General features: G+C 37.0%; 56 protein-coding genes and 1 other annotated feature (1 of these 57 running past the window's edge). Of the genes, 17 read left to right on the forward strand and 39 right to left on the reverse strand.

The window, feature by feature from the left end:
* Window positions 1–54, reverse strand: the 5' end (the start) of a protein-coding gene (locus BK580_RS15435; RefSeq protein WP_078381203.1) for a hypothetical protein. 210 nt of this gene lie to the left of the window's left edge; only the first 54 of its 264 coding nucleotides appear in the window; its start codon is at window positions 52–54; its stop codon lies off the left edge, out of view.
* Between the two features lie 142 nt (window positions 55–196).
* Between BK580_RS15435 and BK580_RS15440 the strand changes: the two genes are divergently transcribed.
* Entirely contained in the window at window positions 197–1234 is a 1038-nt protein-coding gene (locus tag BK580_RS15440) for an NAD-dependent epimerase/dehydratase family protein (RefSeq protein ID WP_078381204.1), read from the forward strand.
* A gap of 109 nt (window positions 1235–1343) precedes the next feature.
* Here the strand turns inward: BK580_RS15440 and BK580_RS15445 are convergent, their stop codons facing one another.
* Complete coding sequence (locus BK580_RS15445) at window positions 1344–1910, reverse strand: histidine phosphatase family protein (protein WP_078381205.1); 567 nt, start codon at window positions 1908–1910, stop codon at window positions 1344–1346.
* A gap of 122 nt (window positions 1911–2032) precedes the next feature.
* Between BK580_RS15445 and BK580_RS15450 the strand changes: the two genes are divergently transcribed.
* Window positions 2033–2710 carry a LysM peptidoglycan-binding domain-containing protein gene (locus BK580_RS15450; protein WP_078381206.1) on the forward strand — a complete coding sequence of 226 codons (678 nt, stop codon included), beginning with the start codon at window positions 2033–2035 and terminating at the stop codon, window positions 2708–2710.
* A 163-nt stretch (window positions 2711–2873) separates the two neighbouring features.
* Here the strand turns inward: BK580_RS15450 and abc-f are convergent, their stop codons facing one another.
* Entirely contained in the window at window positions 2874–4598 is a 1725-nt protein-coding gene (gene abc-f / locus BK580_RS15455; RefSeq protein ID WP_078381207.1) for a ribosomal protection-like ABC-F family protein, read from the reverse strand.
* A gap of 437 nt (window positions 4599–5035) precedes the next feature.
* Here abc-f and BK580_RS15465 point away from each other — a divergent pair, with 437 nt between their 5' ends.
* Entirely contained in the window at window positions 5036–5317 is a 282-nt protein-coding gene (locus BK580_RS15465; RefSeq protein ID WP_078381209.1) for a hypothetical protein, read from the forward strand.
* A 59-nt stretch (window positions 5318–5376) separates the two neighbouring features.
* Here the strand turns inward: BK580_RS15465 and BK580_RS15470 are convergent, their stop codons facing one another.
* The 6 genes from BK580_RS15470 to BK580_RS15495 form a co-directional block, all read right to left on the reverse strand.
* Window positions 5377–6369, reverse strand: coding sequence for an acyltransferase family protein (locus BK580_RS15470; protein WP_078381210.1), 993 nt, complete (start codon window positions 6367–6369; stop codon window positions 5377–5379).
* Between the two features lie 213 nt (window positions 6370–6582).
* Window positions 6583–6849, reverse strand: a complete 267-nt coding sequence (locus tag BK580_RS15475; RefSeq protein WP_078381211.1) for an HPr family phosphocarrier protein — start codon at window positions 6847–6849, stop codon at window positions 6583–6585.
* Between the two features lie 97 nt (window positions 6850–6946).
* Window positions 6947–8485 carry an AbgT family transporter gene (locus tag BK580_RS15480; RefSeq protein WP_078381212.1) on the reverse strand — a complete coding sequence of 513 codons (1539 nt, stop codon included), beginning with the start codon at window positions 8483–8485 and terminating at the stop codon, window positions 6947–6949.
* A 146-nt stretch (window positions 8486–8631) separates the two neighbouring features.
* Window positions 8632–9942 carry a helix-turn-helix domain-containing protein gene (locus BK580_RS15485; protein WP_078381213.1) on the reverse strand — a complete coding sequence of 437 codons (1311 nt, stop codon included), beginning with the start codon at window positions 9940–9942 and terminating at the stop codon, window positions 8632–8634.
* 18 nt (window positions 9943–9960) lie between these two features.
* On the reverse strand, window positions 9961–11274 hold the full coding sequence (locus tag BK580_RS15490; protein WP_078381214.1) for an amidohydrolase: 1314 nt from the start codon (window positions 11272–11274) through the stop codon (window positions 9961–9963).
* 14 nt (window positions 11275–11288) lie between these two features.
* Window positions 11289–12485 carry a M20 metallopeptidase family protein gene (locus tag BK580_RS15495; RefSeq protein WP_078381215.1) on the reverse strand — a complete coding sequence of 399 codons (1197 nt, stop codon included), beginning with the start codon at window positions 12483–12485 and terminating at the stop codon, window positions 11289–11291.
* A 214-nt stretch (window positions 12486–12699) separates the two neighbouring features.
* Between BK580_RS15495 and BK580_RS15500 the strand changes: the two genes are divergently transcribed.
* On the forward strand, window positions 12700–12945 hold the full coding sequence (locus BK580_RS15500; RefSeq protein WP_078381216.1) for a hypothetical protein: 246 nt from the start codon (window positions 12700–12702) through the stop codon (window positions 12943–12945).
* A 13-nt stretch (window positions 12946–12958) separates the two neighbouring features.
* Window positions 12959–13201, forward strand: coding sequence for a hypothetical protein (locus BK580_RS15505; RefSeq protein WP_078381217.1), 243 nt, complete (start codon window positions 12959–12961; stop codon window positions 13199–13201).
* On the opposite strand, the gene BK580_RS15510 is transcribed toward BK580_RS15505, so the two are convergent.
* The 6 genes from BK580_RS15510 to BK580_RS15535 all read right to left on the reverse strand — a co-directional run bounded on the left by BK580_RS15510 (window position 13198) and on the right by BK580_RS15535 (window position 16789).
* Window positions 13198–13503, reverse strand: coding sequence for a hypothetical protein (locus BK580_RS15510; RefSeq protein ID WP_078381218.1), 306 nt, complete (start codon window positions 13501–13503; stop codon window positions 13198–13200). The genes BK580_RS15505 and BK580_RS15510 overlap by 4 nt on opposite strands.
* Window positions 13500–13925 (reverse strand): spore germination protein GerPC, encoded by a 426-nt coding sequence (gene gerPC / locus BK580_RS15515; protein ID WP_169865044.1) that lies wholly within the window; start codon window positions 13923–13925, stop codon window positions 13500–13502. The genes BK580_RS15510 and gerPC overlap by 4 nt, the downstream gene beginning before the upstream one ends.
* Window positions 13926–13959: 34 nt before the next feature.
* A complete protein-coding gene (locus BK580_RS15520; RefSeq protein ID WP_078381220.1) occupies window positions 13960–14166 on the reverse strand; it encodes a hypothetical protein in 207 nt (68 codons plus the stop codon).
* An 18-nt stretch (window positions 14167–14184) separates the two neighbouring features.
* A complete protein-coding gene (locus BK580_RS15525; RefSeq protein ID WP_078381221.1) occupies window positions 14185–14622 on the reverse strand; it encodes an Hsp20/alpha crystallin family protein in 438 nt (145 codons plus the stop codon).
* Window positions 14623–14795: 173 nt separating this feature from the next.
* Window positions 14796–15242, reverse strand: coding sequence for a redoxin domain-containing protein (locus BK580_RS15530; protein ID WP_078381222.1), 447 nt, complete (start codon window positions 15240–15242; stop codon window positions 14796–14798).
* A gap of 215 nt (window positions 15243–15457) precedes the next feature.
* On the reverse strand, window positions 15458–16789 hold the full coding sequence (locus BK580_RS15535) for an MFS transporter (RefSeq protein WP_078381223.1): 1332 nt from the start codon (window positions 16787–16789) through the stop codon (window positions 15458–15460).
* Window positions 16790–17035: 246 nt separating this feature from the next.
* Between BK580_RS15535 and BK580_RS15540 the strand changes: the two genes are divergently transcribed.
* The gene (locus BK580_RS15540) at window positions 17036–17452 is read left to right on the forward strand and encodes a hypothetical protein (RefSeq protein WP_139364913.1); all 417 of its coding nucleotides are present in this window, start codon (window positions 17036–17038) and stop codon (window positions 17450–17452) included.
* A gap of 364 nt (window positions 17453–17816) precedes the next feature.
* Here BK580_RS15540 and BK580_RS15550 read toward each other — a convergent pair whose 3' ends face one another.
* From BK580_RS15550 to BK580_RS15560, 3 genes are all read right to left on the reverse strand, one after another.
* Window positions 17817–19082 carry an ATP-binding protein gene (locus tag BK580_RS15550; protein WP_078381226.1) on the reverse strand — a complete coding sequence of 422 codons (1266 nt, stop codon included), beginning with the start codon at window positions 19080–19082 and terminating at the stop codon, window positions 17817–17819.
* A 339-nt stretch (window positions 19083–19421) separates the two neighbouring features.
* On the reverse strand, window positions 19422–20678 hold the full coding sequence (locus BK580_RS15555) for a PLL family lectin (protein ID WP_078381227.1): 1257 nt from the start codon (window positions 20676–20678) through the stop codon (window positions 19422–19424).
* A 165-nt stretch (window positions 20679–20843) separates the two neighbouring features.
* Window positions 20844–22142 carry an NCS2 family permease gene (locus BK580_RS15560; protein ID WP_078381228.1) on the reverse strand — a complete coding sequence of 433 codons (1299 nt, stop codon included), beginning with the start codon at window positions 22140–22142 and terminating at the stop codon, window positions 20844–20846.
* Between the two features lie 441 nt (window positions 22143–22583).
* On the opposite strand from BK580_RS15560, the gene BK580_RS15565 reads away from it, so the two are divergent.
* Window positions 22584–22820, forward strand: coding sequence for an IDEAL domain-containing protein (locus BK580_RS15565; protein ID WP_078381229.1), 237 nt, complete (start codon window positions 22584–22586; stop codon window positions 22818–22820).
* A 37-nt stretch (window positions 22821–22857) separates the two neighbouring features.
* Here the strand turns inward: BK580_RS15565 and BK580_RS15570 are convergent, their stop codons facing one another.
* Both BK580_RS15570 and BK580_RS15575 read right to left on the reverse strand, forming a co-directional pair.
* Window positions 22858–23064, reverse strand: coding sequence for a hypothetical protein (locus tag BK580_RS15570; protein WP_078381230.1), 207 nt, complete (start codon window positions 23062–23064; stop codon window positions 22858–22860).
* A gap of 292 nt (window positions 23065–23356) precedes the next feature.
* Window positions 23357–23809 carry a DMT family transporter gene (locus tag BK580_RS15575; RefSeq protein ID WP_235864054.1) on the reverse strand — a complete coding sequence of 151 codons (453 nt, stop codon included), beginning with the start codon at window positions 23807–23809 and terminating at the stop codon, window positions 23357–23359.
* A 151-nt stretch (window positions 23810–23960) separates the two neighbouring features.
* Here BK580_RS15575 and BK580_RS15580 point away from each other — a divergent pair, with 151 nt between their 5' ends.
* Window positions 23961–25115 carry an aminotransferase A gene (locus BK580_RS15580; protein ID WP_078381231.1) on the forward strand — a complete coding sequence of 385 codons (1155 nt, stop codon included), beginning with the start codon at window positions 23961–23963 and terminating at the stop codon, window positions 25113–25115.
* 810 nt (window positions 25116–25925) lie between these two features.
* On the opposite strand, the gene BK580_RS15585 is transcribed toward BK580_RS15580, so the two are convergent.
* The 5 genes from BK580_RS15585 to BK580_RS15605 all read right to left on the reverse strand — a co-directional run bounded on the left by BK580_RS15585 (window position 25926) and on the right by BK580_RS15605 (window position 33081).
* Entirely contained in the window at window positions 25926–26834 is a 909-nt protein-coding gene (locus BK580_RS15585) for a nuclease-related domain-containing protein (protein ID WP_235864055.1), read from the reverse strand.
* 214 nt (window positions 26835–27048) lie between these two features.
* Entirely contained in the window at window positions 27049–27549 is a 501-nt protein-coding gene (locus BK580_RS15590) for a hypothetical protein (RefSeq protein ID WP_078381233.1), read from the reverse strand.
* 106 nt (window positions 27550–27655) lie between these two features.
* Window positions 27656–28795, reverse strand: a complete 1140-nt coding sequence (locus tag BK580_RS15595) for a S8 family peptidase (protein WP_078381234.1) — start codon at window positions 28793–28795, stop codon at window positions 27656–27658.
* Window positions 28796–29208: 413 nt separating this feature from the next.
* Window positions 29209–30552 carry a sodium-dependent transporter gene (locus BK580_RS15600; RefSeq protein WP_078381235.1) on the reverse strand — a complete coding sequence of 448 codons (1344 nt, stop codon included), beginning with the start codon at window positions 30550–30552 and terminating at the stop codon, window positions 29209–29211.
* A 657-nt stretch (window positions 30553–31209) separates the two neighbouring features.
* Window positions 31210–33081 carry a PAS domain S-box protein gene (locus tag BK580_RS15605; RefSeq protein WP_078381236.1) on the reverse strand — a complete coding sequence of 624 codons (1872 nt, stop codon included), beginning with the start codon at window positions 33079–33081 and terminating at the stop codon, window positions 31210–31212.
* Between the two features lie 271 nt (window positions 33082–33352).
* Here BK580_RS15605 and BK580_RS15610 point away from each other — a divergent pair, with 271 nt between their 5' ends.
* Window positions 33353–34240 carry an NAD(P)-dependent oxidoreductase gene (locus tag BK580_RS15610; protein ID WP_328589053.1) on the forward strand — a complete coding sequence of 296 codons (888 nt, stop codon included), beginning with the start codon at window positions 33353–33355 and terminating at the stop codon, window positions 34238–34240.
* Between the two features lie 141 nt (window positions 34241–34381).
* Here BK580_RS15610 and hutG read toward each other — a convergent pair whose 3' ends face one another.
* The 7 genes from hutG to BK580_RS15645 form a co-directional block, all read right to left on the reverse strand.
* Complete coding sequence (hutG, locus tag BK580_RS15615; protein ID WP_078381237.1) at window positions 34382–35338, reverse strand: formimidoylglutamase; 957 nt, start codon at window positions 35336–35338, stop codon at window positions 34382–34384.
* Complete coding sequence (hutI, locus tag BK580_RS15620) at window positions 35331–36590, reverse strand: imidazolonepropionase (RefSeq protein ID WP_078381238.1); 1260 nt, start codon at window positions 36588–36590, stop codon at window positions 35331–35333. The genes hutG and hutI overlap by 8 nt, the downstream gene beginning before the upstream one ends.
* Before the next feature lie 3 nt (window positions 36591–36593).
* Window positions 36594–38258, reverse strand: coding sequence for a urocanate hydratase (gene hutU / locus BK580_RS15625; protein ID WP_078381239.1), 1665 nt, complete (start codon window positions 38256–38258; stop codon window positions 36594–36596).
* Between the two features lie 124 nt (window positions 38259–38382).
* Entirely contained in the window at window positions 38383–39882 is a 1500-nt protein-coding gene (gene hutH / locus BK580_RS15630) for a histidine ammonia-lyase (RefSeq protein WP_078381240.1), read from the reverse strand.
* A gap of 111 nt (window positions 39883–39993) precedes the next feature.
* Window positions 39994–40434, reverse strand: coding sequence for a histidine utilization transcription antiterminator HutP (hutP, locus tag BK580_RS15635; RefSeq protein WP_078381241.1), 441 nt, complete (start codon window positions 40432–40434; stop codon window positions 39994–39996).
* A gap of 127 nt (window positions 40435–40561) precedes the next feature.
* A complete protein-coding gene (locus BK580_RS15640; protein ID WP_078381242.1) occupies window positions 40562–41176 on the reverse strand; it encodes a hypothetical protein in 615 nt (204 codons plus the stop codon).
* A gap of 39 nt (window positions 41177–41215) precedes the next feature.
* Window positions 41216–42001 carry an SDR family oxidoreductase gene (locus BK580_RS15645; RefSeq protein ID WP_078381243.1) on the reverse strand — a complete coding sequence of 262 codons (786 nt, stop codon included), beginning with the start codon at window positions 41999–42001 and terminating at the stop codon, window positions 41216–41218.
* Between the two features lie 135 nt (window positions 42002–42136).
* Between BK580_RS15645 and BK580_RS15650 the strand changes: the two genes are divergently transcribed.
* Entirely contained in the window at window positions 42137–42964 is an 828-nt protein-coding gene (locus BK580_RS15650; RefSeq protein ID WP_078381244.1) for a hypothetical protein, read from the forward strand.
* A gap of 56 nt (window positions 42965–43020) precedes the next feature.
* On the opposite strand, the gene BK580_RS15655 is transcribed toward BK580_RS15650, so the two are convergent.
* Window positions 43021–45126 carry a hypothetical protein gene (locus BK580_RS15655; protein WP_078381245.1) on the reverse strand — a complete coding sequence of 702 codons (2106 nt, stop codon included), beginning with the start codon at window positions 45124–45126 and terminating at the stop codon, window positions 43021–43023.
* Between the two features lie 544 nt (window positions 45127–45670).
* Window positions 45671–46738, reverse strand: coding sequence for a C40 family peptidase (locus BK580_RS15660; RefSeq protein WP_078381246.1), 1068 nt, complete (start codon window positions 46736–46738; stop codon window positions 45671–45673).
* A gap of 462 nt (window positions 46739–47200) precedes the next feature.
* Here BK580_RS15660 and BK580_RS15665 point away from each other — a divergent pair, with 462 nt between their 5' ends.
* The 3 genes from BK580_RS15665 to BK580_RS15675 all read left to right on the forward strand — a co-directional run bounded on the left by BK580_RS15665 (window position 47201) and on the right by BK580_RS15675 (window position 49222).
* Entirely contained in the window at window positions 47201–47305 is a 105-nt protein-coding gene (locus BK580_RS15665; protein WP_078381247.1) for a YjcZ family sporulation protein, read from the forward strand.
* Between the two features lie 627 nt (window positions 47306–47932).
* A complete protein-coding gene (locus tag BK580_RS15670) occupies window positions 47933–48400 on the forward strand; it encodes a hypothetical protein (protein WP_078381248.1) in 468 nt (155 codons plus the stop codon).
* Between the two features lie 15 nt (window positions 48401–48415).
* Window positions 48416–49222, forward strand: coding sequence for an alpha/beta fold hydrolase (locus BK580_RS15675; RefSeq protein ID WP_078381249.1), 807 nt, complete (start codon window positions 48416–48418; stop codon window positions 49220–49222).
* A gap of 136 nt (window positions 49223–49358) precedes the next feature.
* Here the strand turns inward: BK580_RS15675 and BK580_RS15680 are convergent, their stop codons facing one another.
* Window positions 49359–49679: a hypothetical protein gene (locus tag BK580_RS15680; protein WP_078381250.1), complete on the reverse strand. Its 321-nt coding sequence runs from the start codon at window positions 49677–49679 to the stop codon at window positions 49359–49361.
* Between the two features lie 305 nt (window positions 49680–49984).
* On the opposite strand from BK580_RS15680, the gene BK580_RS15685 reads away from it, so the two are divergent.
* The 3 genes from BK580_RS15685 (at window position 49985) to BK580_RS15695 (ending at window position 52758) form a co-directional block, all read left to right on the forward strand.
* Window positions 49985–50185 (forward strand): aspartyl-phosphate phosphatase Spo0E family protein, encoded by a 201-nt coding sequence (locus BK580_RS15685; protein ID WP_078381251.1) that lies wholly within the window; start codon window positions 49985–49987, stop codon window positions 50183–50185.
* Window positions 50186–50239: 54 nt separating this feature from the next.
* Window positions 50240–50435: a binding site (T-box leader), on the forward strand.
* A 92-nt stretch (window positions 50436–50527) separates the two neighbouring features.
* On the forward strand, window positions 50528–52216 hold the full coding sequence (argS, locus tag BK580_RS15690) for an arginine--tRNA ligase (protein WP_078381252.1): 1689 nt from the start codon (window positions 50528–50530) through the stop codon (window positions 52214–52216).
* An 86-nt stretch (window positions 52217–52302) separates the two neighbouring features.
* Window positions 52303–52758: a DUF2269 family protein gene (locus BK580_RS15695; RefSeq protein WP_078381253.1), complete on the forward strand. Its 456-nt coding sequence runs from the start codon at window positions 52303–52305 to the stop codon at window positions 52756–52758.
* A gap of 138 nt (window positions 52759–52896) precedes the next feature.
* Here BK580_RS15695 and BK580_RS15700 read toward each other — a convergent pair whose 3' ends face one another.
* Window positions 52897–53451 carry a PH domain-containing protein gene (locus BK580_RS15700; RefSeq protein ID WP_139364916.1) on the reverse strand — a complete coding sequence of 185 codons (555 nt, stop codon included), beginning with the start codon at window positions 53449–53451 and terminating at the stop codon, window positions 52897–52899.
* A 119-nt stretch (window positions 53452–53570) separates the two neighbouring features.
* On the opposite strand from BK580_RS15700, the gene BK580_RS15705 reads away from it, so the two are divergent.
* On the forward strand, window positions 53571–54119 hold the full coding sequence (locus BK580_RS15705) for a GNAT family N-acetyltransferase (protein ID WP_078381255.1): 549 nt from the start codon (window positions 53571–53573) through the stop codon (window positions 54117–54119).
* 50 nt (window positions 54120–54169) lie between these two features.
* On the opposite strand, the gene BK580_RS15710 is transcribed toward BK580_RS15705, so the two are convergent.
* From BK580_RS15710 to BK580_RS15720, 3 genes are all read right to left on the reverse strand, one after another.
* Complete coding sequence (locus tag BK580_RS15710) at window positions 54170–55498, reverse strand: ABC transporter permease (RefSeq protein ID WP_078381256.1); 1329 nt, start codon at window positions 55496–55498, stop codon at window positions 54170–54172.
* On the reverse strand, window positions 55482–56186 hold the full coding sequence (locus BK580_RS15715; RefSeq protein ID WP_078381257.1) for an ABC transporter ATP-binding protein: 705 nt from the start codon (window positions 56184–56186) through the stop codon (window positions 55482–55484). The genes BK580_RS15710 and BK580_RS15715 overlap by 17 nt, the downstream gene beginning before the upstream one ends.
* A 105-nt stretch (window positions 56187–56291) precedes the next feature.
* The gene (locus BK580_RS15720; protein WP_078381258.1) at window positions 56292–57281 is read right to left on the reverse strand and encodes a nuclease-related domain-containing protein; all 990 of its coding nucleotides are present in this window, start codon (window positions 57279–57281) and stop codon (window positions 56292–56294) included.
* Window positions 57282–57671: the final 390 nt, after the last annotated feature.

Below are 57671 nucleotides of genomic sequence, written 5' to 3' on the forward strand. Positions count from 1 at the left end.
TATACTTAATAGTACAAGTCCAACCATTATTTTAATAGGAAAAGTTATTATCATTTCTCCCCTCCTTCATTTACAATTTATTCTCCTCAATTAGATGAAATTCCTTTATGTTATCTCTGTTTTTGTATAAATAAAAGGGAATTGAAATAGCTTGATAGAATAAGTAAGTATATTAAATATTCCTGGAGGCATACATATGAAAATCTTAGTGATTGGTGGTACTCGGTTTTTAGGTAGATTTATTGTCGAAGAGGCGCTCAAGCAAGGGCATGAAGTAACTCTTTTCAATCGTGGCAATCATAATGACCTATTCCCTCATGTAGAATGTATTATCGGAGATCGCAATAAAGATTTAACACTTCTTGAAACAGGAAAATGGGATGTAGCCATTGATACTTGTGGATTTACTCCTCTGGCTTTATCAGAAATAACAAAGGCTTTAGCAGACAAAGTGGATCACTATACTTTTATTTCTAGTATTTCGGTTTATAAGGATTGGATCCCAACTGGATTAGATGAAACATACCCAGTTCAGACACTAACAGATGAACAAGTAGCAGAAATCGGTTACGGAACTTCCGAACAAATTAATCAACATTATGGAGCACTAAAGGCTTTGAGTGAAACAGCTGCTGAAGAAAATATGCCAGGAAAGGTGCTGCATGTTCGCTCAGGTTTATTAGTTGGTCCCTATGATTATTCCGATCGATTTACCTATTGGATAAAGCGAGTAGCTGAGGGTGGAGAAGTCTTAGCACCCGGTCGAAAAGAGCGTAATGTTCAATTTATTGATGCGAGAGATATGGCAATCTGGATTCTAAAAATGGCCGACGAAAAAGTAACAGGCGAGTTCAATGTTACAGGTCCTATCACACCTTTAACGATGGAAGAATTTCTGTCACGTTGTAAAACAGTTTCTGATTCAAAGGCTGAACTTGTTTGGGTAGACGAAAACTTTTTACTTCAAAGTAAAGTAGCGCCTTGGACTGAAATGCCATTATGGATCCCAGAAGAGCACCCATTAGTAGAGGGCCAGGAGCCTTGGCGAGGTGCGAGCTCGATAAACATCGAGAAAGCTATTCAGAATCGCTTAATGGTTCGCCCAATTGAAGAAACTATTACCGATATATTAGAATGGGAAACTACCCGTTCAGAAGAAGAAAGAAAAGCTGGCATTCATCGCGAGAAAGAGAAGGAAGTGCTAGAGGCCTGGAAAGCAAATCAGCTGGCATAGTTGTAAAAAAAGCTCAAGTTAGTATCGTAGTAAAACAAAATTTAATAATGTTCTGTGAGTAGAGTTGCTTCCGTAACTCTACTCCTATAGAACTTAGCAGTCGCTCACTTTATTTTTCGTAATTCTCCCAGACTCTCTCCACACTAACCAATTCCTTATTATTAAAAGTTAACTTATAAATGTCAGGCATCACAAGTGTCTTCCAAAACTCATAGTCATATTTCTTCGCAAAATAATTCATGATTAATACCATAATATTTCCATGTGTCCCCACAACCACCCTCTTCCCTTTGTATGTATCCAATGTTTTAAGTAAACTAGTAATACCGCGCTTTTGTGCTACTTCATTAGATTCTCCCCCTTCCCACGAAAAATCTGTTTCCTGCCACACCTTTTCAATCGCCTCTTGAAAGTTATCTAGCATGCCACTCGCTAACGTTCTTTCTTTAAACCCATCCACTATCTTAATCTCGGATTCAATTATCTTAGCTACACCTTCCACAGTTTGAATCGCTCTTTTATATGGACTAGATAAAACAACATCAATATTTTCCTTTCGCAATATTTCTGCTACCCCTTTGGCGTCTTCCATTCCACGAACCGATAAAGCTCTCATAAGCTCGTCTGGTGTATAGGCTGAGTGCGCATGTCTCACAAAATAAATGTGTGTATTCATTAAATTTTCCTCCAAATTCAAAAATGGGCTTGCTCATTTTTATCGAACAAGCGACAAAATTCCTCTAACTACGTCAAAGTAAATGTGAAGCAAAAAAATATATATAATTGGAGTGTTACAGCATGAAAAAACATCAGAAAATAGCATTAGCTTTGGCCCTATCTCTAGGTTTAACAGGAGCTCTTGGATTTTCGTCTCATGATAACGTATCTGCATCCACCAACACACAAGAAGAAATTGTGATTAAGAAAGGGGACACTTTGTATAGCCTTTCTAAAAAATACGATATTACAGTCGAGGAATTAAAGAAAATGAATAATCTAACTTCCTCAAAAATTATCGCTGGTGAAAAACTTGTAGTGAAAGAAACAATAGAAGTCATCGTCAAGAAAGGTGACACCCTTTACTCATTGTCAAAAGCGTTTAAAACATCTGTTGCAGATTTAAAGGATTGGAACAAACTTTCTACTGACACGATTTACATCGGACAAAAGTTATTAGTAAAAGCACCTGTCATTATCACTGTAAAAAAAGGAGATACGTTGTATGCATTAGCAAATTCACATCATACAACAATCGCTAACATAAAATCATGGAACAAACTGACATCCGATACAATATTAGTTGGACAAAAACTTTACGTCACACCCGCACCAGAAAGTTTTACAATCACTGTTGTAAAAGGAGACACTCTTTATTCTATCGCAAAAAAATATGGAACCACGGTGAAAAGCCTTAAAGAACTAAACAAATTAGCGACCAACACCATTTACATCGGACAAAAACTGAAACTAAATTAGTTGATTATAGTTTGAGCTCGTAGCTCTGGTCATGGGGATGACGAGGCGCTAGAGTTGGAGGTTACTACATCTACTTAAATACCTTCTTACCTTACTACTGGAGCACTTTTCTTTCTTAATCAGTGAAAAAACTTGGATGAATACACCATCCAAGTTTTTCTCATTAACCTATTTCTTTTTTCTTTCTCATCCATTCAGTGATTGCTCTATCCATTTCGATATATTCCTCTGTACCAGGATTTATCATACTTATTTTTCCTAATAATTCGGTTATTTTAGTATCTATAATAGCTAAGGCCTCTCGTTGTTCTTGTTTGCTAGGTTCCTTCGATAATTGTTGCCTTGTTTCATACTCTCTAAGACCCATTTCCACTCGTTTGATTCTCTTGTTTTCAATGATTAGCAATTTATTACATAGTTTTTCCACAAAGTAGCGGTCATGTGATACAACAATTAATGCCCCATTATAACTTATCAATGTGTCTTCTAATTGTTCTCGACTTGGCAAGTCTAAGTGGTTGGTCGGTTCATCCAGTATTAACACGTCATATTCCTGCATTATCATGTGTACGAGCTTAACCCGGGTTCTTTCTCCTAAACTAAGTGTAGCAATTGGCTTTAACAACTTATCCTCTTTCATCCCCATATTAGCAAAAATGGTTCTTGCTTTAGATATTCGTTCACAACCTACTACGTCCAGATATTCCATAGCCGTTTTATCCACAGACATCTCACTAACATCCTGGCTTAAATAAGCGATTTTCAACGTATCACTCTTCCATAGTGTACCTTTGGAAGCGTCCTCTTTACCTAATAGCATATTAATAAAAGTGGTTTTTCCTGCTCCATTTGGTCCAAGCAATCCAACCTTTTCTCCGTGTAAAACATAGAAGTGACTCTTATCAAATAATACACGTTCATCAAACTGTTTTGATAACCCTTTTGCCTCAAGAATTCTTTTGCCCCGTTTTCCACTTGACTCGAAATCAAATAGTACTTCAACTTCTTCTTTTGGTTTCTCTATCTTTTTTTTAGAAAGCTCTAACTCCAACCTTCTTGTTTTAGATTTGATTTGATTGTCTTTCTTTTTCGCTTTTACCCGTTCATATTCCTTGAACCCTAAAAGATTATTTTCGGAAAGACTTCTACCCTTTCCAGATTCTCGATGTGCTTTCTCGGACCATTGCTTTAATGTCGCAACTTGTTCTTCTATTATTTGAATCTTTCGTTCTTGCTTAAGGTAATCACGGGTTTGCTGTTCATGAAGACGTTGTTTCTCTACTTTATAAGCAGAGTAATTACCTTCATATTCTTTCAATAAGCAATCTTCTATCTCATAAATCTTTGTCACTGTTTTATCTAAGAAATAGCGATCATGCGATATTATGACGGCTGCACCTTCGAACTTTTTCAATTCTTTAATCAGCCAGTTAACTCCTTGTAAATCAAGATGGTTCGTTGGTTCATCCAAGAATAAAAGATGAGGGTTGTTTGCCCAGATTTTCGCAAGGGCAAGCTTTAAACGTTCCCCTCCACTTAAATGATGATACCTTTCTTCTTTCCAATTCTGCATCTTTTCTAAACCTAACTGACTTGTTGTCGTAAGGAAATGTTGACCATGTTCCATTAGTTCATCTTCTAAGTGAAGCTCATATTCTGTAGACTGGGGTAAATAGCCGATTTTCACTTCTGAATGCTTCGTTATTGTGCCTTCATTTGGCACAATAGAGCCCATGAGAAGCCTCATTAAAGTAGTTTTCCCAGCTCCATTCCATCCAACAAGACCGATTTTTTCTCCGTTTCGAATATCAAAGGAAATATCCTTGAGTATTTCCCTTTCTCCGAAGCTTTTCTTTACCTTTTTCACTTGTAATATAGCGCTTGTCATATAGTAAAAAAACCTCCCTAGGAATCCTAGGGAGGTTAATAAATAGTCTAATTGCACAAAATTACACAGCAACGCCTTTTTTCATCTTAAAAGTATCACAAATAACACTATTAAAAAATAGCGAATATAAATTCTACACGATACTTATGGTAGGTAAAAATGGGCAGACTAATCCAATTCTCTAGGTTCCTCATTTTATTCTTCTTCATGAGTTCTCTCCTAAAAATTAGATTAATTCCACATCGCACCTTGTACCTTCCTTTTCCCGTATTGTAATACCCTTTCAGTATATTTTCCATCAAGTTAACTGTCAATAGGCTATTACATCTTTTCTCCTACGTACAAAATCAGTTTTCTGAATGTTTTTTCACATCTGTGCTATAATAGTAATACAGTTTAGTTCTTTTCACTAATCTAAAGCGGAGGTTATGCGGTAAATGGAATACTTTATTCCGGTATTTTCTTTTATTCTATTAGGAGTACTTGTTTTCTCAGGAAGCAGTGTGCTTACCTTTTTGAATAAAAAAGTACATTTTGTGGTTGTTATCATTCCAATGGTATCAGTTGCAGTCATTTATAGTATGATTGCAGACTTAACAAACCTTCTTCCTATTTTAATTACTATGACTACTATTCTGTCCTTACTTGGTAATTATATAGTTAAATCTATTCCATCGACAAAACGTCTAACAGAGGATTTAAATAAACAAACTAATTAATGGAACACACTTCTACACAGGAAAAAGCCGCTTGAAACCATTGTTTCAAGCGGCTTTTTTTACCCGTTCTTTATAGACAAGCCTTCCTTCATATAGCCAAAAGGCGTTTGGATTGCTTTAACGACATATTTGTTTCCAGTAATCACTGTTACCACCATACTCAATAAGATTAGTAAGATATAGCCCGATATTGAGTTAATAGCTTGACTTAAGCTTGTTTCAAAGAACCACTTAATAATAAATCCGTGTAAAATGTACACATAAAAAGACCTTCTCCCAATTCCTGTGAAAATATATTTTTCTTTTGGCACTAGTGCAAAAAAGGCAACTGTAACTAGAAAGCTTCCAAGATAGATCCCCATACGCCCTAAAACATCCAATATCGAGGAGTAGGTGTGAGTTCCATAAAGTATACTCGCTCCATCAATCCCACCTAAAAGTACATAAATCCCTATGAAAAGAACGACTAAAAATGCTCCAGCATATATTCGATGGGCTCCACCTTTTAAACGTTCAAATAAGTCTGTATTCGTTAAATAATAACCAATTAAAAAGAACGGAAAAAAATAGAAAGTTCGATCTAAGCTTAAAAAGCGCTCTGATATCTCAATAAACCCAATTCCGATTCCAAGAACAAAGGCTATTGGTATGCTGTACCTTGCCTTTATTTTAGCGAAAAGCGGAAGCAATAGCTTCCATGCTATCATACTTAATAAAAACCACATCGCCCATCTTGGTGTGAAATATTGCAATGAATAATCTGCCGCCGTATATAGTTTACTGTAAAATAAAGTGTAGATTGTTTGCAATAAGAGATAAGGTATCAGTAATCTCGTGACAATTTTGACATAGTACCCTTTTTTATCAAAGTTTGCACTAAAATGTCCTGCTAATAAAATGAATGCTGGCATATGAAAAATAAAGATAAAGTGATAGATGGACACTAACCACTCATCATTTGCTCGATATGGGGATATGATATGCCCAAATACTACCAAAAATATTAAGATAAACTTCGCATTATCAAAGAAGGAATCGCGTGTTTTCTTCATGATGTTCTCCTCCATTTCTCTTCTATACGAAGGTCTTTACCCAGTTTTATACTACAAATAAACCTGAGCACCATATATATTCGAAAGATGGAGAACAAACCTGTCCGTAATTCCATTGTTATTTATTGTAAGGTTCTGTTAAACATCGCTGTACTTTAACAGAACCTATTGTAAAAGAACATAAAAAAAACACGCGAATACACCCGCGTGTTTTTATTCAACAACTTCTGCACTTTTTAAGTATTCAGTAAGAAATTGCACTGCTTCTTTTTCATCAGATCCTTCTGCTTTAACTGTAATCACACTACCATTCGCAATTCCTAAGGAAAGTAATCCTAATAAGCTTTTTCCATCTACTATTTTATTATGACGAACGACTTTAATTTCAGACGTAAAGTCATTTGCCTTTTGAACAAAATACTGTGCGTTCTTAGCATGTAAACCATACTCTAGTGTGACTGTTATTTGTTTTGATACCATTTTTTCTCCCCCAACCTTTACCATGAAATTTATATATGGTATGTGACGGGAAATAAAATCATGAATAACTTTATCAAAATAGTACTTTCGCCTATCCTTACTTAATCATCATTCCAATGCCTGGCCCAAACGGAATACCTGTTAATGCAAATATCAGCAGAAGCACAGTCCAAACAGTAAGGAAAATAATACTGTATGGAAGCATTAATGAAATAAGGGTTCCTAGTCCTGCCTTTTTATCATAATCCTTCATAAATGCCAAGACGACGATTATATAAGGATTTAGAGGTGTAATGATATTCGTAGAAGAGTCTGCGATTCTAAATGCTGCCTGAATGAATGCCGGATGATAATCAAGCATCCAGAACATCGGAATGAAAATAGGTGCCATAAGAGCCCACTGTGCTGATCCACTAAAAATAATTAAATTTAAAACTGCTGTGAGTAGAACGAATCCAATGATTCCTGGAATTCCAGTAAGATTCATATTTTCTAAGAAAGTTGCACCATTTACCGCTACCCAAATCCCTAAATTAGACCAGTTAAAGTAAGCAATAAATTGTGCAGCTGCAAAGATTAGCACGATATATCCTGCCATGTCCTTAATAGATTCCGTCATTAGCTTTGGAACATCAGCAGTAGCTTTAATTTTCCCTACCGTTACTCCATAAGTAACACCCACTACGATAAAGAAAAACAACGTGATTGGAACTATCGCTGTTAAGAATAAGGATGGAACTAATCCGCCATCTTCATTTCTTAACACGGACTCCGGCCAGAATATCGCAACAACTAACAGAATTAAATAAACGGCCCCCGCTATTGACGCATTTATTAACCCTTTTTTCTCTTTTGGGTGTGATTTTTCTATTACTTTTTCAACTTTCCCTTGATATTTACCAAGCCTTGGCTCTACTATTTTATCTGTAATTAAAGCACCAATAATGGTTAAAATAAATACAGAAGTAGCCATAAAGTAATAATTATCTACTGGAGTAACGATTAACGTATCATCGAAAGGCCTTATTGCTTCTGTTGCAATTCCTGAAAGTAAAGCATCTGTTCCTGCAACAAAGAGATTTGCTGTAAACCCTGCTCCAACCCCTGCAAAACCTGCGGCCAATCCGGCTAAAGGATGACGACCAATCGTATAAAATATCATGGCCGCAAGTGGTGGAATAATAACGAAAGCTGCATCAGAAGCAAGGTTCCCTAGTATACCTGTAAATACTACAGCATAGGTGATTATTGATTTAGGTGCATTTAATATTGTTTTCTTAATAGTAGCCTCTATTAATCCAACTTTCTCTGCAAGACCAATCCCAAGCATCATCGCTAATACAAGACCTAAAGGAGTAAATCCAGTGAAATTACTTAGCATTGAAGTTAAAATAAATTCAATTCCTTCGCCCGATAACAAATTTTTAATGTCTAGCTCTTCACCAGTTCCAGGGTGCTCCACTGTTACACCTAAACTATTAACGAGCCAAGATAACGCAATGATAAAAATAGATAAATAGATAAAGATCATAAATGGATCTGGCAACTTGTTTCCAATTCGTTCAATACCACTTAATAGACGATCTAGAATTCTATTATTTTTTTGGGGATCTTCATTTGTTTGTAACTGGCTCATTAACCTTCACTCCCTTTAAGGTATAATTCCTTTTTTGTTCCGTATATAGCGATAAAAAAAGCATGATAATAACGCCGCGAAAAATGAATATTCGATCAATTCATTAAATATATAATCGAGAAATCACAAGAGAATTTCTCGATTATTCACAAGAAGGATAAAGTATAAATTTTACGAGGTCTTCCCCTATGTCCCGATTGTTCTTCACCGGATATTTTTGCTAGTCCTGATTTTTCAAGTTCCGTCAAAATTCTCCGTGCATTGCGCTCCGTACTTTTTAACCAACGAGCTAAGTCTTGTGTGGTAATTATTTCTTTTTGGTAATAATGAGCTAATGATTTTATTTTCGATACCATCGTTGGACTAATGGTAAGGTCCTTCATTTTCTCTTCCCATTCTGCTCCAAGTGAGCGAGATTGAAACGAAACTTTTTGTTCTGCACTATAAAACTCTGTTACTTCTCTATCTTCATTCACACATACAAATGTTAATATTTTCTGTTCTCTTGCATGGTGAAAAGCTTGTCTCACATTTTCTTCTGCTGCAAGAACAGTCTCGCCAAAGCCAAGACCAAGTCTTACTTTCAACTCACTCTGCACCTCAATATCTTGTATTAGCTCTTTAATTGAATCCCCTTGTAAATGGATCTCCAATTCCCCTCTCGTTGTAAAAAGAAGAAATAAACCGTCACCAAATTGAACGAAGGAACCATTTACGTCTTCAGCAAAGCTCAACATAATTCTTTTTAACTCAAGCTCTTTTATTTTCATTTTATGAGAATAATGCATTTCCTCTAACGATGTCGCAGTATGCATCACTTCAACTCCCATAATGGCGATCTGTGATTTTCGGTAGCGCTGCGAGTGGGCGCGTTCAATTAAAAATTCTAATGTAGTAAGTATCGCTAAATCAGACGGGATTACACGAAAGCATGGAATACCAAGTTCTCTCAGTTCATTATATACTGCATGAATGCATGTAAAGGTCACTTCTACTTTGCCACTTTCATATAGAGTACGATGAAAATGAATAAGTTTTTCAGTTGGTTCAAACCCTTCATAGGAGTAGGAATGAACATTAATCGATTGCAATGAGAAGAACTCCCGATTCATCTCAATCTGTGTGTGCTGGATTGTATCAAGACTAATGGATTTTAATAACTTCTCTTCCTTCACTTGCGCTTCCAATATTGTTCCTAGAAAGCTTGACCCAAAAAGCTTTGCATAGCTTCCTTCTTTTTTTGATATTAGTCCTTTTGATAAAGCATAGTAATACGGGGCTTGTCCAGAAAACATCCACTGATCAACAAATCCGTTTTTTTCCTTTAATAACATGTTGATTTCCTCAAGATTAGTATAGGCACAAGGATATAATTCAACATTTTCAAAGTCTTTTGCAACCAAAAGGATTCTATTAACGGAATCAATTGGGCCTATCACGCCGATTTTCACTTTCACTATCTTCACCTTCTTCAACTACTGTAAAGTTAACGATAGAATAGAAGAGGCATAAACGTCAAGCGCAACTTCTAATACTCTTTCATCGTAATCAAATAAAGGGTGATGATGCCCTTTCGCCAATGGAGTACCAAAAATAAAATACGTTGCCTTTGCGCCTCTTGCTCTCACATCATTTATCATGTAAGCAACATCTTCTGAAGCTCTTAAGGGCATGGTTTCATGGATCTGAAGGACGCGATGACTCCCCTCGGTGCTTCTCTCTAAGAAAGGCTTCCACTCTCCTTCATCCTTTGTCACAACTTCTACTCCTTTACCAACTAAACGTATGTCTACCTCGACGTCATACATAGCAGCAGCGCTCTCAATAATTCGAATTGCCTCGTCCTCCATGTATTGATTGAGTTGAGAAGTTTCTCCCCGCGTTTCTAAGGTTAATTCCGCTAAATCAGGAATGACATTTCGTCCGGTACCTGCTTGTAGTGTTCCAACATTTATTCTGGTAACTCCATCACGATGCCTTGGAATTGTATGTAGATGAATCGCTGTGGCAGCTGCTGCAAGTAATGCATTCTTTCCTTCTTGTGGCTCCACCCCAGCATGTGATGATTTCCCTGTAAAAGTAACATCGATTTTAGAAGTGGCAAGAAATCCGTTTGTAGAAGCAACAACATCGCCTAGAGGCAAAGGCTGTATGCCAATATGACCACTAAAAAAATAATCTACATCTTTTAGCCATCCCCTATCTAACATCGATTTTGCTCCTCTACTCCCTTCTTCTGCAGGTTGAAACAGTAATGTAAAACTGCCAGTTAACTCTTTCTGAAAAGCGGCAATCCAATTAGCAACTCCAAGCCCTATTGCAGCATGTCCATCATGTCCACATGCATGCATAACAGATGGAACACTAGAAGCAAATCCTTCTTCTTCTGGAAAGTGACCAGATACTTTTTGTTTATTTTCAAAAATAGGAAGGGCATCTATATCAAATCTTAGCGCAATATGCTTTCCTTCTTTACCTGTGTCCCATTTCGCGACTAAACCTGTATGCCCATTTCTCATTTTATGTAGCCATTCGTCAGGTACACCTTGCTCTTGAGCACGTTTTTCAGCTTTGTACAAGGTTTCGTGATCTGGCACTCCCATTCTTGCCTTAGAAACAAGGGCCTCTTCTCCTATAAAAAGAGTAAAGCCAAGTTCTTCTAGTTGCCTTCCAATAAAGTATGTAGTTGCATACTCGGTCCATCCTAGCTCTGGAAATTGATGAAAATGTCTTCTCCAAGAAATTAATTTTGGAGATATGGTTGAAATAAATCTAGAAATCCGTTCCATCAATACCTCTCCTTTTATAGACTCAAACGTTGTAATGCTTGTAGCGTCACATTGCTTAACATGTGTACACCAATCGGTATAGCCTTTTCATTACATTCAAAATAAGGGTCATGAAGTGGCTTTTGAATTTCTCTCCCATCAATAGCTGTACCTAACCAAAAGAAAGCACCTGGATAATTTTTCAAAAACCTTGAGAAGTCCTCTCCACCAAGAGAAGGGTCTACTTTTGGAGTTGCAAGTTCAGAACCTAGAATTTCTTGAGCTGTCATTTTAACTAATTCTGCCCATTCTGGATTATTGATAGTAGCTTCATAGCCATCAATATACTCAATTTCTGCTGTCGCCCCCATCGCAATGGCAGTGTTTTCTACGATTTGATGAAATCTTTGTTTCACGATTTCTTTTGTTTGTTGTGTATAGGTTCTGACAGATCCTTCTAGAGTCACTTTGTCAGCTATTACATTGTAGCGATAGCCTCCCTCTATTTTGCCAACAGTCACGACTGCCGCATCAATCGGATTAGTATTTCGGCTTACGATAGTTTGAAGCATAGTTACAACATGATTAGCAGCAATAATGGCATCATTTGTTTGATGAGGCATGCTTGCATGTCCACCAGAACCGTTAATCACTATTTTGAAGCGATCCGTTGCACCCATCATTTCTTTTGAACGCACACCAATTTGACCTACCGGAAGATCTGGCCAAACATGCTGTCCGAAAATGACATCTGGTTTATATTCTGCAAATACTCCATCATCCATCATTGGTTGTGCACCACCTACTGGAGCGTTTTCTTCTGCCGGCTGGAAAACTAACAGTATGGTACCTGCTAAATCAGATTTCATTTGATTTAGTACAATACCTGCACCTAATAACATTGTTGTATGCACATCATGTCCACAAGCATGCATTTTACCTTCCACTTCAGATGCAAACGGAAGATTCGTTTGTTCTGTAATTGGAAGTGCATCAATATCTGCTCGTAAAGCAACTGTAGGTCCTTCTTTGTTCCCTTTTATAATGCCAAGAATCCCTGTTTTAGCGAATCCCGTTTGAAATGGTATTCCGTGTTTTTTTAATGCATCTTGGATTCTATTGGCTGTTTCTACTTCCTCTCCACTAACCTCTGGATATCGATGTAATTCTCTTCTAAACTCAATTAATTCTGCATGTAAGTTTTCGTCTAACGTTGGTAATGAAAAGGTCATGTTACACCACTTCCTTTCTCTTAATTTAATTTTATTCATTTAAGGATATCTTCCTTTTTAATACCGTAATTAAATAGTATCATAAACATTTAATTTTTCAACTTTATTTTTTATATTTTCTGTTAATTAAAGCAGTCGCTCACATTCTTATGTTTTTTGAATAAAGTAATTAGGAGTGATGTTGCACGGAAATGATTTGGAAGGAGGAAAAAGAATGCCGGTTTCTATTATTTTCAATCAAATCAATGTTAATTCCATTAGTAAAAGCTCTACCGTTAGTACAGGGCAAAATAATCAACCTGACTGGTCGACACAAGGAAAAATAAACATGGGTAATGGAATTGCAGTGGGCGCAGTGGCTGTGAATGGGATTTTCAATGTCGTCATTGATACAGACGCAATGGATACAACTATTTCCAATCCAGAGATTAACAATCCACAACCGACAGCACAATTCTAGAATGGAGGATTATATGAGTATTCAAAAACCTTCTCACGTCCATTTTATACTAGATCGTATCGAGATTAATTCCATTATGAATAGTTCTGGAGTATTTACAGGAACTAATCATCAAGTCAATTGGTCTTCCATTCAAAAAGCTAATATGGGCTTTGGGATTATGGTAGGAACGGAAAATCATGCCTCTTCTAATATGAATATTGTCTATGATCCAGATGTGGTGGATATGCCATTAAAAGTCGGATCATCCAGTTAATGAGTATCGCCTTCTTCTGTCTCGGTATTTTGTTTTTCCTTGATGACATCCTGGAGCCATTGAGGCAGTTCTTGATCTTCTAGTTGATGAAGCATGTCAATAAAGGAAGAATCACTAACTAAGCTTTTCGTTTCATGAATATCATTTTCATCACCACTTATATTTCCGATACCTTGATTGTGTTTTTTGTTACTTTGAAATTGAGTTGGATAATTATTCCCCATATTAATACAAGATGCACTTTCCACTACTCCAATTCGAATACTTCCAATGAAGAAATTGGGAGAGTATTTAGATGTCAAGTCATCTCCTCCTTATTGGTAAGTTTCACAGAAAACCCTCTTTTTCTTGCGGTAATGGTAAGGTCTTTTTCGTTATTACGTAAATCTATTTTATCTGATTTGTTTTTCATCGTGTTTTTTTGAATACCTAAACCTTTTACTTCTACAGGGTTGCACGGCCTTTTTTGTTTTGGTGAATTAGTTTTGTCATTACTAGAAGACTTTCGTTTTTCATGCGTATCAAAGTTATTTCCAATATTTAACGTTCCGCTCAGTTGTTCGATGTCGATGGAATCAAGATGGTAGTCTAGTTGCTCAATAGAAGCTTGTTTAATTTCTAAATGCTTAATATGATAATGGATGCTTTGTTTTTGTTCTACTTTTTCTAAAAGATTTGTGATTACTGCAATTTTTGCTTCTAGCTCCTTTATCCGCTGTTCCATTTGGTTAATTCCCGTCATTTATAATCACAACCAGCTAGGATAAATTTTGTGAATCTGTTACATTATTGTTATTAACAGTATTTGTATTATTTGATATACGATTTCGATCTCCAGCAATTGTGCCTAATCCTTCATTTTCCCTTTTCTGTGCTTTAGTGTTCCAATTATGATTTTCCCCTTTATTTAAAGACGATGAATTCATTAATATATCTACTTTAAAAGATTTAAACTCAAACTTCATTTCGTCACCTCTTGTTCATTATGAATCATGAAAGTCGATTTCAACTGAAAAATCCTGCTTTGCCTTTTGGAAAGTTAAAAAAAGGATTCCTTGTTTATACTGAGCAACTAGTTTTTGTGGCACAAATGAAAAGGGAATTTGTATCGCTCTCTGAAAGGAGCCAAAAAATCGTTCACTCTGTTGAAGCTTTTCTTTCGCCACGGGATATGGATAGGGAATCGTTCCCTTGATGATTAGCTGGTTATTCTGGACAGATATTTGAACGTCATCCGTTGAGCGCAGACCTGGAAGTTCAAGTAAAATCACTCCTTCTGTCGCCGTTTCATAAATGTCTACTAAAGGAACTCTTCTCGGAATGACAGGTAATACTTCCTTCCAGAACTTCTCCCCTAAAACATCATCAATTTTCTCATTCATATTTTCCCATGGATTCATATTTTTCTGATTTTTCTTCATCCACCTCCTCCCCCAAATGAAAAAATAAGATTATAACATGTATATGAGAGCATGAAGGATAATTATTCAACTATTAAAGGGGGAGTTAGAAGAACTAAATAAAAACAGTAGCGTACCTAGGATAACACCTAGGTACGCTACTGTTTTAAAATGCGGCCTGGCCCCATTTCCCACTATTTTACTTCTACACCTAAAACTCTGTTGATGCGTTTTTTTAGCATGTTCATTCCACTGCCACCTGCTTGGAAGTGACGAAGGTTTCCTTCTTCATCGAATACATAGTAAGCTGGAACGTATTTGTTTTCGAATGCCTCTGTTAGTTTATGCTCACTGTCTACGAAGATAGGTTGAGTGATATCATGTCCCATTGCCATAGAACGAATCACTCCAATATCTAAATCATCCTCTGAGCGAGGCATATGAACTGCTATCACATTTAATTCATCATCGTACTCATCACGTAGTTCATTTATTTCGGGCATAGCTTCTTTACATAGATAACAACTAACTGACCAGAAATGGATAAGTGTCGGTTTTCCAATAAGCTCGTCCTTTGTAACTTCTTCATTAATCCACTCTGTAGCACCTGTTAACTCTGGCATTTGTTCTCTTAGTTTCATTTATTATCTCTCCCTATTCTATTAATTACACTAATTTCTTTTTTATAATAATTATTAAATAATATATTTTTTATTATATAAACTCTTTGCTTCGTTGTCAATATAGATTGTACTAATTATTAATAGATAATGAAAATAATATGTTTGAAGTGATTTTAGTACTTGCTAATATTTGAAACTAAAAAAGCCGCCAGATGGCAACTTCTTTGTTTAGTTTAGGCTTCTTTTTTATATGGAACTTTTAATGTAATAATTAAACCAATGAATGCAAGGATGATGAGAGATCCTAAGGCAGTTCGGCTAGCGATATTCCCATAACTGGCCAATAACAAAGTGATGGTTCCGTAAATTAATGGGCCAACTATAGAGGAGACTTTTCCTGAGAAGGCAAATAGACCAAAGAATTGACCTCGCTTCCCTTCAGGTGTTAATTCAATAATAAAGGTTCTCGAAGTTACCCACGTTGCTCCTAAAGCTACACCAAACAAACTCCCAGCGGTCCAAAGCATCCATGGTTCTACGGCGAATACAGCAAACAGTAACGCTATAATTAAAAGTCCAGCTACCGATGCGACAGCATTTTTTGATCCAATACTTTTTGAAATATATCCATATAAAAACGAACCAATAATACTTGAAACGGTTGATACTAAGTATAACAATATAAATTCAGAAGCAGAAAAACCACCGATGGCCCTAGCATAAATCGCCATCATCGCAATTGCTGTTGCGATAGCGTCATTTATAAAGAAGTAAGCAATCATAAACAAAAACACCGGACGATACAATCGCATTTCTTTAAAGGTTTGAAAAATTTCCCGATAACCACTAATAAATGATTTTTTCTCTACTACTTTTTTCGGTCTGTCCTTAAAGATAAAGAATAAAGGAAGAGAAAATAGTAAAAATAAGATGCCACTTGGTATAAATGCACGATGAAATCCACTATCTCCAACATAGAGGTACACAGTCAAACCAACAAGGGTTCCTAAATACCCCACTGCAATCCCAAATCCGGAGATTAATGGCATTTCTCTTTTTGAGCCTAAATCAGGCATCATCGTATCATAGAAAATTAAAGAAGAGTGAAAGAAGAATTTTGCTACAACAAACAGAATTAATACAGTTACAAAGGTTATCGGAAGACCAAACAATTGGTGGTTTGTTTCCATTGATGCAAAAACACCCATAAATATCGTACAGAATACAGCCAAAAGGGTAAAGGGAACAATATACGCCTTTCTTTTTCCAGTACGATCAATTAATACACCGAACAAGGGAGAGAATATAACAAGAAAAAAGCTTGCGGTTGCGTTAGCATAGGATAAAAAGGTACTCGCAATTTGATCCATCTGTTCGTTTGTTCCAATCACTTCTTGAAGATAAAAAGGAAAAAAAATTGTGATAATGTTTGATGAAAAAATAGTATTAGCAAAATCATATAATGCCCATGATAAAATGGGTAAGGAAAAATAAAGCTGCCAAGGAGATCTTAGCTTTTGGTCACTGTTGTATTGGCGGTTTACTCCATTTTCTAATTTAGCCACACGGTTTCCTCCAATAATTATTATTAAGTTGAACTATTCTCTAAGAAACCTCGTACTCCTGCTTATTTAGCTAGATTTTACAAGAACTTTATATGGCCATTTCAAATAAAGAAGCATAAACCTTTTTATATAATAAATATATGAAGCAACTCGTCCATTCAATACCCTACACAAAAAAATTGAATAGTAGCCTGCACCGATATTCATACTAAGAGTAAATAACTTTGAATGGGGACGAAAAACACCATGAAAAAGCTCCTTTTTTTATTTGCAACACTATTATTCATAAATGGTTGCGGCATACAAAAGCAGGCTAACGAGCCCGGATTTCCTCCAGCCATGACAGAAACGCAATATGACGGAGAAGTCCCAAGTGATGAAGATATGATAATCGGGGCTAAAAACCAGATTAGACTCAAAGTAGGAAATGAAAATCAGCAAGACGGGTACTACTCAGAAGCAGAGGCAAAACAGCTTGTAAAAAATCATTTAAAACTTCAAAATAGCGAAAGCGTAATAATCTCATTTGAAGGCTTCGATAATAAAGACTATCTTTTTCACGTTTATGCCCTCGTTCATTTCAACAATAAACCTGAAAAATTAACACGTGGCTGGTACAAAGTAAATCCACAATCCGGTAAAATCACCACCACAAAAGAGTGAGATAAAAAACAGAAGCCTTAATCGAACTCTTCCCTATTGATTGAAGTACAGGGCGTGAGACTCCTGAGCGACGTGTCAAAGGGGGAATTTTCAGAGTAGACATTCATGCAAAGAAAAATTGCAGAGCGTCAAATATCCCTCGTTCCCCCTGTGGATTGTAGTGGAAGGCGTGAGACTCCTGCGGGAGAAGCGTGTTTTCGGAGACCCCGCAGGCACGCCGAGGAGGCTCCCGGAGCGCCCGCGGAAAGCGAACGCCTGCAACGGAAATCTACAAGGGCGTTCTAAAAGGCCACCGTATTTTCATGGGAAAAATAAAAAGGCAAGCAAACGACTCACAAGTCATCTGCCTGCCTTTTCTTTTGGATTACACCCGAGTTTTACTAGCTGTAGGTAACACCACTGTTACTCTCGTACCTAAATTTTCCTTACTCTCATAATGAATCTTACCTTTCATTTCATGTACAAGTCTATTCGTTATCATACTACCTAGACCTGTACCTTTTGATTTCGTCGTATAATAAGGCAAACCAATTTTCTCTAATTGTTCAACAGTCATCCCTATCCCATTATCAACAAAAGAAATTTCTACAAATCCTTTTACATCTCCATCTCTCTTACTAATTTTAACGAATCCGCCATTCTCTTCTTCAATAGATTCTATCCCATTCTTGATAATGTTCATAAGTGCTTGTTTTAAGTGCTGATCGTCACTATAAATAAAATGATCTCCTGCTAGTTCAAGCTCTAGTGTTACATTTCGATACGATCCAAAAGGACGTAATAGTTCTACTGAATCAATAAGCACTTTATTAATATCAATATAATTTAAAGAAAAAGCTGTCGGCTTCGCTACAGTTAAATAGTTCGTAATAATCTTATTTGTTCGGTCTAGCTCATCTAAAATAAGTGGGGCAAACTGCTTCAGTTTTTCATCCTTTGTATCGGCATTCATAAATTGAATAAATCCTCGAACAGTAGTAATTGGATTACGAATTTCATGGGCAAATGCAGCAGCCATCTGACCGATAGTAGATAATTTTTCAAGGTAAAGCGTTTCATCAAATTGCTGATTTGCAATAATTAAACGCTCTATCACTAGAATTAACGAAATAAAAGTTACAGAAAACGCCAGGAAATAAATGAAATAAAAGCCTATATCTAAATAGGAAACAGTATTGTATAAAATAAAAATATAGCCCATGTAATAAAAGGTTAGAATCAAAAGACCATATAAGCCTTTATTCACACTTTTTAAAAATACTGGGCGAAATGCCATTGCGACAATAAAAGCCAATATAGAAACAGCGATTCCCACATAAAAAAATTGGCCACCGATAAAAAAACGAACAATACAGACGATTATCGTGCTTAAAATCCCTGGATAGATGCCCCCGTAGAGAGTTACGATTAAAATTGGAATCATTCGTAAATCAAAATGAGTATCTCCTAGGGTTTCAATCGGGTACAGCATACATAGTAAAGCAGCAAACGCACTGAAAAAGGCAAATACTGTCTGCTGCTTAAAAGTTAATGGTTTTCTTTTACTAAAAGGAAAAAACATATTCAGATTAAATAACAAGGAAAATATTATCGTGATGTTAACTATTAAAGGCTTTATCAAATAAATCATTACATAGGTTTCCTCCATTAATAAAACAAAAATCCATTCGTATAAAATACGTGTGTCCTATACTTCAGACAATTTTTTGTTATTCCTTATTTCTAACATTATTAAAGGAGTACCCCTTAATCATTAATCGCTTTTGCAATGTTAGTATAACTAATTTCTTCATACATAAGAAAAACTTACCTTCCCTATTATAGTTTCCACGATTTACAACTGTCTAGTTATAATTACAAAAAACTAGGAGAAATAATAAAAAGCCGATCCTATTAATCGGCATAATCTCGAATTTCTCACACAAATATAATCTTATAATTTTAGTAAAATGAGAATTCGCTAAAGTAATCAATCTTGCCTTAACTGAATAAGTTGGTTGTTTTCGCCACGTGCAAACACGTAGATTCGATTTTCTTCCCCCTTTATTGCCTCAGGTTCAGAAGTTAGTTTGCCATTTACCTCTTCCCATTCACTCCACTGTCTTCCATCCCAATTCTTGTAAAGAAGTTCGAATTTTTTACCCCGTGCGAATACATCTAAGAGAACTTCTCCCCTCGAAACTACACTTGGGCTAGAAGTTAGAACACCTCCAAGATCTCGCCACTCACTCCACCTCTTCCCATTCCAAGACTTATGGATTAATTGATGCCTTTCCCCGCGAGCAAACACATCGAGTCGATTTTGTCCCCATGCGACAGAACCCGGTGCAGAAGTTAAATGGCCACCAAGCCTATTCCAGGCACTCCATTTTTCTCCATCCCACTTCTTTTGATACAGGGCACGATCCTTTCCTCTAACAAACACATCTAAGCGATTAGGAGCCAATGAACTGACAGAAGGGGACGAAGATAATACTCCCCCAAGATTCTCCCATGCGTACCACTTCGATCCGTCCCACCATTTGTGAAGCAATTCTTGATTTTGTCCCCTTGCAAAAATGTCCATTCGATTCTTTCCCCATGAAACAGCAGCTGGTGAAGAGGAAATAGCACCACCAAGTGACTCCCAATTACTCCACGTTCTACCATCCCAACATTTATGAATAAGCTGGCGTTCTCTACCACGTGCGAATACATCTATTCTGTTTTGATCCCATGAAGCCACACCTAATCCAGAAGTTAACTGTCCACCTAGATTACTCCAGCCACTCCATTCATTATTTGTGGAGAAATCCAGTTTTTCGAAGGTAATGTAGAATACTTCTTTACCTAACTTTTCCATTTTTTTACTTGGGATGTGATAAGCAGCAATTAAGTTCATTATCCACGCATTTTGTTGTTCAAAGAAATTCCATAACTGATTTACCCTTTGATTCGTTGAACCAGAAACATTTGATACATTCGATACAGCAAATAATACGAGTTGTTGTACAAGAAACCTTACAGTGACTCTGTTCATATTGAATTCTACTAATTTTTCATACACCTGATCTAAATCTGTTTGCATGCCCCTCCAAACCTTTTGAAAAGACGCATCAAGTTGCCCTAAATAATATGGATTATAAGAAGGTAAAGAGTAATAAAGCGGGTGTATTAATTGACGATAATTATAGCTTTGATTGGAAGGGGATGATCCATCCTTAGACAGAAATAAATTGTTAGACATTTAATTTGCCCTCCTTGTAAAACCAACTTCCATACTAGACTATGTTCTTAGTAATTAAAATATCATGACAAGATAAGTGGAATGTTTATACTTTTACAAAAAGCTGTTCCCCTATAAATAAAAAGAGCACTTGTACATTTTAGTATACAAGTGCTCTTATTTTTATTAATGCATCGGGAAGTAAATCATTTGAATTAAAAAGATAACCGCAAAAACATAAATGAGCGGGTGTACTTCTTTCCACTTTCCAGTTACTACTTTCATAATAGGGTAAGTGATAAACCCTACAGCAATACCTGTTGCGATACTAGATGTTAATGGCATTGTTAGGATAATTGCAAACGCTGGGAATGCATCATCAAAATTTCGCCATTGAATTTTCGCCAGGCCTTCCATCATAAAACAGCCTACAATAATAAGGATTGGTGCGGTAATTGCAGGTAGCAAAGCAATCGCTGCAATCGCTGGAGATAAAAACATCGATACTAAAAACAACGCCGCAACCACTACAGACGTTAGACCAGTACGCCCACCTGCTGCAACCCCTGCTGATGATTCAATGTATGCACAAGAAGGACTTGTACCAAATGCAGCACCTGCAGTAGTAGCAAATGCATCTGAAAGTGTCGCCGGTTTAGTCCGCTCGAGCTTTCCTTCTTTCATAAATCCACCTTGCTCAGATACCCCCACAAGTGTCCCTGTTGAATCAAAGATTGTCACTAAAATAAATGCGAAAACAACTGTATATAATCCATTCGAAAACACACCACTAACCGCTTCTGTAATGTTTATTAGAGTTGGTGCTGGCGGCATTGATATAAATCCATCAAACTGTAATAATCCTAAAAAGAATCCAGCAATCGCAGTAGCGATCATACCAAGAAATAATGCGCCGGTCACCCTCTTGGCCATTAAAATCAAGGTAAGCAATAAACCACCAATTGCTAGTGCTGTTACTGGTTCTGTCAGATTCCCCAAAGTGATCATGGTCTCATCGTTTGGTTGTACAATGCCTGCCATTTTCAAACCAAGAAAAGCAATAAATAGCCCAATACCAGCTGTAATCCCAAATTTTAACGGAGCAGGAATAGCTTCGATAAGGACTTTACGTAAATTGGTTAAACTCAATACAATAATAACAAGACCAGCTAAAAACACTGTGCCAAGTACCGCTTGATACGTTAAGCCCTGACTTGCTACCACCGTCGTAAAATAAGCGTTCAGTCCCATTCCAGGAGCAACAGCAATAGGGTATTTCGCAAACAATCCCATAGTTAATGTTCCAATGACAGCAGCTATAATAGTTGCCATAAATACTTGATTAAAAGGTATTCCTGCTGCGGAAAGAATCGCAGGATTGACAATTATGATATATACCATTGTTAAGAAGGTTGTAAAACCTGCTAACACTTCCGTCTTCATTGTTGTTCCAAATTGTTTAAGCTTAAAATAATTCTCAATCACTATAAAATCCCCCAAAAAACGAATATAAAATTTAAACCTTTATAATAATATTCGTTCTTCATGTAAAATACAAGTTTATTTTTAAATAAATCAACAGAATACCACTATTTTCACGAATCATTTTTCTTAGAACCAACCTCCCTGCCCACTCATTCATTTATTACCTTTCAACTAGAAAATACATTTTACTTTGTTTTCATCTATCTTCTTCTGGGTATACAAAAATTAAATAACTAAATCGCAAATAAACAATCCATTGCCACTCTTTTACAAAGATACCACTATTTTTTCTGATATATCTAAATTTTCTAAAAATAACACTTCACAAACTAGAGAAAATATCAGATAATAGGAAAAAGGATGAGGGAAATTATATTCACCACATCCTTTCATGATTTACCCGTTAAACGAAACTAAAATTGCTTACAGGGGGTAGAAATTATGAATAAACATTTTGCTTTTCAACCTGAACAGTCTGTAACTAATATCCAAAGTTTAGATATGACGAAAGAGGAAAAAATGGCACAAGTCATTGTAGACGCCTCTGTACTTCAATATCATAAAAAGCGGTTAATGAACGAAATAGATCGAGCATTAACTTCAGGTAATAAGGATAAGTTTCATCATCTATCTACACAATATAATCAATTGTTAGAGCAATTCGCTCACGTTCATTAAAAAAGAAGCGGAATAATATTCCGCTTCTACTTGATTATTAGGACGACTCATCGGTTTGTTCTTTTTCTCTCTCTTTTCGGCAGCATGAGCATTTTTTCTCTTGGCCATTTTTCTCTTGCTTGTACAAATAGGCCAAAACCCCAATAATCATGAAAGAAAAGACCCCTGATGAAGACTCTTGAATAAACAGCTCTTGGGCATACACCTCAAAAACCCTTAACCAAATCTCAAACACAATTTCCATTACACTATCCCCTTTCAGACGGAATCCGACAGACACCATATCCCAGTAGAACTAAGATGAAAGGAGTTACTTTTTGTGTGGCAATGGAGGCAACAATCACTTTTGTGTGAATATTCTGTGTTTAATTATATCTTACCGCACATGTTATTTTTTTCCTATCCTACTTGATGCATATTTTTGTAGGACTTCTCTCGTAAACATGTATACATTTCAAGGTGGCAACACCATTACTAGGTACCTTGCAACACCACTACATACCTATTACACCGAATAACGATAAAATCCCCATCATTTATTTTACAGTCACTGTTCCACGATAGATAAAGAAAAGAGCAATTACCATCAGCATAATTCCAATAACTCGCTGACTATTCAAAGCAATTTTTGCGGTTCCAAATAAGCCAAAATGGTCAATCAAGATACTGACAATCATCTGCCCCACTATTAGTGAAATAATCGTCAACGCCACACCAATTTTCGGAATCGCTATGATTACAAAAGTAACAAAACAAGCCCCAAGGAATCCCCCAACCAATTGCCACTTCGGTACACTTGGAAGCTGAAGTAGATTTCCTTTCCCAAAAAAAGCAGTTAACAATAACAAAAACACCGTCCCAATAAAAAAAGATACGAATGAAGCTTCTAAACTACCTATCCTTTTTCCAAGCTGACTGTTAATTGGCGCTTGAATCCCACCAAGAATACCTCCCAAAAACGCAATTAGTACAAACCAGATTTTTATCATTTACATACTCCTCTCAAACACAACAACTGCTGTTACATATACTACATTTATCTGAATATTCCTTTGGACAGGACAAAAAAACTCGCTTATACTAGTTAAAAATGCGATTTGATAGCTTTACTATTATATAAACAACGAAAAGGAGTCATTTATGGAACATTTAATCAACCAACACGTTCGCGGAATTGAAATTTCAGGAATACGTAAATTTTTCAATCTCGTTGCTCAATATGAAGACGTTATTTCCCTAACAATTGGACAGCCAGATTTCCCAACACCTACGCATGTAAAGACTGCTGGAATTCAAGCCATTCAAGATAATCAAACAAGCTATACCCACAATGCTGGAATACCTGAATTACGAAAGGCCGCTGCCTCCTTTGTAGAAAAGAAATATGGTCTGAACTATAACCCAGACTCAGAGATCATCGTTTCCACCGGAGCAAGTCAAGGTATTGATATAACTTTTCGAACCATTTTAGAGCCAGGTACAGAAGTGATTCTACCAGGACCAGTTTATCCAGGTTATGAACCTATTATAAAATTATGTGGGGCTACTCCTGTCTATGTCGATACAAGAGAAACAGATTTTTTACTTAATGCAGAATTACTAGAAAAACACATTACAGAAAAAACCCGCTGTATTGTTCTGCCATACCCTTCTAACCCGACAGGCGCAACATTATCAAAAGATGAATTACATAAAGTTGCTACTCTATTAGAAGATAAAAATATATTTGTTATGTCAGATGAAATTTATAGTGAATTGGTTTTTAACGGCGAACATTCTTCTATCGCTACATTACCAGGCATGAAGAAAAAAACAATAGTCATCAACGGTGTCTCTAAATCACACTCAATGACAGGCTGGAGAATCGGATTGGTTTTCGGACCAGAGTATCTCATGAAGCAAATGTTAAAAGTCCATCAATATAACGTTTCCTGTGCAACGTCCATCTCGCAATACGCAGCCCTCGAAGCATTGACTATCGGGAGCAATGATGCAGAACCAATGAAAGTGCAGTACCAAGAAAGAATGGAATACGTGTATGAACGATTAGTCAAATTGGGATTAGAAGTAGTGAAGCCAAATGGAGCTTTCTATCTATTCCCCTCCATTAAAAAATACAATCTTTCATCGTTCGACTTTGCTTTGAAAATGGTGGAAGAAGCCGGTGTCGCTGTTGTTCCGGGGAGTGCTTTTTCTCCACTCGGTGAAGGATATGTAAGGATTTCTTACGCATATACGATGGAAACCTTAGAGCTAGCGATGGATCGGATGGAGGCGTTTTTAGAGACGATATAGTTTTTTTGTGAGGTACCAAGCTCTATTGATGGGGGCTTGGTGTTTTTTTTAATTGGAGGGAACGATTGCAATTTGATCGTTCCCTCTATTTCGTGGTTTTCGGTTTTGAGGGCACGATCAGGCTTTGATCGTTACCCCTATTTCGCGTTTTTCGGTTTTGAGGGCACGATCAGGCTTTGATCGTTACCTCTATTTCGTGGTTTTCGGTTTTGAGGGCACGATCAGGCTACGATCGTTCCCTCTATTTCGTGGTTTTCGGTTTTGAGGGCACGATCACGCTACGATCGTTCCCTCTATTTCGTGGTTTTCGGTTTTGAGGGAACGATCAGGCTTTGATCGTTCCCTCTATTTCAAGTTTTCCGGTTTTGAGGGCACGATCACGCTCTCATCGTTCCCTCTATTTCGTGGTTTTCGGTTTTGAGGGCACGATTACGCTACGATCGTTCCCTCTATTTCGGGTTTGTCAGTTTTGAGGGCACGATCACGCTCTCATCGTTCCCTCTATTTCGTGGTTTTCGGTTTTGAGGGCACGATCACGCTACGATCGTTCCCTCTATTTCGTGTTTGCCAGTTTTGAGGGCACGATCACGCTCCGATCGTTCCCTCTATTTCAAGTTTTCCGGTTTTGAGGGCACGATCACGCTCTGATTGTTCCCTCTATTTCGTGTTTTCTTCCATTTAATCGGTAATCACACTTGATTAAGTATCTAATACTTATTTCTCTCATTCTTATACATTAAATCATTTTCCGATAACAATACTGACAAGCTTGAATTTGATTTTGGTAATAAAAATCCAGTAAAATGGAATTTAATCTTTTTCCACATAGTAAGAAGAAGTACCAGATTCTATTAATTTATAGTTACTTATTAGAATTTTACGTATTGATTTGTTACTTACTATTCCGTTACACCACTCATAAATTTTCCGAGTAATTATTTTACTATCCGGAAACAATTGCGTAAATTCTCTCACACTACGCAATACTGCAATTTGATAATCCTCCTTATTACCACAACCTTCACACATTAGATTTGTTCTAATCATGGCACTATAAAACCCCCTACAATTAAGACATATAACTCCTTTTTTCAATTTATCATACTCGTATTTCGGCAACCGACTATATGGAGACTCAGATAAATGTAAAGACAATAATTGCTCTGCCAACTCCCTAGACTCTTCATTTAATTCAGCTGATTTTTTTCGAAGCTTTGTACTAAAGCGATTTAATTGATTTGGGAAAATAATGGGTTGATTTAGAGGTGCCTGAAATAGTTGAAATTCGGGGTTTACGAAGATAACGTAGGATTCAATCGTAATATTAAACCCAAGGCTCTGTAGCAATTGTCGGAACAAAGATGCATTTCGTTTCAATTGAAGTAATGGATTCTTAATTTCTGTCTTTGATAAGGAGTACCACCTATCACCACTGATAAAAAAATCACCTTCATAGTTCTTTACTTCGAAAAAATAAACCGTGTTTGAAGAAATTACTAAGGAATCAATTTGAAAGAGCGTATTGTTAATTTCGAATAATAGATCATTTAAAACAATATAGTCATCTGATAAATTTTCCAACCACTGATCAAATTTCAGCTCCCCTTTAAATCCTTTTTCAAGGTTACCATAGTAAGTTTTCTCCTTTTCCCCTAAACTCATCCGAGCATTTAATGATCTCATAATTGTTAATTCGGATGATTCCAAACGATCCTTCATCAGCATCTCTCCTTTCTATTTCCACTTTTATCATATAACTTTCAGATAATTATAACAACTCTTCCGAGAATGAAATTTTGATATTTTCTCCCTACCTCTTTACACATAAATTCAAATAAAAATCAAAAAAGACCCCACCGATGCGAAGCGACGAGGTCTGGACACTAAATCGACAGCAATATTTTACATTGCAAATAAAAACAGTAGAAATCAGCTACCTTTCTTCCTTTTTCCCCAACCATTCTTCTACTTGTTTAGTCATCTCTTTTTCTAATCCGCTTATATTTCCGGAATCTCTTATTGCCTTATTCACGTACTTTCTTGGAAACATTTCCTTGATGGAAGTAACATGATAGTAGCCATCATCTGGTTCCATATACTCGAGAATTGTATAATCATTTTCTTCTTTCTTTAATGAGAGATATACAGGATATGACCCTCCAGATCTAGGGTATGCACCAGTTGTTCGATTGTAGCCATTGTAGAGTGAATACATATATACGTGTATGATGCCGTCCTTTTCTTCTGTACCATATATTTTATGTACTTCAAATTGTTTTTCTGTTTCACCAAACCTTGTTTTATTGTGATTTATTATAAATTCTGTAATAGCAACATCCATCTCATCAGGAATTTCTTTACTTTGAATAGAATAAGAATATCCTACTAGAAAAATTACTACAAAAATAACTAGAACAAAATAGCCTTTTCTCAAAAAATAGCAGCCTCCTTTTCTATTATTTTCTATGTTGTAGTACTTAAATCCTTTTTTACAAAAAAAGCACCTTACCTCAAATAGAGATAAGGTACGAAATGCTATTTTAGTTTAAGGCTTCTTCCACATTAATGACCCCATGGCCATAATTAAAGGCAGACCCTAAATTTGTTGCTGTTTCCCTTAATTTTTGTCTTACTTCTACATTTGTTAAATTGGGATACTTCGCCAGTATCAGTGCTGCGGCTCCCGCTACATGTGGCGACGCCATCGACGTTCCGTTTAATGAGCCATATTGATTTCCTGGTAAGGTACTATTGATATTAACTCCTGGTGCCATAAGTTCCAACTCATTACCTACACTTGAAAAGGATGCCCGATTATTATTAGCATCTACCGCCCCCACAGCAATAACTGAATCATATCTTGCTGGATAGCCAATAGTATTAATTAAGCCGAAGAAAGAGCCGCTGTTCCCTGCTGCCGCCACGACTACAATTCCGCTATTGTACGCATTATCACTTGCTTGCTTTAATGTGGAAGAACCCGTACTACCACCTAAGCTCATATTGATAACATCCATCTCATTATCAATTGCCCATTCAATTCCCTGGGCAATTCCACTTAAAGTCCCACTCCCACTGCTACTTAACACTTTAACCGCATATAACTCGACATCATAGGAAACTCCTAACACACCAACATTATTATTCAATGCAGCAATCGTACCTGCGACATGGGTTCCGTGACCATTTCCGTCTGTTAACGCATCCGCTTCACCTGAAACAAAGCTTGCTCCACCAGCAACCCGAAGGTCCTCATGACTCGAATCAATTCCTGTATCTAACACCGCTACCTTTACTCCGGTACCTATTACATTTTGAGAGTGAGCTACATCTGCTTTAATGTGAGGAATACCATAAGGGACTGTCTGTGCGTCGATTTTATATTCAATATCTTCTTCAACGTATTCAATTAACGGATTCTTTTCTAATGCCGCAACAGCTACTTCTGGTAAGGATACTTGTAAAACCTCCATATGTTTATATTGGTGATTGACCGTCCCTCCTAGTGTTGTTACAAGTTGATTAGTTTGTTTAGAAACAGGATTTTTAAACCCAATCAAATAGTCTTTAAATAAGGGAGTTACTTTCGAACTTGAACTTGCCTCCGCTGGTGTAAAAGAAAACGAGAGCACTAACGCAATTGCTACTAGCATAGAGAAAATCTTACTGACTTTTTTCATATGTAGATCATCCTCTCAAGTTTTTTTCGAACAATTAAATCATTCGAACACTTATGATGCTAGCATAGGGCTGGCGAGATTGTTATTGGGAAAGTACCTGAAAGAATCATCTCTAATAGCTTATTCCCCTAAACCATTTTCCCAATGGTTTATCATGGTAAATCCGTATGACTTTTTTATTAGTTACATGTAATTTTCGAATTATTTTGTTGGATAAAACACATCAACCATTCCTATGTACGGTGCTGTATGAACTATAGCACCAACTTACTTAGTTATTTTTTCACTTGAAAATGAAAAATCCATCCTATATGGCAGTTAATTTTGATAAGGAGGGATTTCTTTCAAGTAGAATTCACCACTTTAAAAAACTCAAAAAAAACACCGAAGAATAGTCTCCGGCGTCTTTCTTTTTAGATAAACCCTAGTGATCGAATAAACACTAACAATATTGCAACTGGGATAACGTATCTCATAAGATAGTACCACGTTTTAAAAAGGGATTTTTTCACGGTAGAGCCTTGGAAAAATTCGTCCTCTAGGATATCTTTAGGGATTCTGTATCCTACAAAAATTGAAATTAATAACGATCCAAGGGGCAAACCTATATTACTTACGATAAAATCTAGCGAATCAAATATATTACGACCAAATATAGCAATATCTGAGAGAACACCAAACGACAGAGCCGATGGAATTCCGATTATAAAGATAATGAGACCGATAATCCAAGATACTTTCTTCCGCTTTTCTTGGTTATCCTTCACAATAACCGCCACAATTATTTCTAAAATAGAAAAAGCTGAGGTAAGAGTGGCAAACAGTAAAAGGACTAAGAACAATGCTAAGAAAATCGCACCAAATGGTAGCTGATCAAAAACTGCTGGTAAGATCACAAACACGAGTCCTGGTCCTTCATCTGGCTGTAATCCTAATGCAAAAACTGCTGGAAAAATGACTAGACCTGATAGAAAAGATATGAAAATATTTAGACCTACTACAGAGCCTGCTGATCTAATTAAGTTTTCTTTTTTTGATAAGTAAGAACTATACGTGACCATTATGGATATCCCAACACTTAAGGAGAATAAGGCCATTCCCAACGCCGTTAGAAATGTATTTGTCGTAATAAGCGATAAGTTCGGCTTTAAAAGGAAAAGAACTCCCTCTAATGCGCCTTCTAATGTGATAGACCTCACTAGTAACACAAGAAAAAGGATAAATAGTAATGGCATTAATATTTTGCTTGCTTTTTCAAGTCCACTTTGGACCCCTAATTGAACAACATAGATGGTGATTAATATAAAAATAAATTGTGCAATTAGCACTTGATAGGAACTAGATATTGTCTGTTCAAAAAGCCCAGAATATTCAGCTAAGGTGAAATTACTGAGGCTACCTGTCAAGCTTTTTCCAAGATAGGCGACAATCCATCCTCCAACCACGCTATAAAAGGATAAAAGAATGAAGGATGTTATCACCCCTAAAACTCCTATGTAATGCCACTTTGAATTTTTAGCTAAGTCTTTGTACGACCTAATGGCATCTTTTTGTGTCGATCGTCCAATAATGAATTCTGCCAATAACATCGGTGCTCCGATAAGCAAGGTAAAAAGTAAAAATATAAGAAAAAAGATTCCGCCTCCGTTGGTTCCAGCCATATATGGGAATTTCCATATTGCACCAAGACCAATAGCTGAACCTGCTGCAGCTAATATAAAGCCAATTTTTGAAGACCATTGCTCATGCTGTTTCATTATTATAAACTCCTATTTCTAAAGATTAGTCTATTATGATACTATCCCCTATGTAATTTGTATAGGGAATATTCTGTAAAAACCATGAAAAGGATTGATTATTTTGGGGTGTTTTTAAAATAATTTATCCAACTTAATTAACCACTTAAGTGTAAAATCTTGGTCGAAACCTTTTTCCTAGCAGGATTCCTTGTTAATAGACTCCCGTGTATCATTAATTATAATTCTCTTATATGCTGATAACATGTAAGGATTAGCATTTTTATATCACAATAATATTTTGTTATTTGACTCTTATTTATTTTGTATTGTTCAGTTACATTTTAATAAAAGTATTTTCCAACAGATCAATGAATAATCATCATTTCCCAACTGGAGTATAGAGGATAATCGAGTAAGTCTATCATGAAAATTTGGTGGCCTCTTTGAACACCCTGATGATTTCCGTGCCAGGCGTTCGCTTTCCGCGGGCGGCCTCGGGAGCATTCCCGCAGGAGTCTCACGCCTTGCACTACAATCATCAGGGGGAACGGGTCAACTAAGACATTCAACTTAACCGAAATAAGTCATATTTTCATCAGCTATGGTGCAAATTTGGTTATCATGGGTAGCTATCTTGAAATCGATAATTAGTTTAGTAAAGTTTTTATAGAAAGTTTACTCTTTATGAAAGCGTACTTCAAAGGTCGTTCCTACATTTACTTCGCTTTTCACGCTTAATAAGCCTTGATGGTTTTTAATGATGTTAAAAGTTATCATGAGCCCTAAACCTGTACCTGTGGTCTTAGTTGTGAAAAATGGCTCCCCTAAACGTGCTATTACTTCTTCAGGTATCCCTTTTCCTTCGTCTCTAATACTGATTACTACTTCATCATCGACATCTTTTGTTTCAATGAAGATTATGCCACCTTCACTCATTGCTTCTATTCCATTCTTAATTAAATTGATAAACACCTGCTTTACTTGATTATCATCACACTTTACAAAAGGATTATCCGCTTCTAATTTCATATCAAACCAAACATTATTCATGATGGCTTGCGTTTCGAGGAGAGTTGTCACATCTTTAAGTAAAGAGTCTAGAGCCACATTTTGTACACGCACTTGATGAGGCTTTGCTAACAAGAGCAGTTCACTTAGAATCAATTCTATTCTACTGAGTTCCGACTCAATGATATGGAAATATTCTTGCTTTTGGTCGATTTCTCGTTCTAACAATTTGAAAAATCCTTTAATTGCGGTTAACGGATTTCTTATTTCATGGGCAATACCAGCAGCTAATTGGCCTGCAACCGATAGCTTTTCCGACTGCAACATGACTGCTTCTGCTTGCTTTCTTTCTGTGATATCACGAATGATGACCTGCAGGGCTTCTTTACCGAGATAGGTAGTGGGGATCCCAATTAGTTCGGTATAAAGTTTATGATTCTTCATGGTCGTCCATTCTTGTTCAAAAGTAGGAAGCTTGTTTCCATTCTGATGAGAATGAACTACTGACCAAATATGCTGGAAATCCTCTTTATCTATATTTTTATAAATACTTTGCCCAATTAACTCTCCATAACTGTCTACTTCGAGCATTTTCACTCCAGAATCATTTATAAAGGTCCATTTTTCATCACAAATTACCCCTATTGTATCAATAGAATTTTGCACAAGCTTGCGAAATCGTTCTCTACTGTTTTGTAAAATCTTATGGAAATTTTTCCGATGTGAAATATCCATAAGCATGATAAAAGAAGCAGATTTCCCCTTATACATTGTTTGGTTAGAAGTGATTTCCACTTCAATTATTCTACCGTCCAAGCGATACCATCTTTGTTCCATTAGCCCGACTCGAAAACCTTGTTGGACAGATTTAATCCGTTGTTGAACGATTTCGTGATAATTCTCGTCTATATAATCATAAACTGAGGTATTGATTAATTGATTTTTATCGTAAGCACCAAGCATACTCATTCCAGCTTCATTTACATATTTAATAATTCCATCCACTGTAATGAATAGTCCATTTGCAAGATGTTCTATTAAGTCATAAGCTGAATAGTCTTGTTCGGTTTCTTGAACATAACTCTGCTTTTCTATATGATATGTATCTTCGTTTGTATCTTGTATATTCATTTTAATATTGGTTTGCTGTGGTGATAGTTTTCCAATATCTGAGGTTTGAGTGAGTTGTAATACTATTTCTTTTGGACATTGCTGGACAGGATCTTGTATTTCGGACAAGGTAGCTTCCATCCACACAAAATCACTATCTTTTGTTTTCATTCGAAAAAAACAATGGGCCTGATGGGAGGGTTTGTAAATCAAACTCCCTATTAAGTAGAGGTCTTCCGCGTGTATCCATTCCTCTAGTTGAGTTTCCACTATTTCGGTATTTTGGTAACCTAATAATGATTCACAGGAAGAAGAGGTATAGAGTATGTTTCCGGTCGGAGAAATAATAATGATAAGATGAATTTTGGAAATCGATTCTACAGATTGATTTTCTCTATTTTTCATCAAAGAATGAGGTTTTTCCAACATTCTTCCTCCCTTCTAATTCTATCAATTTATATATAAGGAGATTCTATAAGTGAAATTATTTCCAACATTCCCTATTATACTACAAATTTCTTTATTTTTCTAAATATTATAACAAAACCTGCAGATTCTTACACTATCTAACCCAAAGCCGAGAAAAAATATAACTCAATACTACTATCCTATTAAAATCACACATCCATTTGATATAATAAGAAAATCATTAGTTGTACTATTAAATTTTAATATCGGGTCAGGCCCTAGGAGGAATTTGATGATGAGTATAGAAGCAAAAACAAAGACGGTTGCGTTTGTAGGTACTGGGGTAATGGGGAGCAGTATGGCGGGACATTTGTTACGCGTGGGGTTTGAAGTTGTGGTTTATACACGTTCGAAGGAGAAGGCGGAGGGGCTGTTGGCTCTTGGTGCTCGTTGGGCGAACAGTGCTGGTGAGGCAGCTCGTCAAGCTGACTTTATCCTAACTATGGTTGGATATCCAAAGGATGTAGAGGAAGTATATTTCCGGGAGGATGGAATTTTAGCTCAGGCACAAGAAGGAACCTATGTTATCGATATGACGACTTCTACTCCAACCCTTGCGAAACAGATTTATCAAGAAGCAAAAGCACGAAATATACATAGTTTAGATGCCCCAGTATCTGGAGGGGACATCGGAGCTAGGGAAGCACGATTGACCATTATGGTGGGTGGCGCTAAGGAAGACTATGAGGCATGCCTTCCTATCTTTCAGGCATTAGGAGCGAATATCATTCATCAAGGGGACGCTGGTGCTGGACAACACACTAAAATGTGTAATCAAATTGCGATTGCTACCAATATGATTGGAGTTTGTGAAGCACTTGCGTACGCAGAAGCAGCAGGATTAAATCCTGAAGACGTGTTAAAGAGCATTTCCAGCGGTGCTGCAGGAAGTTGGTCACTTAGTAATCTAGCTCCACGTATTATTGCGGATAACTTTGAACCTGGTTTTTTTGTGAAGCATTTTATTAAAGATATGGAGATCGCATTAGATGAAGCAGAACGTATGAGCTTGAATGTTCCAGGACTAGCACTCGCTAAGGATATGTATGTAAAGCTATCAGAAAATGGAGAAGAAAATAGTGGTACCCAAGCGTTGTATAAGCTTTGGAAGAAGCAATAACAAATGGAATGACAACTTAAAAAAGCTTTGGCTACTCATCTAAAGTAGCCAAAGCTTTTGTTCTTTTGTTGAACATATAACAATAACAAGTTATTAAATCCAAGACTATAAAAGGAAGACTCAGCAATTTTTCTCTTACTCTTATACTTTACCTCTACCACGGATAAACTCCAACAAACAAAATAGAGCGACACGACTTGTCATATCTCGAAAATCAATGGTTGGGTCGATTTCTACGATATCAAGTGCACATATCGTTTTTTCCTTCCCTAATAAAAATATCGCCTCTAGCAATTGATCACTTGTCATCCCACCTGGACCTATCGCTGGACAGCCAGGGGCAAATGCTTGATCTAGAACATCTATATCAATCGAAATATACAGGTGATCTACTTTACTAGATAACTCTTGAACTGCTTGCTCGATTACCGTTGATATTCCAAGCTTTTTCACATCTGACATTGTATATATTGTAACACCATTTTCCTTCGCATAATTGTGGTAAAAGGCGCTGTTAGAGTAATTGCGTATGCCAATCTGTACCAGATGTTCTCCTTTTAAAACTCCTGCTTCTAACAATCTCCGAAATGGAGTCCCGTTCGTCGGTCCCCCGTCTTCTGTATTACGAAGATCATGATGAGCATCAAATTGAATGACTCCAATTTTCCCTTTTTTCTCTACCATTCCCTTTAAGGTAGAATAAGTAATGGAATGATCACCACCTATAAATAAAGGCAGACATGCTGGAGAAGTTCCCATTAAGGTTGACACTGTTTCTTCTATTCGTCTATATGATTCTTTCACATCTGTTGTATGCATGGAAATATCGCCAATATCCACAATTTTATTCGTTTTCAAGAGATCGGCGCTATCCTCAATTGCATAGGTGGAATACGATTGTAACAGCTTTCGAATTACTCCTGGTGTGAAGCATGCACCAGAATGACTAATCGAAGGCTTAGATAGAGGAACACCGATTAGCGCAAGTCCCTCTACCTTGTCTCCGTCCCATTCTTGTAAAAGCTCTGCTGCCTTCGGGTAATGCCGATCGACAAACAGCGGAGTATTTGCCTTTTGTAAATAGGGAGGATTAGTCAAGATAAGCGCCCCCCTTAGCAACTTCACGGCCATTTAAGTAAACGCTCTGGATATGATTGACCCCATAATGGTACGGAACATAGTGATAGTTTGGTGCATTCCATACCACGACATCTGCTCTTCGTCCTACCGTTAATTTCCCTGCAATGTCCTCTTTGTGAATTGCTTTTGCCGCATTAACCGTCACTGCATTCCATATTTCTTCACACGTCATCTTCAGCTTTAGCATGGCTAGATTCATAATAAATTGGATATTTTCAGTCGGGGAGCTTCCTGGATTAAAATCGGTTGCCAACGCAACCGAGCCACCCGCATCAATAATTCCCCTAGCTTGTGCATACGAATCTTTGTTTAAATAAAACGTTGTACCAGGTAATAAGACAGCAACCGTTTCAGAGGACCCAAACATTTCAACGGCTTTATCTGATGCCGCGATTAAATGATCAGCAGAAGCTGCACCTAGTTCAATTGCTAATTCCGTTCCACCTAACGAGACAATTTCATCTGCATGTATTTTTACAGCAAATCCAGCTTCTTTTGCTAATGTGAGGAATGTTTTCGATTGCTCGATGGTAAATACGCCTTCCTCGCAAAAGATATCGACAAACTCGGCTAAACCCTGTTCTTTTATTTCTTGAAATAGTCCCGCCATGTCCTGAAGAAAATCGTTTGGATAATCTTTAAATTCGTTTGGAATTGCATGGGCCCCTAAAAAGGTGGAAGCAATATTCATGTCAGTATTTTTCGCTAATTCCTTTACAATATGAAGCTGTTTTAATTCAGTTTCTTTATCTAATCCATAGCCACTTTTCGCTTCCAGTGTAGTGATACCATAGCTTAGTAATCTCTTTAAATGAAAGTGCGCTTTTTCATATAACTCTTCAAAGCTAGCATTTCTAGTTGCTCTTACCGTAGAATGGATGCCTCCACCTTGCTTAAGAATTTCCAGATATGGTACTCCCTGTTGCTTTAAAGCAATTTCATGTTCTCTTGATCCACCAAACACTAGATGCGTATGTGGATCAACTAAACCAGGTGTAACAAGCATTCCTTGACAATCTATCACTTTCTTACTTGTTAAATCTTTCGCCTGCTCGCTTGTGCCGATGAAAGTAATTATTCCATCCTTCCACCCGATTGCGCCGTCTTTTATAAGGGGAACGGTGTTCATTTGCTCACCTTTTACAACAGTTGTCTCATGATCCATAGTTAGTAATTCCCCACAATTAATCAATAAGGTATCAAGTTGCATTGTTTATTCACGCTCCTTTAAAAGGGGAATGTGGACACCTTTTTCTTTTGCTACTTTTTTTGCTAGGTCGTAACCCGCATCGGCATGACGCACTACTCCCATACCAGGATCAGACGTTAACACTCTCTCTAGTCTGCGTCCTGCAGCCTCCGTTCCATCTGCAACAATCACCATTCCTGCATGTAGAGAGTAGCCCATCCCTACACCACCTCCATGATGGACAGAAACCCAGCTCGCTCCATTTACTCCGTTGATTAAGGCATTTAAAATGGGCCAATCCGCTACTGCATCACTTCCGTCTAACATCGCTTCCGTTTCACGATTTGGGGATGCCACAGACCCACAATCCAAATGATCCCTGCCAATAACGATTGGTGCTGAAAGCTCACCGCTTGCTACCATTTCGTTAATAATTTTTCCAAAGCGTGCACGTTCTCCATATCCTAACCAGCAAATTCGTGATGGCAATCCTTGAAATGCTACTTTTTCTCGAGCCATCTTGATCCAATTGCAAAGATGCTCGTTGTCAGCGAATTCTTTTAGAATAACTTCATCTGTTTTGTAGATATCCTCAGGATCCCCTGAAAGCGCGACCCAGCGGAATGGACCTTTTCCTTCACAAAATTGTGGACGGATAAATGCCGGTACAAATCCAGGAAAATCAAAAGCATTCGTGACACCTTCGTCTAGTGCTACTTGGCGAATATTGTTTCCATAATCGAATGTAACTGCTCCTCTTTTTTGCAGTTCAAGCATAGCTTTCACATGCTCTGCCATGCTTTGTTTTGCCAGATTGACAAGCTGCGCCGGTTCCTTCTCTCTTAAGATTGCAGCATCTTCTACTGTCATATCCATTGGGATATAACCATTGAGTGGATCATGCGCTGATGTTTGGTCTGTTAACAAATCCGGCGTAAATGCTCTTTCTACTAGTTGCGGTAGAATTTCAGCCGCGTTTCCTACAAGTCCAATGGAAAGAGGTTTTCCTAATCTCTTATATTCTTCCGCTTTTACTATTGCTTCTTCTAAGTTCGTCATTTTCACATCACAATATTTAGTTTCAAGACGGCGATCAATACGATGTTCATCTACATCAATAGCGATACATACTCCACCATTCATCGTAACTGCAAGAGGTTGTGCGCCACCCATGCCACCAAGCCCAGCTGTAACAGTGATTGTACCTTTTAAACTATTATTAAAATATTGCTTGGCTGCTTCTGCAAATGTTTCATAGGTACCTTGTAAAATCCCTTGTGTTCCTATATAAATCCAACTACCTGCTGTCATTTGGCCATACATCATTAAGCCCTTTTTATCGAGTTCATGGAAATGCTCCCAATTCGCCCATTTTGGCACTAAATTGGAATTAGCTAAAAGTACACGCGGTGCATCTTCATGGCTGCGGAAAACTGCTACAGGTTTTCCAGACTGAATGAGTAATGTTTCATCATTCTTCAATTCCTTAAGAGAAGCGACAATAGCATCAAAGCTTTCCCAATTGCGTGCTGCTTTTCCGATTCCACCATAAACAACCAACTCGCTAGGAATCTCTGCCACTTCAGGATCTAGATTATTCATCAACATGCGAAGCGCAGCCTCCTGCACCCACCCCTTCGTATTTAGTTCACTGCCTCTTGGAGCTCTAATCACATTTACCTTCTCCATACTCACTCATCCTCTCGCCTATTATCATTTATTGGTAATACATCTCCCATTAAACTTTGAATTCGTTACAGTTAAGTTGCAAAACTATTAAATTACTGTTTGGTGCCTAGCCCCAGCAGGAGTTTCACGCCCTGCACAATACACTTCCCCTATATTGGAGCCATTCTGTTAATGCTTCAATGTCTTTGGAGAAAATTCGATCTTCGGTGATGCTTGGGACCACCGTTCTTCCTTCTTGGTACCATTGCTGCATAAGTGGAGCTGCTTGATGGACTCCTCGGTATTCTACTGCTTGCATGGCGCAGATCCATTCAATTGCAAGGACTCTTCGAACATTAGCTATTATTTGATGGGCATGTCTTGCTCCGATAGTTCCCATACTTACATGATCTTCTTGATTAGCCGAAGATGGAATGGAGTCCACACTTGCCGGATGCGCTAACGTTTTGTTTTCTGATACTAAGGAAGCTGCACAATATTGCATAATCATGGCACCTGATTGAAGTCCTGGTTTCGCACTTAAAAACGGAGGTAAGTCATTTAATTGCGGATTTACCAATCGTTCAATTCTACGTTCAGATATATTTGCAAGTTCCGCCATCCCAAGCTTTAAAAAGTCCATTGCAAACGCTATCGGCTGACCGTGGAAATTACCTCCAGAAATGACCTTTTCACCATCCCCAAAGATTAAGGGATTATCCGTCGCTGCATTCATTTCTATTTCGAGTTTCTCCTTCACATACCCAAGCACTTGCCATGAGGCGCCATGCACTTGAGGAATACAACGTAAAGAATAAGCATCCTGCACCCGCTTTTCCCCCTGTTTAGTTACAAGCTTACTGCCGTACAATAGCGTACGCACTCGTGCAGCTACCCCAACCTGTTCTGGATATCCTCTTACAAGATGAACATCCTCATCTAATGCATCTACAACACCTTCTAACCCTTCAAATGTCAGTGCAGCAATAGATTCAGCCTGAAAAGCAAGTTTCTCCGCCTCTAAATAGGCAACTACTCCAACAGCTGTCATAGCCTGTGTGCCATTAATAAGAGCCAAGCCTTCTTTTGCTTTTAGTTCAATAGGTGTAATCCCTTTTTTAGTCAAAACTACACTTGTATGAACTCTTTCACCTCTATAAAATACCTCCCCCTCCCCTAACAGCGTTAAGGCTAAATGAGATAAAGGAGCTAAATCCCCACTCGCGCCAAGTGAACCCTGCTGTGGAACTACGGGATGAATACCCTCATTTACATATTCCAAAAGCCGTTCAATAACAATCGGCCTAACACCTGAATAACCTTTCAGTAACGCATTTGCTCTTAAAACAAGCATCGCTCGACCAATTACTTCTGAAAATGATTCACCTACTCCGCATGCATGTGAATGGATTAGATGACGCTGTAATATTTCCGTTTCCTCAACTGGAATTAGTACATCACTAAATTTCCCAAATCCAGTCGTTATGCCATAAACTACTTCTCCGTCTAATACAATGTTTTCCACGGCGGCACGACTGCCCACTACTCGCTTCATCGCTTCTTTACATGGGGATACTTTTTCATTTTCAAATAATATAGCTCTCATCTTTTCTAGTGTTAATGATTCTCCGCTTAAAATAATCATGACAATCCATCCTCTCTGATACCAACAATAAAAATAAAAGAGGGCCATACTTTAATAAACGTTCATTAAAGTACAGCCCCCTATTTTTCAGCAACTATGGGCATAGTTTATTTAAATGTGATTAATTCCAAGTCCAATTGTCTCATGCTCCGAACCACGCACTGGAGCTCCAATTGTTCCATAAAGCGCGACTGCTATCCAGTCACCCTCTTCTAACTCTTCATAAGGGTTTCCTCTCACTACAGCAAAACGTAGTCCTACTGTTCTCATTAAGGAGCCAAGCTGAACCTGACCTCGTGTTACACCACTCAACGCATCCATAATGGCATGATAGAGCGCATGTGTCTCTCGATACCCATCAGACTTTATGATACCTTCTCTTTTTGCAGCAGTTTCAATAGCTGCTACTACTTTTTGCGAATCCATGGACCCGACTTTTCCAACACAAGTCCCCCACTGTTCTGGAAGCGAAAAAGAAAATCCTTCTTGTTCCGTACCCATCGCCAAAAGTACCGCATATTTTCCAATTCGACGTTCTAACGCTAATACCATCTGCATTATCCTCAATACTGAAAATTTTCTAATAACTATCGACTAGTTTAAGTGTAAATTTGAACATGCCTCTCTGTCAAGCAAAGAAATTGGAATTTTCATTGTGCTCTACTATTTCCAAACTCATTTAAATCTTTTCATATTCCTTATATAGCATATAATACTGAAGCCCTTTTGTGATTTCTAACGCTTGTTCTTTCTTTTCTTTAGCTACAGTATAATTTTTCCGCTTTAACGCTTGTTCTATTTCTATCGCTAGCTTCATCCAGTCTTTCTGAAGTTTGGGAATTAAAGCTTCTACCGTTTTATTATCTTTTTCTTCCGCCGCAATTGTAGCCAACACATAATGCTTTAATACTACTTGGTCAATAAGAGCTACTTCTTCCTTCGCTTTTAGAGTATTTCCAGCTCGTAAATAATACTGCGCTCGAAAGATAGCAGTTTTCTTCCCTTTCCATTTTTTATCAAGATCATCAAGCTGACGTTTTGCTTCTGGTAAGTTCCCATTTGCTAATTCTAAAATAAATCCATAGTATGGTTCATGCTTCTTTTTCATCAGATATTTCTCTATTTTATCAGCGTCTTTAGACAAGAACATATATCTTATATCTCGATAAGAAAGAGCAAAAAAAGCAATAACAAGGAGGACGACAAATATCCAAAAATTAAATGAAATATTCATGAACCCCAACGCAATTCCTACCGTAAATCCTACAGCAATAAGTATCAATAAACTTTTCATATGATTATGTGTTCCTTTCTGTCTAGGTGCATCTTTTCTTTATATTGACTTAACCATTCCGCCATCTACTAAGAAGGAGCTTCCGGTCATATAACTATTTGCATCAGATACTAGAAACGTTACCACTTTTGCAAATTCCTCGGGATCACCATAACGTCCTAATGGTATCGTACTTTTCACTTTCTCTTCCATCTCATTCTTGGAGATTCCTTGCTTTTTAGCATTTACCTCATCTAAGAAGCTTACGCGATCAGTCGCAATTCTACCAGGTGCAACCGTATTGATAAGAATTCTATCTTGTGCTAGCTCCCCAGCGAGTGTCTTCGTCAATCCAACAATACCTGTACGGAATGTATTTGATAATATTAGACCAGGAATAGGTTCTTTTATCGAAGAAGAGGCTATGTTGATAATTTTCCCGCCATTTTTCTTTAAATACGGCAAGGCCTCGCGAATCATTCGTACATAACTCAATAAATTTAATTCAAATGACTGCTGCCATTGCTCGTCTGTAATTTGTTCAAAAGAACCCGCAGGAGGACCTCCAGCATTGTTCACTAAAATATCTAGCTGACCAAATTGGTCAATCGTATGTTGTACTGCTTGTTTAATTTGTTCTGGCTGCATAATGTCAGTTGGAATATAGCTCGCCTTTCCACCTTCTAGACTAGTTAACTCCGAATATACAACTGCTAATTTTTCCTGATTGCGACTAGCAAGGACGACATTGACCCCTTCCTTTATAAGAGCGGTAGCAATCGCCTTCCCTAGACCTTGACTTGAAGCTAACACAAGTGCTGTTTTTCCTTGAAGATTTAGTTCCATTTTTCACACAACCTTTCCCCATTATGTAACTCTTTCCATTATAACGCTTCCTTCAGAGCTTGTAACGAGTAGAAGAAGGGTTTAAGCTAGTTGTCACGAAAAAGTATATATACTATAAAAAGGAGAGTTTGACTAATGACTGTTTCCTACAAGAAAGCTCGACAATTTATCTACCAAAACGGCTCACTTTGGGAGAAGGCCCTCTTTCGTTATTTATTTGAAGATGGCCCGATTTCTCACTTCCATCAAGCACTGTCATGTTATAAAAATGCAGACAGCGGATTTGGCCACGGATTTGAATACGATATAAAATGTCCGGATTCTAACCCCTTAGCATTAGAATTTATGTTAAGTGTCTTTAGAGATACAAGAGTTCCAGCAGGTGATACATTTGTTGGCAGTGCTGATTGGGTAGTGGATAATCAAAAGGAAGATGGCTCGCTTCTTAATCCAGCAAATCTACTAGACTATCCACATGCCCCGTGGTGGAGTGGTGGCGGACAGACGATTCCCGCTTCGATTACTGGAAATCTAATCCGTTTAGGCCTATCTTCTGACAAACTTCAAGAGAATACAGCAAAATGGACAAAAGAAAATTTATCATTTGAACAAATAACAAAAACAGACTGGCTATTTATGAACTATCATGCCATTGATTATTACACGAACGTACCTCAAACTAAAGAACATAAAGCCTTAAAGCAGACAGCGATTGATCAAGTAATCAAATGTGCGTCAGTGGCACCAGAAAAGCAATATTTTACGTACTTTCAACTGGCATCAACACCTGAATCGGAAATTGCCAAAGCTACACCTGATCATTTGATAGAGAAATTCCTTAATTATCTAGAGGCTGCACAAAGAGAAGATGGCGGATGGGACGATGAGCACGGACTTACATATTGGCAATCGTATTTCTCCATCGTTATATTACTTACGCTTCGGAATTATGGGAGAGTGTAAAAAAGATGTTAGCTAAAATCACTCACTGATTTTAGCTAACATCTTTTTTCACCTTGCTACTCTCCATTTTTAAAAAGCTGAATCTTCTTTTCTCCTTCTTCAAACATATAATAATTATTGACATTATCAGCCTTTATTATTAGATTTTCGGTCTCGTTAGGTCCTACTGAAATCTCCACATTAAGGAATTCAAAGTCTCCCTCTGGATTTTCCTCATAATGACCCATGTAATGCGTTTCAAGATATGGGTTATTATCCCCTCCTAATTGCCAGTTATAGTGTCTTTGCTTGTCTCCATCGTTTTTATTTTCCCCTGTCAACAACACTTTGTACCTATTTCTATTTTCCTCTGATATTAACTCGATGGTAATATTCTTTAGAATGATCCCATCTAATTCAACATCAAGTGGTTTTTCTTTTGTCTCTTCCAACGGTACCGCTAAAGAGAAGTACATCGGCTCGTCATATTGAACAGCAATGAGTTCTGCATAATATTGTCCTCTCTCTTCTTCCTTCCCTTTTAAAGAATAGGTTTCTTTATTTAGGAAATAGCGCGAAAAATCCATTTGAATCGGACCTTCCTGGCCCCAATCCATAGTATGGTAATAGATTGGAAGCATAAATTGATTGTCTTGATTGACCACTTGAATTCCTGCATGTATGTATTGATTACGTGAATTATATTCATGGATATTATCGCTTGTCTCTTCCTCAAGGCTTTCTATCCTTTTCTTTTCATCTTCTGTAAACCTTGCATGGTAGGTTAATCGACTTCCATATTTCCCATAAACCATCGTCATCAATTCAACTTCGATTTTATCATCGACAACTATTACTTCATCCAGTTCTACTACCTCTAAAGCGCTATCTATTTTGTCGTAATGAATAGGCACTTCCACTTCCCAACTACCATGAAAACCTTGTATTCTTTTTAATTGAAAGTGCAGAGTAAATTTATCTGGCAACTCTTCTTCCTTTTTTACTTTTATCATAAAAGAAGGGCGCTTTAACTCCTCATCCAAGTCATTAAAGCCTTCTTGATATCCATAAAACATATCTGAAATAGGCTGAGAAACTTCTACCGGATAGTTTTTTCCCTCTTCATCAACGATTTTTATAGCATTGTATTCGTAAATATCCATATCATTAATGTAGTTAATATTATGTTTTTCACTACTTACATCATAATAAACAACCATATGAAGTGGATCTATTTCCACACCAGTCACTTCAAATGTGACTTCATTATCAGTTACCTTATATGTTCCTTCTGTCCAAACATTATAAATAGTACCATGTTCCATATAGGTCGCCAATTTTAATGCAAGTGGTTTTAAAGCAGGAACGACTACCACACTGACAAAAAATATTGCCGCTATCACACTAATTACACTAAGCTGATACTTCCAGGTTCTGTGCTTCGGCACTTTTTTTATATACGGAGTGAGTTCACTTAAAACACTTCTGTTGAAGGGTTCTTCAAGTTTTGGTGAATGAATCACATCTTCTATCGCTTTTTTCTCTACTTTTAATGAATATAGAATCTCTCTACACGATGGACAGAACTCCAGATGATCTTCCGCCTGTTCAATTTCTGCTGCATTTAGTTTTATATCAAAATATTGTGTTAATTCTGTTAGTGTTAAGCAACTAGCTGACGGTTTTTCGTGATTGTTCTCTAGTAGCTTTGCTCTTATAAAACCTAGAGACTTTTGATAGTTTTCCTTTAGATGAGTAACATCTTCTTGTAGTATTACTGCTAGTTTTTCAGATTCTTCCCTTAACGAATGCGCAAGTAGAAATTCAAAGCGGTACTTTCCTTCTAACGAAGTAATCGCTTCTTCTATTTCTAAAAAACGAGGATTATAAAACTGGATATAATCTTCCGGAGAAATCTGGCTAGATGATAAGATTTCTTTTTTTATAAAAGCTACTGTTTCTCGATAAAACCAGTCGGAAAAATACTCTGTTTCTTTAAATTCGGATAACTTCTGATAGGCAGCTATAAAACTAGCAGCAACAATCTTTTCTGCCTTAGTATCATCTCCAACCATTCGAAGTGTTACCACATACAATTTATTTTTATATCGTTCGATAATAGATTCAAAAGCTCCTACATTACCATTTAAAATTTCATTAACTTCCATGGATTCCTCATTCATCTTATTTCCACCCTTTTAAAAAGTTAAGCTAATTAAATCGTTTCTGATTTTATTATACCATTCTCTTCCTTTTTTCGAGCGAATAATTAGAAAATTGACAAAAAAAAGAAGCTACCCTAATTAATAAAGTAGTTCCGTTAAATTGGATATCCCTTAGAAATCAAAGTGCTTTTTTAGTAACGGTGTAAAAAATCGCTTTTTAAAAATATTTCTCTTCTTTTTTCATCCATTGATGCATGTTGTGCTCTTTGTTTCACTACTTTTTTACCACCAAAAATTATTTTTAACATTTTTTTCATCCTCCATCATTCCTTATAATTTGTTGTTAAGCTAATTATAAGTTTTATCTCTTCCCTACAAAACGAACTGCAGAATGGTTTTCACTCGTTCTTTTACCTACAGTTATATCCCACTTTATAAGGATAGATACTACGACTTACGACTGAAAGACAAGTAAAGAATGAAAAACCAAAAAGGAGATTCATCGAATGAATCTCCTTTTTAAGGACAGTTTACTTAAAATATAAGTTGGATTAATTATCGCTTATAACACTCTTACAGCTTTCACTGCTTTTGGCTTCCAATAAGAGTTAAAGGAGGCATAAGCTACACCTGTTGAAGTTGCAGAGTGCAGAAGTGTATTAGAGTCCACAATAATGGAGACATGATTAATAATCCCATCCCCAGTAGTATCAAAGAAAACTAGATCTCCTTTACGAACTTGCGATAAAGGTATTTCTGTTCCAACATTTGCTTGTTGTGCAGAAGTTCTTGGAAGATTAATCCCATTCTCTTGGTATACTTTCACTGTAAATGAAGAGCAATCGAATGCGTCTGTTCTATTAACGGATGCTCCATACAAATAGCTAGCACCTAAATATTTCTTTCCGCTTTCTATAACGGAATCAGCTTTTACTTCCCATGAACCATTGCCATTTACAGGAGTTGCTTGTCCACTTCCTGGAATTATGACAACTTGTCCCACAGAAATGCGATTAGCATCCTTAATGTTCTGATTCGCACCTAACAAAGCAGAGAGTGATATACCGTGACGTTGTGCTACTGCGGATAAAGAATCACCGCTCTTAATCGTATAATTACTAGTTCCAGTCACAGGTGTACTTGGTGTACTTGGTGTACTTGGTGTACTTGGCGTATTTGGCGTATTTGGCGTATTTGGCGTATTTGGCGTATTTGGTGTCTGAGTAGAATTACTTGATATCGTTATTTTTTGACCAATATAAATTTGGTTCTGATTTTTAATAGTAGGATTTAAACTAAGTAACGCACTAACAGTTGTTTGGTGATTTCTAGCGATAACCGATAGATTATCACCTGATTTTATCGTGTAAGAAATATTCGCACCTGTATTGGTGTTTGTAGTAGGTTTTGTTGAGCCTGAGGTTTTAGATTTCAAAGCCAGTGACTGACCTGGAAAGATTATATCTGACTTTAATCCATTCCAATTTTTCAATTCATTTACGCTCACTTGATTATTTGTTGCAATCTTCCATAAGGAATCACCTGATTTAACGACATAATCAGAAGCGATCGCTTGTCCAGAAAACATAAATGTCGATACAAGTGCTCCAGCCATAATTTTCTTTTTCATGGTGTTTTAATTCTCCATTCTCACTTTTTGTTGACAGTTCTTTACATTTCAGGGCTTACGGGTTCATTTCATGGTCTTCATCATTTGTCATGCTCTTTTCCTCTTTGGTATTAAACCGAGTATTATATAGTTAAGAATACTACAAAATAATACAAAAAACGAGAAAAATCTGAATTTTTATACAATGAAAAAAATCCTTAGTGAAACGTTACAAAATTATCTTAGCATGAAAATTCTAACAAATATCCTTTGAAATGTTTCCTATTTAGCCATAATATGGATTGAAACGAAAATACAAATGTAACAATAAGCAAGACGTAAGTCAACAAGAAAAAGCTTTAAAAGGAATCTGTCCTATGTTACTCAGATAAAAGTGTCAGTGAATCTGGGGCAAATGCCCATACACACTGGGTGTTTGTAACATAATGTATTGTATCTTAGCTTGAAGGGAGATACGTCTAAATGAGTAAAGTAGAAGGCGGAAAAGGTTATCCTAGCACTGGTTTTACCCTATACATTATTCTTTTTATACTTCTTGTAATTATTGGGTCAGCTTATATCTGTTAATATGCGATTGGCTTAATCGCTTTATTTCTCATTAAAACGTAGAAATCACTCTACGTTTTTTTCTTGTTGGTTACACTGAAAATAATGGTGCTACATTAAATACCCTGATGATTTCCGTGCCAGGTGTTCGCTTTCCGCGGGGCGCTTGTGGAGCCTCCTCGGCATGCCTGCGGGGTCTCCACAAAGCGCTACTTCCCGTAGGAGTCTCACACCTTGCACTCCAATCATCAGGGGAGACGGGGGAGAATTGACGCTCCACTTTTTCATCATCTATGATGCAATGTATTTATATATATTGCTTGGGTATCTACACGAAAATACGTTAACCGCTTTAAATCCCCTCTTGATTTTTGCGCAAGTTTTTGATTTCTGTTTGTCAGCTTGAGGTAGTTTAAAATGGCGGATTAGTTTTAATAAATTCCTCTTTTTAAAAGGTAAATGTGAAATCATTTGAAATTGACATAATTTAGTCAACTATAGGCTACGCTAAGAAGAGATTAATTGTAGTTGGAGGAGTCATAGTGATGAAGAGATATGTAGCTTTTCCCCATAATAAGAATAATCGTGTAAGTCACATCCATTTGAGCAATTTTTCTAATAATGAAAAGAGCTTACTAAGGTCCTCCGATGAATAAGCCATTAGAACGATTGCTATGGAGTATTGCATTACCAGGTTTTGGACAATTACTTAACAAAAAATATGTTAAAGGGTTAACATTTATTATTTTAGAGTTCTTAATCAATGTACAAGCAAATTTCAATTCCATCATCTTGTATAGTTTTAACTGGGAAATTAAACGTGCCTTTGAGGAAGCTAATTTTCTCTGGCTCATGTTCTATCCTTGTTTATATTTTTTCGCAATGTGGGATGCCTATAAGGATGCTGGTGGTGGGACTGCACCTTTTTCCTATCTTCCCTTTGTAAGCTGCGCCTATTTTGTAACAGTAGGGCTCATGCTTTCTTCGAAAATCAAGGTATATGGTTTCATTGTTGGTCCAATGTGGTTGCCAATGATTTTTGTTATCCCGGGCATTGTTGCTGGCTTGATTGTCCGAGAACTACTCTTGTATTATTTTCATCAAACTAACACCTAGAAGGGGAGAATTCTGATGCCTTATGCTTCTACTAGAGATGATGTCCGTATTTTCTATCAACTAGTTGGGAATGGTCCAATTACACTGGTATTCATTCATCCACCTGGCATGGGGCATGTGACTTTTAAACAGCAGCTTCCTTTGGCTAAAAAGTTCCGATTACTATACCTTGATTTACGAGGGAACGGAAGAAGCGGAAGGAATGAAGAACCAATTACGATCCCCATGTTAGCAACGGATATTTTTGATGTATGCCAAGAGCTTAACCTTAAGAATTTTTTCATAGTGGGTTATTCTAATGGAGCCTCTATTGCAATGGAATTTGCTCTTACTTATCCACCACTTGTGGAGGGACTTATTCTAGTAGGTGCTTTTCCTAAGGTGAATTCTGTCCTTTTATTTGGAGAATTTTTACTAGGGATTTGGGCAACTAAGGTAGATCAAATGCCATTGATCGCAAAGGTAATCGGTCATGCACATGCATATTCAAAAGAGTTTGGTCGTGAATTAGAATCGTACATATTAAAAACAGATGCAAGTACTTTACATGAAATGTACAACGAAGGGGTTAAATATGATTGCACAAGTAAACTAAAAGAAATTAAAGCACCGATTCTTCTTGTTTATGGTCAAAGAGACTACTATGTCCACCATTACCAAAAAGAATTCGCTGCCCTTCACCAGCAGACCCAAATCATCTACATTTCCAAAGCGAAACATCAAGTCCCCACCAGATTCCCGAACGAATTCAACACCATCCTCCAAATATTCATAAATAAGCATGCACCAACTAATGATAAAACATCGCGCAAAAATTTCTAAATGGCTCATGGTGATGGCAGGACTCTCCGGTTATACATCGTACAAGAAAGAGGGCTTCGGTTTTCACCGAAGCCCTCTTTTATATATTTTCGCAATAGTATTTGATTGTGATATTGTCATTGAAGTATATTGATGATTATTTGATGGTGATTTTTTGATTGGATTCCTTTGTTTGGGATTTTGGTAAGCTGAATGATTTTATCAGATGATCTTTTGAATGGGGATTAATACAATTGTGTGCAATTTTCATTTTACTTAGAGTTGCTTGTAAGGTTGCATTGGCATCCTTAGTTGGATTCAACTGAATGCTGGTCATATCTACCATGGCTCGCACTACATTCTCTAAAGCCACCTTTAATTTATCCTCACCAATTGACGCCCCATCTTTTACTAAAAGCTTCACTAAATCAGTAGCATACACATTCATCTTCTCCAATGTTTCAACCTTTTCCTGCATCTCCCTTTCCCCCTCTTTTTACTCTTCCATAAACTTATGAATTCCAAATGATACCTATTCCATTTTCAACTTTTGCTTACATCTTTTTCTTTTCTCCCTTCCCACGTCTCATTCCTTCATCTCGACAAAAGAAGCCAGAATGATTTCAATTTCGACTCGCTTTCTTCATTTTAAAGTAGTACAAAAAATGCTTCTTTTCGATTTTCAAAGTTTTTCACTATAATACCTACTTTTTACACATAACCTATTTTCTTACAGTTTGTTTTCATTTATAATGGAGTATATCATTAGAGGGAGTGAACAAGATGAAACTAATCCAACTTGCAGTAGAGAATAAACGTAAACAAATGATGCAAACTGCTCAAAAGACAGGCTTAACCTCTAATGAAACAATCAAGCTTAGTCAGGAGTTAGATGAAATGATGAACGTCTTTGTTCCTCCTACTATTGAAGATTTATCATATAAATACTATTCTCATACAGAAAAAATATCTATTAAACGCTAATTTTCACTTGAAATTTCCTTCAGAGTATATATAATAGTTAAAAACTTTATGAAAAATTCATTAATGACAAAGAGAGTAGCTTATTAGCTAGCCACAAAGCGAATTAGGGATGGTGTGAGCCTAATGCAAGGCTATGAGTGAAGCGCACTTTGGAAATGATAAAGGTTCATCCACTTTAAGGATGTTAAGTGGCTTTCTTTCAATCAGAAAGCAAAAAGAGTGGTACCGCGGGCAAAAGCTCGTCTCTTCAATTCATTTGAAGAGGCGAGCTTTTTTTATTATTGATCCTGTTACACCGCTGTACTTAACATAGCCATTATCTTATAAAAGGAGACGAACAAGATGAAACTAAAACAAACCCTCGCAGAAGCAATTCATCACGTTATTCCAGAATTATCAATTGAAGAAATACATGCAAAAATAGAAAAACCAAAATACGCTCACCATGGAGATTTTGCTTTCCCCACATTCGAGCTAGCAAAAATAAAAAAACAAGCTCCACACTTGTTAGCATCGAATTTAGCTTCAGAGATAAATCACTCCATAATTGCTAAAACAGAGCCAGTCGGACCGTATCTTAATTTCTTTCTAGAAAAAGAAATTGCCCAACAACAAATCGTCAATACTATTTTTGACAAACAACAAGCATACGGGGATTTGACTTTCGGAAACGGTGAAAACATCGTTCTTGACCTTTCTTCCCCCAATATCGCAAAACCATTTTCCATGGGACATCTTCGTTCCACCGTTATCGGAAACGCTCTTGCCAATATTTTAGAGAAGTGCGGCTTTAAAACCATTCGGATTAACTACTTAGGAGACTGGGGAACGCAGTTTGGAAAACTGATCTCCGCCTATTTAAAATGGGGATCAAAAGAAGATGTGCTAAAAAGTCCCATTCCAGAGTTATTAAAACTATATGTAAAATTCCATGTAGAAGCTGAAAAAGATGAAACCCTCATCGAAGAAGGCCGACTTTGGTTTAAGAAGTTAGAAGATGGTAATGATGAAGCACTTTCACTTTGGAAATGGTTCCGTGAAGAATCTCTACTCGAATTTCAGCGTATTTACGACTTACTAGGCGTTAGTTTTGATTCAAACAATGGGGAAGCCTTTTATAATGACAAGATGGATTCAGTTATTGACCACTTAAAGAAAATGAATCTCTTAACTTTATCCGATGGCGCTGAGGTGGTTGTGTTAGAAGAGGACCCTTCCCTCCCTCCATGTTTAATCAAAAAGTCGGATGGAGCAACGCTTTATGCAACCCGTGATCTAGCGGCTGCCTTTTATCGAAAAAAAACTTATCAGTTCAGCAAAGCTTTATATGTAGTAGGTCAGGAGCAAACCATCCATTTCCAACAAGTAAAAGCTGTTATAAAGAAAATGGGAGAAGATTGGGCTAAAGATATGCACCATATACCATTTGGTCTTTTACTGAAAGATGGAAAGAAGATGTCAACGAGAAAGGGTAAGGTCGTTTTGTTAGAAAATGTGATTCGAGAGGCAATTCAGCTAGCAGATAGTAATATTCAAGCCAAGAATCCAGAGCTTCCAAATAAAGAAGAAGTGGCTAAGCAAGTCGGGGTCGGGGCAATTATTTTCCACGATTTAAAAAATTATCGCTTAAACTCCATTGAATTTTCATTAGAGGATATGTTGAAATTTGAAGGAGAAACAGGTCCCTATGTCCAGTACACATTTGCTCGTGCCTCTTCCATTCTACGAAAGGCGACATGGACACCAAAAGAATCAACAAAAGGACTCCATGACTCCTACTCCTGGGAGCTTTCAAAGTTATTATATGATTTTCCAGCCGTAATTGAGAAAGCTTATGTAGGCTTTGATCCATCTGCTATTGCAAAATATGTAATCGATGTTTGCCAAAGCTTTAATACTTGGTATGGTCAAGTGAAATTTTTGAATGAGGATCAGGAAAAAGAGAGTAGACTTGCTTTAGTCTATGCTTCAACTATTGTTATTGAAGAGAGCTTACGATTATTAGGGATGAAAGCACCTAAAGAAATGTAATTATCTTGTAACTTTATTGCGTACCAGCACATGAAACCAACTTTCCTTTCATATATTGAAGTAACACTCAGTTGGGGGAATGCCTTATGCAATGGTTAGTTTGGTTTCATATATTGGTCGCAATTATCGGAATCGGCCCCACTTTTTTCGGAAATATTCTCCTAAGGAAAAATCAAACTATCTCGGATTTACGTCATAATATTCTTCTCCAGCATAAATTAGACTATTTCCCCAAAATCGGTGGGACGATTGCAGTAATTACAGGAATTCTACTTGTCGTTTTTGGAAACTATGGTTCGATCCTTCAAATATGGCTATTCGCCTCCCTTTTGATTTATCTTGCTATTCAAGTACTCGTCATTGGCTTTATCTCACCAAAGGTTTATGATCTTCAACAGTGGCTCCTTCATCCTGAAAATCGTGCATCGACTCAATTACCCCTTAAACAAACCATGACTTTAACTACTGCAAGTAACTTGTATATGTTTGTAACTTTTTTAAGTATCGTTATATTCCTCCTTATGATCATCAAACCAAACTAAAAGATAGGTCAGTTCCTTTTTTTCTCTAAAAGTGGAGAAAGCATAAAAGGCATTGACCTATCTTTTATTATTTTAATGGCTCTAATCAACAGCTAGCGTCCTGAAAATCAAAACTGGACTTTAACAGAGCGAATTTAATTACGAGATTAATGCCTTTTTTACAGCAGTAGGGTCTTCTGGTGAAAGGTATACCCACTCATATCCATATTTAAAGGCAATTCCATTTTTCAAGGATGTTGCCATAATATGAACGGTCGGAAAATCATCCGCAGATGTATTTTCTGTAAAGTAATAGGTACTACCATAACGATAGGCTTTGGCTCCCTTTAGCTCTTCCACCATTTTAACGACTGATATTTTTGAGCAATCATACCGCTTTCTTATCTTCCCATTAAACAATACTTGGATTTCTTTATCTGTCACTTGATACGCCATTTTCCCGTCCTGTCGTAAATTTATCCCTAAATTCATATGATAAATTCCAAGGTAAGGATGGACAAAAAATACCATCAAAGTCGGTGCTAACAAAGGCAGGATCACCCATGGATTCACTATTATATTAGTAAAACTCAACACTATCACGACAATGACGAAGCTATAAATAAGTGATTCAAAGCTAGCGAAAAAAGTCTCCTGCTTTGTCCTCTTCCCTTCTCTCGTGGTTGCTTTATACACCATAAACCATGCCTCCAAACACCGTTCCTCTTTCTCTTAATACGTTTCTACATAAAAAAAGTTTCAAAAACTATTTAATATTTCTGAATCATCTAGTAGAATTGAAATACTTTACACAGAATAAGGAGGATGGACACATGTTTACATTACAAGTTGACGATGAGATTTCGCTCCAGCTTATTCAACTACATCATAAAGAAGAACTTTTCCATCTAGTTGATTCCAATCGTGAGCATTTAAGAGAATGGCTTCCATGGGTCGATTCCACAAACGCTACTTCCAACTATGATACGATTATTCCCGCGTGGTTGACGCAATTCGCAGAAAATAACGGTTTCCAAGCAGGGATACGCTATAAAGGGAAATTTGTGGGAATGATTGGGTTACATAGGATTGATTGGAATAACAAGGCTACTAGCATTGGTTACTACCTATCAAGTGAAGCAGAAGGCAATGGGGTTATGACACGTTCTGTCCATCGCGTTCTACAGTATATATTTGAAGAGCTAAAACTTCAAAGGGTCGAAATTAGATGTGGAGAAAATAACGTGAAAAGTCAAGCTATTCCGGAACGATTAGGCTTTACGAAAGAAGGGCTCATTCGAGATGGCGAAAAGCTATATGACCATTTCCATTCCTTACTCGTATATGGAATGTTACGCTCTGAATGGGGTATTAAAAACTAATACAATCTCGTAAAAAATAAAACTGCCTATCAAATGATAGACAGTTTTATTTAAATATCTCTTCGTAAAGCTTTTAACACATCAATTCTTGTTGCTTTTGCAGCCGGTTTTAAGCCTGAAAGTATTGCAACAATTAAACTAATACCAACACAAATAACAGTCAATGACCAAGGAATATACGAGAGCATTACCTCTGTACCCATTTCTTCATTAAATACCATTTCGATAACCATTGGTAAGGCCATATTGACCCCATAACTGATTATATAGGCTGCTACCGTTCCAATGAGTGCCCCTACAATTCCAATATAGGCACTTTCCATTAAAAATAAGCTCTTAATCATTTTCGGACTTCCACCGATTGCTTTAATAATCCCGATATCCTGTGTTCTTTCTGTTACTGCCATCGACATTGTGTTGAAAATACCGATAGATGCAATGATTACAGCTATTGTTCCAACAAATAAAAGTCCTGTTTTTAAAACTGCGAAAAGCAGATTTATTTCCTTTAATTGTTCCAATGGCGAATACGCATGATACCCATCATCTCTTGCTTGATCTAATATTCCCTGCACTTGCTCCATATTATTAGCATATACCCCAAGATAGGAATAAGCAGAAACTGCATTTTTCAGTTCATTTATTCTTTCCTCTGGCATTGACGGCTCTATTAAGCTTCCATAAGCAGTTCCAGTATATGCTTCAATATCGTTCATCATCGCCTCAGAAATGTTAACATAGTTATCATAGCTATGTTGTCTAGTAGGTTCACTAGCAACACCAACAATCGTAAACGTGAAATCCTTCGATTCTCTTGTTTCTTCAAAATATTGTGGGACATTTAGAGTCAATTCTTTTCCTAGAATACTACCTTCAAACTCTTCATGCTCCCCATTTTCTATTTTTGATAAAGTTTCTACCATGTGATAGCCTACTACCACTTCATTCGAAGCTTCAGGCATACGCCCTTCTGATAAAGTAAATCCTGTTTCTATTTCAGATGGGTAGTCTACCACACGTGTTTGTGCATTACTATTATATTCTCCTAGCGCATAGCTCGCTTCCCAGTTCTCCAATTGTTTTCGACGAACAACTGTTTTCACACTTTCTATACCTTCAAAATAAGTAACATCCTCGTTTGTTAAACTCGTATTAGCATCTGGATGGCCACTTCCTTCTTTACCATATACCTCTACTTCTGTCACGACATCATTCTCGGTTACATCCTTAATAATTGTTTCCTGCAATCCAAACCCAACTGATGCTAGTACCATTAAAAATGCACAGCCCATTGCTGTCGCAAGAATCGTCATAAATACTCTGCTGCGATTCTTTCTCATATTTTCTTGAACAAACTGAAATTTATCTTTGAACTTCATATAATTCTCCTCTTTCTACCATACTACCTTGTACCAATTCAATCGTGCGATGAGCCACTTTCGCAACATCCTTGTCATGCGTAATAATAACAAACGTAATTCCTTCATTTTTATTCAGCTCTTGGATGAATTGAAGAAACTCCTGTTCGGTTTCATTATCCAAACTTCCTGTCGGTTCATCAGCAAATATAATGCTAGGCTTCGTGATTAACGCTCGCGCAATCCCTACTCGCTGCTGTTGACCACCTGAAAGTTCACTAGGATAAAATTCTTCAAAGCCTTTTAAACCAACCCGCTCCAAAACCTCAAATACTTTCTTTCTTCTTTTTTCTATTGGCATCCCTTTTATTTTCAACGGTAATTCTACGTTACTATACGCTGTCATACTAGGAATCAACTGAAAGCTTTGGAAAATAAATCCGATATGCTCAAGGCGAAAATCGGCCCACTGTGCTTCAGACAATTTGGTCACATCTGTTCCTGCAATTTCAATCGAACCAGATGTAGGCTTCATAAATCCACTCATCAAATTTAAAAGAGTAGATTTACCAGATCCGCTTTTCCCAACAATCGACACAATCTCTCCCTCGAAAATCGATAAATCTATATCCTTTAAAACCGGCACTCGCGTTTCTTTATTTTTTTTACCCACAACAAAATCATGAGACAATTTTTTCACACTAATCATCTGTTTACTCACCTATTCTTGTTTTTTGTATCGATACATTGGTTTAAACGTAAAAAGGGGGAGAAAGGTTTAAATGAGGGAAATATTTTTAGAGTCACTTTGCTATTAATCGAAGAATGGAAGGATGTATTGTCGTTGGCTAGTGTTTCCGAAGTGTTCTAGCTGTAATGACTGTAGGATATTCCGAGCCGTTGATAAATAATTTAGTTGAAAAAACTCTTGAAGTTCAGAAATCGTAATTGTCGATTTAAAAAGAAGATAGTAATCTTCTAATGAAGTTAAGTATGCATCTAAGCTTATGAAATTACATTGAGAACACTCCCATCGAGCACGACGTTTTTCTACTTTCATACCCTCGCATTGAGGGCAAAATACTCCTTTTTGGATTTCTTCTGGTAAAATATCAAATTGTTCTATGGGGTTATATTTCACAGGTTCATTTTGCTTTAGTAATGTAGAGGTGATTTTACGATGGTCTTTTGGGGTCCACAATTTCTTTTTATTCCTCATTATTAAAGCATCCATTCTATGAGTAAGAACAGTATTTCTAATTACATAATTACCAACTAATTTAGGATTAGAAATTGCTCTTATAAAAGATTTATTATTTGTTATCACTACTTGGCATTCACCTGTGACTAAGGGAATTTTGTTTTTGCTCAGCCATGCCTCGAACTTAACTTGTTGATTCTGCACTTGAGTTATTGGACAAGGATAATAGTCTTTTATTTCTTGATTATTTTTCAGATTTGTTTGTATTAATTGTTGAAATGCAGGGTCAAATTCTAGCATTCCGTTCATATTTTTCACTTCAAGTATGAGATAAAAACAGGAAAAGAGGATCAAGGTATCAATCTGGAAATAACTATCTTTATGAGGAAGTCTGAGGTCATTAAAAACAAGATATTCACTTTCTGGGAATGGCCATTGATTGAGATAGTAATCTAAGGATTTCTCCCCATTATAACCAGCCATTCTTCTTGAAATCTCTGAATCTATCGCAGGAATTTTAGAATGGTTTGGTAACAGTCTCCTTTTCAAGGCCATTAGCTTTCGAACTCTAATAGGTAATTCACGACATTTCTTAATGGTCAAAACATCACATCCTTTACATGGTTATAGATAATTTTGACACCAACTCATTAAATTCCTTCTGATACAGATAATAATTTTTGTAAATGTTTTTCAAATTATATTTTAGTTTGATTCTCGCTCTGAATTAATAAAAGTATCTCATTTCTACACTCTAAAGCTTCTTTTATCAACGTTACTTACAGTTTAGATTACCTTTTTCTAATTTCCATCTCTCTAGTGATGAATTTTCTCTATTTTTTTGCCATTTTACAGGTCTTCTTACTGGAGGTTCTCACCGTTCTTGATGAGGTTCTCACGTTTTCCCTGTAGGTTCTCACTTAACTCGACTACGTTCTCACACTTCTCCCAGAGGTTCTCACTTAACTCGACTACGTTCTCATATTTCTCGAT

Origin of the sequence: Sutcliffiella halmapala (assembly GCF_002019665.1) — a bacterium.
Classification (GTDB): Bacteria; Bacillota; Bacilli; order Bacillales; family Bacillaceae_I; genus Sutcliffiella_A; species Sutcliffiella_A halmapala.

Excerpts from the sequence above, each read along its gene's own strand:
- BK580_RS15440 (WP_078381204.1), top strand. The coding sequence starts at position 197 with ATGAAAATCTTAGTGATTGGTGGTACTCGGTTTTTAGGTAGATTTATT.
- BK580_RS15445 (WP_078381205.1), bottom strand. The coding sequence starts at position 1,910 with ATGAATACACACATTTATTTTGTGAGACATGCGCACTCAGCCTATACA.
- BK580_RS15450 (WP_078381206.1), top strand. The coding sequence starts at position 2,033 with ATGAAAAAACATCAGAAAATAGCATTAGCTTTGGCCCTATCTCTAGGT.
- abc-f (WP_078381207.1), bottom strand. The coding sequence starts at position 4,598 with ATGACAAGCGCTATATTACAAGTGAAAAAGGTAAAGAAAAGCTTCGGA.
- BK580_RS15465 (WP_078381209.1), top strand. The coding sequence starts at position 5,036 with ATGGAATACTTTATTCCGGTATTTTCTTTTATTCTATTAGGAGTACTT.
- BK580_RS15470 (WP_078381210.1), bottom strand. The coding sequence starts at position 6,369 with ATGAAGAAAACACGCGATTCCTTCTTTGATAATGCGAAGTTTATCTTA.
- BK580_RS15475 (WP_078381211.1), bottom strand. The coding sequence starts at position 6,849 with ATGGTATCAAAACAAATAACAGTCACACTAGAGTATGGTTTACATGCT.
- BK580_RS15480 (WP_078381212.1), bottom strand. The coding sequence starts at position 8,485 with ATGAGCCAGTTACAAACAAATGAAGATCCCCAAAAAAATAATAGAATT.
- BK580_RS15490 (WP_078381214.1), bottom strand. The coding sequence starts at position 11,274 with ATGGAACGGATTTCTAGATTTATTTCAACCATATCTCCAAAATTAATT.
- BK580_RS15495 (WP_078381215.1), bottom strand. The coding sequence starts at position 12,485 with ATGACCTTTTCATTACCAACGTTAGACGAAAACTTACATGCAGAATTA.
- BK580_RS15500 (WP_078381216.1), top strand. The coding sequence starts at position 12,700 with ATGCCGGTTTCTATTATTTTCAATCAAATCAATGTTAATTCCATTAGT.
- BK580_RS15505 (WP_078381217.1), top strand. The coding sequence starts at position 12,959 with ATGAGTATTCAAAAACCTTCTCACGTCCATTTTATACTAGATCGTATC.
- gerPC (WP_169865044.1), bottom strand. The coding sequence starts at position 13,925 with ATGGAACAGCGGATAAAGGAGCTAGAAGCAAAAATTGCAGTAATCACA.
- BK580_RS15520 (WP_078381220.1), bottom strand. The coding sequence starts at position 14,166 with ATGAAGTTTGAGTTTAAATCTTTTAAAGTAGATATATTAATGAATTCA.
- BK580_RS15525 (WP_078381221.1), bottom strand. The coding sequence starts at position 14,622 with ATGAAGAAAAATCAGAAAAATATGAATCCATGGGAAAATATGAATGAG.
- BK580_RS15530 (WP_078381222.1), bottom strand. The coding sequence starts at position 15,242 with ATGAAACTAAGAGAACAAATGCCAGAGTTAACAGGTGCTACAGAGTGG.
- BK580_RS15540 (WP_139364913.1), top strand. The coding sequence starts at position 17,036 with ATGAAAAAGCTCCTTTTTTTATTTGCAACACTATTATTCATAAATGGT.
- BK580_RS15550 (WP_078381226.1), bottom strand. The coding sequence starts at position 19,082 with ATGATTTATTTGATAAAGCCTTTAATAGTTAACATCACGATAATATTT.
- BK580_RS15555 (WP_078381227.1), bottom strand. The coding sequence starts at position 20,678 with ATGTCTAACAATTTATTTCTGTCTAAGGATGGATCATCCCCTTCCAAT.
- BK580_RS15565 (WP_078381229.1), top strand. The coding sequence starts at position 22,584 with ATGAATAAACATTTTGCTTTTCAACCTGAACAGTCTGTAACTAATATC.
- BK580_RS15570 (WP_078381230.1), bottom strand. The coding sequence starts at position 23,064 with ATGGAAATTGTGTTTGAGATTTGGTTAAGGGTTTTTGAGGTGTATGCC.
- BK580_RS15575 (WP_235864054.1), bottom strand. The coding sequence starts at position 23,809 with ATGATAAAAATCTGGTTTGTACTAATTGCGTTTTTGGGAGGTATTCTT.
- BK580_RS15580 (WP_078381231.1), top strand. The coding sequence starts at position 23,961 with ATGGAACATTTAATCAACCAACACGTTCGCGGAATTGAAATTTCAGGA.
- BK580_RS15585 (WP_235864055.1), bottom strand. The coding sequence starts at position 26,834 with ATGAAGGATCGTTTGGAATCATCCGAATTAACAATTATGAGATCATTA.
- BK580_RS15595 (WP_078381234.1), bottom strand. The coding sequence starts at position 28,795 with ATGAAAAAAGTCAGTAAGATTTTCTCTATGCTAGTAGCAATTGCGTTA.
- BK580_RS15600 (WP_078381235.1), bottom strand. The coding sequence starts at position 30,552 with ATGAAACAGCATGAGCAATGGTCTTCAAAAATTGGCTTTATATTAGCT.
- BK580_RS15605 (WP_078381236.1), bottom strand. The coding sequence starts at position 33,081 with ATGTTGGAAAAACCTCATTCTTTGATGAAAAATAGAGAAAATCAATCT.
- BK580_RS15610 (WP_328589053.1), top strand. The coding sequence starts at position 33,353 with ATGATGAGTATAGAAGCAAAAACAAAGACGGTTGCGTTTGTAGGTACT.
- hutI (WP_078381238.1), bottom strand. The coding sequence starts at position 36,590 with ATGCAACTTGATACCTTATTGATTAATTGTGGGGAATTACTAACTATG.
- hutU (WP_078381239.1), bottom strand. The coding sequence starts at position 38,258 with ATGGAGAAGGTAAATGTGATTAGAGCTCCAAGAGGCAGTGAACTAAAT.
- hutH (WP_078381240.1), bottom strand. The coding sequence starts at position 39,882 with ATGATTATTTTAAGCGGAGAATCATTAACACTAGAAAAGATGAGAGCT.
- hutP (WP_078381241.1), bottom strand. The coding sequence starts at position 40,434 with ATGGTATTAGCGTTAGAACGTCGAATTGGAAAATATGCGGTACTTTTG.
- BK580_RS15640 (WP_078381242.1), bottom strand. The coding sequence starts at position 41,176 with ATGAAAAGTTTATTGATACTTATTGCTGTAGGATTTACGGTAGGAATT.
- BK580_RS15645 (WP_078381243.1), bottom strand. The coding sequence starts at position 42,001 with ATGGAACTAAATCTTCAAGGAAAAACAGCACTTGTGTTAGCTTCAAGT.
- BK580_RS15650 (WP_078381244.1), top strand. The coding sequence starts at position 42,137 with ATGACTGTTTCCTACAAGAAAGCTCGACAATTTATCTACCAAAACGGC.
- BK580_RS15655 (WP_078381245.1), bottom strand. The coding sequence starts at position 45,126 with ATGAATGAGGAATCCATGGAAGTTAATGAAATTTTAAATGGTAATGTA.
- BK580_RS15660 (WP_078381246.1), bottom strand. The coding sequence starts at position 46,738 with ATGAAAAAGAAAATTATGGCTGGAGCACTTGTATCGACATTTATGTTT.
- BK580_RS15665 (WP_078381247.1), top strand. The coding sequence starts at position 47,201 with ATGAGTAAAGTAGAAGGCGGAAAAGGTTATCCTAGCACTGGTTTTACC.
- BK580_RS15670 (WP_078381248.1), top strand. The coding sequence starts at position 47,933 with ATGAATAAGCCATTAGAACGATTGCTATGGAGTATTGCATTACCAGGT.
- BK580_RS15675 (WP_078381249.1), top strand. The coding sequence starts at position 48,416 with ATGCCTTATGCTTCTACTAGAGATGATGTCCGTATTTTCTATCAACTA.
- BK580_RS15680 (WP_078381250.1), bottom strand. The coding sequence starts at position 49,679 with ATGCAGGAAAAGGTTGAAACATTGGAGAAGATGAATGTGTATGCTACT.
- BK580_RS15685 (WP_078381251.1), top strand. The coding sequence starts at position 49,985 with ATGAAACTAATCCAACTTGCAGTAGAGAATAAACGTAAACAAATGATG.
- argS (WP_078381252.1), top strand. The coding sequence starts at position 50,528 with ATGAAACTAAAACAAACCCTCGCAGAAGCAATTCATCACGTTATTCCA.
- BK580_RS15695 (WP_078381253.1), top strand. The coding sequence starts at position 52,303 with ATGCAATGGTTAGTTTGGTTTCATATATTGGTCGCAATTATCGGAATC.
- BK580_RS15705 (WP_078381255.1), top strand. The coding sequence starts at position 53,571 with ATGTTTACATTACAAGTTGACGATGAGATTTCGCTCCAGCTTATTCAA.
- BK580_RS15710 (WP_078381256.1), bottom strand. The coding sequence starts at position 55,498 with ATGAAGTTCAAAGATAAATTTCAGTTTGTTCAAGAAAATATGAGAAAG.
- BK580_RS15715 (WP_078381257.1), bottom strand. The coding sequence starts at position 56,186 with ATGATTAGTGTGAAAAAATTGTCTCATGATTTTGTTGTGGGTAAAAAA.